Genomic DNA, 57,671 nt, shown 5'->3' on the forward strand with positions numbered 1-57,671 from the left:
TTATGATTAGATAGAACGCAGGAACTTAACCACTGCATCACGATCGCTCTTCGATGCCTTGTAGAAGTTGATGGCTGAAGAGTAAGCATGACTCTTCTTGCTGTAGCAGTGCCACATGATGGCTTCCACCTCGTTGCGGGCACGGCAGTCGTGCAAGCGATCCTCTGCACCAGTGTTGAGCAATGACAAGCCTCGACCCCAAAGTGGAGTGGTTCGGCACCAAGAACCATGGATGTCGTTCTTCATATAGAGCTTGTGCTGAATCAAGTCTGAATATGGATAGATAGTCTGGTTCTGATAGCGTGGCAATGGTTTGTCAGCGATATACTTAGAGGTGATGTAGTTGTCGTCGCCTGTCTTCCAAGATGGCTTGTGGCAGTTAGCACAACCCCATTCCATGAAGAGCTTCTTACCCTGTTGAACCTGTGGGTCGTTCAAGTTACGAGCACGAGGGATGGCGAGACCACGATGCCATACCATGAAAGCATAGTAGTCATCCATGCTCTGCTCTGCTGTGAATGGGTGGATGTTGTTGTCGAACTGATTGGTATAAGGATCCAACAGAACTCTTACTGCATTCTTGATACCTTCGTCCGTACCATCTGCGTAGTAAGGAGAACTTGGATCTTTCTTGATGGCAGCAATAACTTCAGTGTCCTCGGACATCTTTTGAGCCCAAGCTTCTGTGGTGTAGAGCAAAGGACGGTCTGGGCGAGTTACGTTGGTGATATTCCAAATAGCATTGGCACCAGGACCGTCTTGCAAAGAACCACGGGTCAAAGCGTATGTATAACGCTTCACTATCTTCTTGTTGAGGTCTGTTGTGTTAGGGTCGAATGGAGTACCATCTGCATGAACACCACCTGTTACATTCTGTGTGCGACTGTCTTTTGTACCATCTTTGCTCTTTTTGGCTGCGTCACGACCGAATGTGGTATAGAATGCACCTGATGCGAAATCATTTGCCTCTGCATCCCACATGCTAGGGTTGATATAGTCTGATACGGTAAGACCAGCCTTCTTGAAGTAAGCAGCCTCTGCGGCATACTGGGCCTTGATGGCCTCGTTAGGGATGGCATCAATCAAGCCTGTACCGCCGATACCGATGGTTGACTCCAAGCGGCAAGCTACAGCACCGTTTCCTGTCTCGTATGGGGTAGGAGAGGTGCGGAATGCGCCCTTAGGAATAGAAATCTCAGGATAGATAAGGTCGAACTTCTCACCATCAGGGAACTGCATGGCTGGAATCTCGTCTGTTTCCATCTTGCTGATGTGTGGCCATTGAAGGTTAATCATGCTCTCGTCGATAGGAGCTTTGAATGGAGAAGCGGCTTGTGTCTGAGGCATACCTGTTACTTCGGCTACATAGCCGCCGTCATTGCTGTTGGCCCCATCTACAGGGTGATAGACTACGAGCAAATAACCATTACCATTGCTATAGCGAGTCTCGTATTGAGTCATGCGCTTGCCGTGACCATACTCTGGGTGGCAATCGATGCAAGATGTGCGGACGGAGGCAGGACCGAGTCCTTTGAAAGCACCTGTGTTGAGTGTATATTGGCGCTCAAACAACTGCTCGCCTTGGAAAAAGGCGTCTTTTAAATTTGTATGATCGTCAACATAAGGAGTCTGGTCGCTATAACAGCTCGCTGTTGTATTCTCGGTGGTTCCCAATTTACCACCTGGATACCATTCGTCGGCAGTGAAATTGCCAACATTTTGTCCTACGTAGTTGGCATCTGTCTCCACGATTTCAATGTCCTTGTCATCGGAGCAACTTACGGATGTGAGTGCCATGGTCAATGCCATAGACATCCATGCATAATTCTTTTTCATAATGTATTTTTGTAATGTACTTTGTAAACGTGACAATACGTAGCCCTCCTTTTTCTTTGCTGGAATCAGGAGAGGCTACGTTTTGTATTATATTCTTATTTTCCTAAGATATGGAATGGCTTATTTTGAAGCACGAATCTTACGGAACCAAGCACCTGCCTTGTTCAACTCCTCATCGAGATTGTTGATCTTGTCGATGCAAGTCTTCACACGTGTGTAGGCTGCCTCGCTATTGATAGTGCCATTCTTGTATGCTTTTTCGATAGCTGCGATATCGGCAACGAATGAACTGCTGTTCTTGGCAGTCTCCAATGCTGCGATAGCCTCGTTGAGAGCTGTGTTGATGTCGTTGTAGCCACTGTAGTTGTACTTCTTCATGATGTTCATCATAGAGTTGGTTACAGGAGTTGTGGCTGTAACGTCACGAGTGCCATAGAGAGAATTCTTGATAGAATAGATGTTGTCCTGGTAGTCGATGTAAGAGCGCTTGCTGTAAGGAGACTCGATGTAGTCTCTTGACTCCTTCTCGCCATCTTCTGTAGTGCCACCCTGACCAGATGCTACACGGAAAGCCTGACCCAATTTCTGAGTGTAAACCTCTTGGCAGATGTTAGAGCAACCAGCTACGCATGCATTCTCCAAAGTCTCCTGCCATGTCTGGAACCAACCATCCTGGGTAGCACCCTTGAGCAACCAAGCACCATAACCGATACCAGCAGAGCAGAGTCCATTCTTACCACCAGTGTGAGTTTTTTCTTCCTCGTTGTTATCTGCTACGTTCAATACCCACTTGCAGTTGCTGTTAATCCAAGAGTAATCAGTGTTGTCTTGTGTCCAACCATAGTGGAGCAAAGTTGTCATGTTGTAGATGTCGCCAGAAACAGCGTCAGCGAATGCAAGTTCGTCGATACCGGCAACTGTTGTCATGCCAGCCTCTGTGTCGTTAGCAGCGAAGTCGGCTGCTGTACGAGCGGCACCATTGCGGAAGAGTACGAACTCAAGTCCGTGGAAACCCAATACAGAGTCGAATTTGCCATTGTTTGTGAAAACATATTGAGAACCTTGACCCTTGATGCCTGACATAACGTTAGCATCAGTCAAAGCCTGTACCAACTGGTCGTGGTCCAAAGGCCATGAGTCGATGTGTGGGTCGATTTCGTGGTCGGTAGCAGCACCATAGAGAAATGCCTCGCTGCGCTCCCACTGAAGACGTGCGTTCTTGAATGCTTCGCAAGCAGCCTCAACATCTGCGTTAGTCAAGTTGCCAGCCTTTGCATTGGTGTAAAGCTTGGCGCAAGCCTCATGCAAGGTCTTGCAGTTGTCACGCAAGGCTTGGTATGTTGGATAAACTACATCGTTCACATAAGTGTTAGCTACAGCAGAAAGTTCTGCTGAAGGGACGATGTCGTTACCTGTTGATGGACCATCATTGTCATCACTACATGAAGCGAAACCCAATGAAAGTGTCATGGTTGCTACGAGCATCATGACGTTTTTGAATGTCTTTTTCATTTTGTTTTTTGTTTTTATTGTTCTGTTATAAATGTTTCTTGTTGTGCGATTAGAGGAAGAAACCCTCGTAAGCGATACCGATGTTGATGGCTGGCTCATCGTTGTATTTTGATTTCAAGAAGCGATGGTTGTACTCTGCTTTAACGCTGATCTGCTTCATTGGATAGTAGTTGATACCAGCTGCGAGAATCTTCTTGTTGGTCCACTGTGATATAGTGTTGTGTACAGATGAGTCATAGTACTCATAGTGACCGAATACATAGAGCTTCTGGTTGTTCTTTCGTAGAGATGAAATCTGTGAGAACACATTGTATCCTGCCTCTATCATGGTTGCTACAGCATGACTACCGAAGTACTTATTCTTGCCAGACTCATTTGGTTTTACCAATGAGGTGCCTGGGTAAGTGTGGTCGGAAATCTTGTCGGCATCACTTACGTAGCCATAGTCCACATTACCACGTACAATCCAGTTGTATTTATTATAGGTAAAGTCAAAAGCGCCTACATATACATTTCCCTTGATATCTTTATACACAGCATCGTAAGGAGTGGTGTTGCTCATGGCTTGTCCGTAGTAACCGCTCAAACCGATGCGAAGACCAGGGATAGTATAGTTGTCTACACGTACTGCTGCACCATACTTGTTGGCTACCTCAAATTCATAAGGGCTCTGTGTACCCCCCTGAATCCAGTTGCTACGGCTGAACTTGTATGCGTTCAAACCTGCCAAGAACTGAGCCTCGTAACGGAAGTCGCCAGACTTACCCCAGAAACTCAAACCTGTCTGATGCCAAGTGCAAGGGAGAATGGTGTTCTCACCCTCTGGACGATAAACAGTGAAGAAGTTCAATGGCTCATGATAAGCATTGGTCAAACCAACAGGCACAACGATATGACCCATCTTGATGTTGGCAAAATGACCGAAAGATTTCTGAATCCAGAACTGCTCCAGTTCAACTTCGCCACCTTTCTCCTGTTCCTGCTCGTACTCAATAGCCTCTTCTGCCTCATATTCGATAGAAGAACCTGTACCACCGTGCTCAAACTCAATCTCAGTACCCATGGTCCAACCCTTACCGAAGTCGTAACCCAAGTAGATGACTGCATGAGGAATGTCGAAACGACCATGTGAAGGAGCGTTCTTGTAAGCATTAGCGTTAGAGTAACGGTTACCTGCGTCGCTATAGAAGTTGCGGCTCATGGCAACCTCGCCATAACCACCCACGCTGAGGCGCTTGCCATTCGCGTGCTGCATCACGCTGTCAGCAGCCACAGTTTGTGCACTTGCTGTTGCCAAACCGGCAACGAGGGCAGCGGACATCAATCCAATTCTTAAACTGTTCATCTTTAATATTTTGAAATTATTGTTATCGTATAATCCTTAGTATAATAAAGAAAAGAGCGCGGATGTCTGTTTGCGGTCTCGACACTTTAGAGGCCTAGTATCTCCTTAAAGCCAATCTGACTTGATAAGGAATTACGCAGCTCTGCCGCTCGGGAATGGCAATCATCACCGCACTCTTTCTCGATTTCGGGTGCAAAGGTACGGAGTTTTAAAATATCTTGCAATACCTAAAAATCGGTAAACTGGCGCATCCCCATTTCTAGGTATTGCGAGTTTCGAAACTTTTTTGTATATTTGCAACCGAAATAGAAACATTATGAATGTTCTTGATACAAGGATGTTTTCATTTAAGGAGAAAGAAAGATGAAAAATCAGAAGATGTATGAAGCTGATGACAAGATGATCAGCATCATTAGAGACAATTATAACATTTTACAGAGCCTCGGCAGCTTCGGCATCAACCTGGGCTTTGGCGACAAGACTGTGCGTGAGGTTTGCGACGAGCAGAAGGTGGATACCTATACCTTCCTGTCCGTGGTAAACTTGACAATTAATGGTTACAAGGAGTATGACAATACCGACCGTTTGTCGTTGCCGACCCTATTGCATTATCTCAAGGCATCGCATGCCTATTACATAGATTTCCAGTTGCCGTTTATCCGTAAGGAACTGGTTGAAGCGCTGGACGAAAAGGATAATCTGGCACGCCTTATCCTCAAGCTTTATGATGACTATGCCCATAGCATTACCAATCACATGAAGTATGAGGAAAAGATGGTATTCCCTTATGTTCAGGCACTTATAGATGGTAATGCCAATGCAAACTTCGATATAGAGACCTTCTCGAAACACCATGCTCAGGTAGATATGAAGTTAAAGGAACTCAAGAGTATCATTATCAAGTATTTGCCTTCTGATGGCTTGCATAATAATCAGCTCAGCGCCACTCTTTATGATATATATAATAATGAGGAATGGCTGAAACATCATTCTGAGGTTGAGGAAGAAATCTTTATTCCTGCTGTAAGAAATGCAGAGCGTAAACTTAAGCAGAACGATGTGAGTGCCAAGATTTCGAGCATGATTAATCAGACTCCGATGAGTGACGAACAGTTGAGCGACCGTGAGAAAGATGTGATTGTTGCTTTGGTTCAGGGAATGACCAACAAGGAGATTGCTGACCACCTGTTTATCTCTATCAATACGGTCATTACGCATCGCAGAAACATCGCCCGAAAGCTTCAGATTCACTCTCCTGCAGGTCTTACAATTTATGCCATCGTGAACAATCTGGTTGATATTTCTACTGTAAAGCTGTAGTTTATCTGTGGAATATCAGTTTAAATAATGTTATTTTTCCTAAAATGATAGCGCCTTCCTCTCACATGAGGGGAAGGCGCTATCATTATATTTAGGTATGTAATGATTCTGCATCACTATTTATGGTGAAGGCTAGATCATATTGATGTCAACAAAACCATGCATCACAGCATAAATGGTGAGTGAAGACACACTTTTTAATCCCAGTTTTTCCTGTATTTTCTTGCGATGGGTAATCACTGTAGTCAGTCCGATACAGAGTTGGTCGGCTATCTCTTTGTTGATTTTCCCTTGTGCTACCAGAGATAATACCTCTATTTCTCTATCCGACAGAACTTTTTCCTGAGTGACAGGGGGCATGGCAGGGATATGTTCGCCATGAGGATGCCCGGAATGCTGCAGGTTGAGAAGCTCTTTTATCAGGTATCCTTCTGGTACATTGACGCAGAGACAATGAAATTCTGCAAGTTGCGAATTGGGATCGTTGCTGGGTGTTAGAACAATCACGTGGCGGTTCCTGTTGCCCTGTGTGAAGAAGTAACGGTGTTCCAGTACAATGTGCATAGATACAAAGCTATGAACAAAGTGGTCTGGATTGTTTGCCTCGTACTGACGGAACGAACCGAAGGTCGAGATTTTCATCATGGGCATCACCGACTCAAGCAGTTGTCTGAGTCCCATTGCGGCGAGTGTATTGCTCTCTACTATTGCCATTTCCAGCATCTGTTTGCCAGCCATGGCTTTCATCATTTCTTCATTCATCTCTGTTTGTTTTACTTCTGCTAGTGAAAGTTGGGTTATACTTATATCTTGTTTTTACAAGAATGGAGTGAGTACCTTTGCTGCAAACCATCCTTTGAATCTTTGCCAGCCCGTACGCCACTCTTTCCAGTTCTTCTCATTGAGTAAGAAACTGTCTTTCTTTTCTCCATCAAAGAGCTGTACCAGTTGTTGTGTAGTACAAGAATCCACAATCACTGCATTCTCTTCATAGTCCCAGCGCAAGCTTCGGGCATTGAGATTGGCACTGCCAACGGTACAGAACTTGCCGTCTACCATGATAATCTTGGTATGGTGGAAGCCTCGTGTATACATCCAAACATTGCATCCTGCCTTCATCAGTTTGTGGGCATTATAGAAACCGCAGTCAGGAGTCAGCGGAATATCGCTCTTGGTAGAGAGCATGATTTCTACCTTTACTCCTCTTTTCACAGCATTCTTCAATGCCTTTTTGAGTTTATGACTCAAGGTAAAGTAGGGGCTGATGATCTTGATGCTGTCCTGTGCATCATTGATGGCATTCACATAGAAATATCGGATGATATCCTTTGTAATATGCGGTTCGCGGTTGATGATGCCGACCATCTTTCTGTAGGCTGTTGCTGTCGTATCTGGCTTGAGATTCTCTACCAGATAATCCTTCTTCTTATATCTCCAGAACTCAGTGCTGTGCACATTCTGTCCGCTCACCTTATTCCACATTTTGAGAAATATCTTCTGCAGGGTATTCACCTCGCTTCCGTCGATGCGGCAGTGCATATCGTGCCATTCTCCTACAACCTTCGTACCTTTTATATAATAGTCGGCAACGTTCATACCGCCTGTGTAGGCAATCTGTCCGTCAATGATTACGATTTTACGGTGATCACGGTTGAAAATTGCATGTACCCATGGAAACTTCAGGGGCTTGTATTCATAAATCTCTATACCGTTGGCACGGATTTTCTTGAGATGTCTCTTTCGCAGAGGCTTATTGTTGGAAGAGTTTCCGAAACCATCATATAAGGCTCTCACCTTTACACCCTCCTTGACTTTCTGAGCTAGCAGGTCGAAGAGGAGGGAGGCGATGCTGTCGTTGCGAAAGTTGAAGTATTCCAGGTGTACACTATGTTTAGCCTGTCGGATTGCCTGGAACATATCATCAAACTTTTCCTGACCGTTCATCAGTAGGGTTACTGAGTTATCGTGAGAAAAACTCACACCTTTCCCACGAAGCTGATTTACGATCAGTGAATCGCTAGTCTGTGCGCTGCACAGCGAACAAGACAGCCATAATGTTGCTATTAATAAAAAATATCTCATCTTATCTATAACCGTGTTATCTATAAATCCGTGTAATCTGTGTTATCCGTGCCTAAAAAATTATACCATGCAGGCATAGTGATCTACAATGCCCTTTAAATGATTATCCTTGTCTACAACCAGTACCGTATGCACCTTATACTTGTGCATGATGCGCTGAATCTCCGAAATCTTCGTCTTCGGAGTCACCATTTTCGGAGTGGTGGTCATGATGTCGCTTACAGTCTTGTTGAAGAATTCTGCCTGCCATTTCTCCATGGCGCGTCGGATATCACCATCGGTAATAAGTCCGATAACGTGGTTGTCTTCATCCAATGAGATACCCAATCCCAGTTTGCCCTTGCTTACGTGGATGATAGCCTCGCCCAGATGCATTTCCTTAGGAATGATAGGCATATCATCGCTGCGCATCACATCTTCTGCTGTGGTCAGCAGTCGTTTGCCTAATTCTCCACCAGGATGGAACTGTGCAAAGTCACGAGGCTTGAAGTGGCGTACCTGCATCAGGGCGATAGCCAGTGCATCACCCATAGCCAATGCTGCAGTAGTACTGCTGGTTGGGGCGAGGTTCAGCGGACAAGCCTCCTTCTTTACCTTTACGGTGATATGATGGTTGGAGTATTTTGCCAGCAGGGAATCTGGATTTCCGGTGATGGAAATGATAGGAATATTCATGTGGAGTACCATCGGGATGAAACGAAGCAGTTCATCGGTCTGACCGCTGTTACTCAGTGCCAAAACCACATCCTTGTCGGTCATCACACCTAAGTCGCCGTGATAGACATCCAGTGGATTGATGTAGAAGGCTGGTGTGCCTGTAGAGGCAAGTGTAGCGGCAATCTTGGCACCTACGTGTCCACTCTTGCCCACACCAGTAACGATTATCTTGCCTTGGCAATGATACATCATGTCTACAGCTTTCTCAAAGTTGTCGTCCAGATAAGGTATCTGGTCGAGGATGGCCTGCGCCTCGTCTCTAAGAGCCTGTTCGCCATAACCGCGAACAATCTTATCATCTATATTGTTATTTTTATCGGTCATTTCTAAATCATTTGAATTGGCTTTCCCTTCGGACGCCGAACGTTGTTTCTTCGTTCTTCACTTACAGGAGTTCTTCTATAAGTGATTCCAACTTGTTTAATTCCAGCATATTGGCTGCATCGCTCTTGCCCTGGTCTGGGTCTGGATGTACTTCAAAGAAGTAGCCGGTAGCTCCGAAAGCTTTAGCCGCCTTTGCCATTGCTGGAACGAATTTACGGTCGCCTACGGTCTTGCCGTCACCTGCACTCGGGCGCTGAACGCTATGGGTACAGTCCATGATGACATTTGGCACAATCTCCTTCATGTCAGGGATGTTTCTGAAATCTACCACGAGATTGTTATAGCCGAAACAGTTGCCGCGTTCTGTGAGCCAAACTTCCTTGGCACCGCTCTCCAATGCTTTTTCTACAGGATATTTCATATCTCTTCCGCTCAGGAACTGTGCCTTCTTGATGTTGACGGTTTTGCCTGTCTTGGCTGCAGAAACCAGAAGGTCGGTCTGTCGGCAGAGGAAGGCTGGAATCTGGAGAATATCACATACTTCGCCTGCTGCTGAAGCCTGATAACTCTCATGAATATCTGTTGTAACCTGAAGGTTGTACTTCTCCCTGATATCTCCCAGCATCTGGAGTCCTTTCTCCAGTCCTGGACCACGGAAAGAGTGGATGCTGGTACGGTTGGCTTTGTCGAATGAAGCCTTGAATATGATTTGGGTTCCTAACTTTTCGTTGATGCGGACGAGTTCCTGAGCTACTGTTTCCAATAGTTCCATTGACTCGATGACGCAAGGACCTGCTATGAATGTTGCCATATCTTTTTATAGTTTATAGTTGATAGTTTACAGTTAATAGGGGGATAACCTGCTATTAACAGTAAACTACAAACTGTTAATTATTAACTTGTTTAATTGTAATTTCACGCTGTGGAAACGGAATCTCGATGTTGTGATCGTTGAGCGTATCGTAGATGCACTCCATGATAGTGGCATCGTCGATGGCTTGGGTAAGCACGTTCACCCATACCACAATTCTGAGTGTGATGCAGCTGTCATCGAAACTCTTCAGTAACACCTTTACACCTTTGTCCTGATAGATACAGTCCAGTTTCATGAGGGCATCAATCAGAATCTGTTTCACTTCCTTCACATTACTGCCATAAGCAATACCTACCTCCAGAATATCCAACTCATAACCGTGATTCTTGGTCATGTTCTTGTAGTTCTTCGAGAAGAGCTGCGAGTTCTGGAAAGCGATGACCGAACCGTCGGTAGCCTCCAGCATCGTAGAGGTATAACTGATACTGCTTACCTTACCACGGGTGCCGTCACAGATAATATAGTCACCCACCTTCACACGGCCCATCATCAGAGAGATGCCGTAGTAGATGTTCTCGAGAATATCCTTTGATGCAAAACCCAGACCGGTTGATAAGCCGGCAAAGATAGCTAGCAGCCATGATTTACCAACCTGGAATACATTCAGGGCTATCATCAGCCAGATACCCCAGATAATCACCTGCATCACGTTCTTGAACATCACAATCTTTGAGGCAGCCGACGCCGGGTCTGCCTTCTCGAAGTGATGACGCATGAAATCTACAGAAGTAATGTTGATGTAGTTGAACAGGAAGTACAGACAAGCTACCTCTGAAATACTGAAAAGCGATGCTGTGAAGTTGCTGGTCTTGATGTAATCCTTGTTGAATATCTCCCATGTCGTATCACTCATGTTGAATACATCTGCTGCCCAGTAGATAGAGATGATGAACGAGAACACGCCTGAAATAGGGAGCAATACCTTATAGATAAAGCGATACAGCCATTTGTCGGTAATCGCCTTGTCTGCCAACTTCTTACGCTTGGCATATACGCTGAGCCATCCTTCGCAACAGGTGATGGTAAGCACGCAGGTAAGCTGCATGGTCCACCAGATGATAAGCTGGACGGCAAGCAGTGTGAAACCTGTCCAGGCAAAAATGGTACTTACTCCGAATACGGCAAGCGATATGAATGCGTATGTCTTGTCGGTGCGCAATACCTGGTTGTGCTTTCTGCCAATCACATTCCACTGCCAGAGAGCGCAGAGCAGAAGAACTGGTGGAAAGATAAGGTTTACCAGGTCGTTTGGTATCAGGATGATACGGAACACGATAACGATGAAACCTACCAGCATCAATGGCGAATAGATACGGAAGGTATTCTTGATCTTATCGTTGTCTACACGTAGCAGGATAGATACCAGGATGACGCCAACCAGCCAGGAATATTCTACCAGCAGCTGGCTTGCCATAATCACGAAGTTCTGGGTAACCGCCATTCTTACGATACCCAGGATAACTGCGAAGGTTACTACTGTCATAGCCATGATAAGGCATGGTCGTTTTGCCATAAAACTTTCCTTTCTGTTCTCGAACATACCATGCTTCATGAGTTGGGTAATCACGATGCGGATGGTAAAGAGATTGAGGAAGATGGAGATGAGCCCCCAGAAGATGATGATACCAAAGAGGATGAAGATGATACGAACATCCCATTGTGACATCATGCCCGGTACGGGCTTGTATTTCTCGGTTACAGACGTCTTTGCCTCCTTATAGTTCATGCTGATATTGCGGAGTATGCGCAGATAGTTGTCGCCTCCATTATTGAAGATGCTGTTCTGGATATCTTCGTATCTGCGGTTGGCATAGTCGTTGAGTGCCTGTAACTTACGGTCGGTTCGGTCGTAAGCCTGCACATAGGCTTGCAGCTGTTTCTGTTTCTCTACCAGCTGGCGGCGGATATTGACTGCCAGAGTCAGGTCAACGTTTCGGTTCACCTGTGCTTCTTCGCTGAGAAACATGGTGTTCATGCCGTAGAGATAGTTGATGAGCGAATCGAAACGCGCCACCTCAACATTGTTCTTCTTGATCATCTGGCGGAAAGGAACAGCCTTCGACTTAAACTTCTTAAACTGCTCTGTAGCCTCATGACAGGCATACGTCATGTCGAAAATATACCCGTTGCGTTGTGAATAGAGCATGATGGAGTTCTGGTCAGCCTGTTTCACAATACTGATGAGTTCCTGAATTACCGCCAACTGTTGAGCCTTGGCAGCTTGGTTCTGTCTTTCCAAGTCTATATGATAGTTGGTCAATTCAGTGCGCAGCATATAGAGCGTTGTGTCCAGGTTAGCTTCCTTGAGCACAGCGTTGCTTGGCAGCACGAATGCCATCATCAGCAGAATTATGATGTATAGTCTCTTCTTCATATTTGGTAAATTTGACTGCAAAGTTATTAATAATTCATGAAAAAGCAAAGAGAAAATCGCCTTTTTTGATATATTAGCACCTTTACGTTCGATTTTTAGGGTTATCTTTTGCATTTTTCATATAAATTGATTACATTTGCAACGTCAAAGAATACGTTAATTAATCAGATAAGAATATGAAGATACTCATAGCAGATAGTGGCAGTACCAAGACCGATTGGGCTCTGGTTGATGAACAGGGTAACGTGATGGTTACTTGTAAGACGCAGGGCATCAGTCCGATTCATCAGAGTGATGCCGAGATATTGGATGTGTTGTGTAAGGAACTTGTTCTGTCAGAGCAGCCTCAGGAGGTTTTCTTTTATGGCAGTGGAGTAACCGAGGCGATGAAGTCTCGCATGAAATCACTCTTGCAGCAGTCTTTTCCCGAAGCCAAGGTTGAGGCAGAAGGTGATATGCTGGGAGCAGCCCGTGCCCTCTTTGGCAAGAAACCGGGTATCGCCTGTATTTTGGGAACCGGTGCCAACAGTTGTCTTTACGATGGAGAGAAGATTGTGATGAACACGCCTCCGTTGGGATATATCCTGGGCGATGAGGGTAGTGGGGCAGTAATCGGCAAACTTTTCCTCAATGGTATCTTCAAGGGCACATTGCCTGTATCTCTAAAGAATAAATATCTTGCCTGGTCGGGCTTGGATTATCCTACTATTATTAATAAGGTGTACAGACAGCCGCTTGCCAATCGCTTCCTGGCTTCCATCTGTCCTTTTATCTCAGAACAGATAGCAGAAGGTGAGAAACACGAGAACGGGACTGACGAACTGAACGAAGCGATGGCTCTCTATCGCATGATACTGGAGAGTTTCAATCAGTTCTACGCAAAGAATCTAACACCTTATATTAAATATGTCAAGGCGAGCACCGAGGATATAAGCCAGTTGGAGCCAGGCATGAAGGCATGGCATTCATCCTTGGAAGAAGAAATCCCGATGCTTGGTTTTGTTGGAAGCATTGCCTATTACTTTGAATCACCTTTGAGAAATGTGATGGAGGATGAGTTTCATCTCAAGATTTCCCAGATTTTGAAAGCCCCGATGCCGGGGTTGATAAAATATCATATTAATTAAACTATTTTTGCACCAAAATGTATTTTATGCTACATTTTGGTGCTTTTTCGTTAAAAAATGTAGGTTGCGCAACATTTTATACGTAATTGATTAACCAAAACATACCCCATTGTGTCTGTTTTTTATCTATCTTTGCCCCCGAAAAGTAAATGTAAACAACGATAAATCGAGGCAATCCTCATAACCGAGGCTTATACCTTATTTATATAAAGGCAATATTCGACCTATGTTACATAGGCCCTATATTACACCTAGAAGCAACAATTATTAATTTAAACCTAAAGTAATTATGAGAAAAACATCTCAGAAATTCTCGCAGAGCCACATGCTCTGCAAAGTTGCTCTGGTAGCCATCATGTTGGTGTTCCAGGCAATGTTAGGAATCGGAGCGGGTGTCCTCAATGCTCAGACGGTTAAGGGTACTGTCATCTCTGGCAGTGACAATGAACCATTGATTGGTGCAAGTGTCATGGTGCAGGGTACAAAGACGGGTGCCGTTACTGACCTGGATGGTAACTTTACCATTGAAGCAAAAAATGGACAAACACTCGAAGTTTCGTATCTGGGCTTTATCACCCAAAAGATTAAAGTTACAGGTTCGACAATCAACGTAACCTTAAATGAAGACAAGCAGTCACTTGATGAAGTTGTCGTAGTAGGTTACGGTGTTCAGAAGAAAAAGCTGGTGACGGGTGCTACCGTTCAGTTGAAGGGTGACGACATCGCCAAGCTTAACACCACCAACCCTCTTTCTGCCATGCAGGGACAGACACCTGGTGTTAACATCGTTTCTACTTCTGGTCAGCCAGGTGCAGCCATGAGTGTTACCATTCGTGGTTTGGGTACCGTAGGAAACTCTCAGCCTCTTTACTTGATTGATGGTGTGGGTGGTGATATCACAACCTTGAACCCTGCCGACATCGAGAGCATCGACGTGTTGAAGGATGCTGCTTCTGCTGCTATCTATGGTGCACAGGCTGCCAATGGTGTAGTCCTTGTTACAACCAAGAGCGGTAAGGAAGGTTCCGGTAAGATTACATACGATGGATATGTAGGATGGCAGACTCTGGGGCGTAAGTTTGAAATGCTCAATGCTAACCAGTACATGCAGATTATGGATGAGGCTCGTCTCAACTCAGGTATGTCTCCTGTAGATTGGACTTCTTTGAACGCTATTCGTGATATAGATGGTAATGTATATAATACAGACTGGATTGACCAGGCTGTAGATAATGGTGCCTTGACCACCAGCCACAGTTTGGCTTTTACCGGTGGTAGCAAGACTTCTACTTATTCTATTTCTGGCGGTTATACCGGACAGGATGGTTTGATTGGCGGTTCTGATGTCTCTTATTATAAAAGGTATAATCTTCGTGCCAATTCAGAACACAAGATGTATAACGGCTTAATTACTATTGGTGAGCATATCGGTTTTGTTTATAAGGATAGCCGTGGCATGGGTACCGGTAATATCTATAACAACAACCTCCGTAGTGCTTTCTCTACTTCTCCTCTGGTTCCTGTTTATGATGCAGACGGCAATTACTATTCTACTATCAATTCCGATTGGAATCCTAATGATGGCAACCCTTATGGTACCATGATGATGAACCGTTACAATCAGAGCAAGAATACTTCTGTGGATGCAAATGTTTATTTGCAGATTGAACCTATCAAGAACTTGAAGTTCAAGACTGTCTTTGCTGTGAATTATGGCGGTTCCAACTATCGCTCTTTTTCTCCAATTTACAAGTTCACTCCTCAGAGTGGTAATGGAGTAACATCTGTAAACCAGAGCCACGGTAATGGTACATCTTTGGTATGGACAAATACTTTGACTTATGATTTCGATATCAAATCACATCATATCAGTGCTTTGATTGGTAGTGAGACCAGTAAGTATGATGGTAGTTCTACAGGTAGCTATGGCTTGAATCTGACTGCCGGCTTTGATGATTGGGAGCATGCTTATGTAGCCAATACAGAAATGAGCAATGAAAACCGCAAGATTAGTGGTGGTCCATACGATTCTACTCGTGGACAGTCTTTCTTCGCTCGTATGGGTTGGTCATGGAAGGATCGCTATATGGTGAATGCAACGATGCGTGCCGATGGTTCTTCTAAGTTTGCAAGAGGTCATCGTTGGGGCTATTTCCCTTCTGTTTCTGCAGGTTGGACTATTACTGAGGAAGATTTCATGAAATCAAGTGCTTCTTGGTTGGATTTCTTGAAACTTCGTCTTTCTTGGGGTCAGGTTGGTAATGCTAATATCAAGTGCTATCAGTATTTGGCTCCTGTATCTACATCCAATACCAATTACAACTTTGGTACTGATGGTGGTACTACTGGTTGGAATATGGGTGCTTATACCAGCCGTTTGGCGAATGAGAATGTGAAGTGGGAAACTTCTGAGCAGTATAACGTAGGTTTGGATGCTCGTTTCCTCCGCCAGCGACTCTCTTTGACATTTGATGCATATATCAAGAATACTAAGGATTGGTTGGTACAGGCTCCTGTCTTGGCTACTGCTGGTACAGGTGGTCCGATCATCAATGGTGGTGATGTGAAGAATAAGGGTATTGAACTTGGTCTTTCCTGGAATGACCAGATTGGTAAGGATTTTGTCTATAGTGTAGGTGCCAACTTCGCATACAACCATAATGAAGTAGGTGCTATCCCAACGAAGGATGGTATCATCCACGGTCAGGAAAATCAGATTTATCAGAATGCAGAAGAGTTCTATCGTGCAGAGAATGGTCATGCAATCGGTTACTTCTGGGGGTACAAGACAGCAGGTATTTTCCAGAACCAGCAGGATATCAATAACTGGATTGCAGCAGGTAATGGTGTGATGCAGAGTAATGTTCAGCCTGGTGATGTGAAGTATATTGATATTAATCACGATGGTGTAATCAATGCAAATGATAAGGTGGACCTGGGTAATGGTCTTCCTAAGTATACTTTCGGTTTCAATTTTACCCTTGGTTATAAGGGCTTTGATTTGAGTGCAAACTTTACGGGTGCTGCTGGTTTCCAGATTGCACAGTCTTATCGCGATCCAAGTTCTTCTCAGGCCAACTATAGCCGTCGCATCTTGAACCGCTGGACTGGTGAGGGTACAAGCAATGAGATTCCTCGTGTTACTTATGGAGATGTAGGTAACTGGCTCTTCTCAGATCTCTATTTGCAGGATGGTGATTACATTCGCTTGCAGAATCTTACCTTGGGTTATGATTTCAAGAAACTCATCGCTTGGAAGGGACTCTCTAAGATGCGCCTCTATTTCCAGGTACAGAATCTCTTTACTTTGACCAAGTATGATGGTATGGATCCGGAAATCGGTTCTTTCAATGGTACTGATGGTAACAGCAGCGACTCTTGGGTATCTGGTGTTGATATGGGTTACTATCCACATCCACGTACTTTCATCGTTGGTTTAAATCTTGCATTCTAACTCTTTAAAAGAAAGTAACATGAAAAGAAAACATATATTGATGAGTGCTTTGATATTGTCTGCCTTGACATTTACGTCTTGCGAAGACTTTCTCGACACTTCATCTAAAACAGATATGAACTCTGAGACCGCTTATAGCACTCCGGGTGCTGCAGGTCTGGATCTCATTGGCTGCTATGATGGTTGGCAGCGTACAATTAGTGATGAGGGTGTGGGCATGTATCTTACTGCAGAGTTTGCTTCCGACCAGGCTTTTGCTGGTTTAGGACTTTCTGATGCTAAGAATAATAACGTGCTCGACCAGTTTGATACAGGTCTTGCTCCTTCTTATAATGATATGTTTAACACCGACTGGGTAAACTATTACAAGGCTATCTTCCGTTGTAATAAGTTGATTCAGGCTGATGCTACTATCAATTGGAATGGCGATACCAAGACCGAAGGCCGCATCATGGGTGAGGCTCGTGCCATCCGTGCCATCTTGTATTTTGATTTGGCCCGCTTGTTTGGTGATGTACCTTTGCTGTTGGTACCGACTGAGGAGAATGTTCCTCGTACTCCTGTCAAGGAAGTATATCAGGCTATTTTCGATGATTTGAAATATGCTGCCGAGAATATTCCTGCTGATGCTTATCCATTGAGTGACCGTAATACCAATGATGGTCGTATTACCAAGTATGCAGCTGAGGCTTTATTAGCTCGTGCGTACCTTTATTATACTGGTTATTATGGCGAAGAACATCCTGCTTGTTCTAAGGCAGAGGCTACTGCTGCCATCAATGACGTGGTAGAAAATGGTGGCTATGAGTTGGAAGAAAATTATAAGGATTTCTGGATGCCTTCTTCTGATATTACCGCTGAGTCCAAGACCGTGACGGGCGATGTTACAAAATATAATTGGCAAACTACTTACGCTGGTAAGTGGTATGATGGCGATGGTTGGAAGTCTGGACAGGGTAATTTGTCTAAGGAAATCGTTCTGAACATGAAGTTTGCTGTTACTCAGAATTATGATGGTGATGGTGATGGTAATACATTCTCTGTTTACCTTGGTCCTCGTAACCGTTGTGCAAACGATGTACATATTGCCAGTGGATGGGGCGCTTGCCCTGTTACTCCTGCTTTTGTGGAGCAGTATAAGAACGATCCTCGTTTCTCTGCCTGTGTTTGGAGTTGTCAGGATGCTGGCTTTACTGCCGATGAGGCTGATACATACGAATATACAGGTTATTATACCCGTAAGTATGCGCCAATGTGTTTCTCTGATGGTACACGTCAGGAGGTAGGTTTTAAATTGGGTATTGCTCACCAGAACCTTACTTATTACCAGGACTATACCATCATGCGTTATGCTGATGTCTTGTTGATGCATTCAGAGTTGAATGGTAACGACTGGGGCTTGAATAAGGTTCGTGCTCGTGTAGGTCTGGAATCTGTTGATTATAGCATTGAGAATATCCGCAAAGAGCGTGCCATCGAGTTGGCTTTCGAAGGTGTGCACTATTGGGATTTGATGCGCTATAAGAAGGATGGTGCTTATGCAGCTGAAGCCATTGCCAAAGCTCAGAATGGAGCCAAGGTGAAGAATGGAGGTGTGGATGCTACGACCAAGTTCGTGGAAAGCAATTTCACTACCAAGAAAGGCTTGATGCAGATCCCTAATACTCAGATTACGCTTTCCGGTAAAGTTCTTACTCAGAACCCTGGATGGTAATTCCTTTGAGGTAACATAATAAACATTTAATAATAAGAAGATATGAAAATACATAATCTTATATATACGCTTCTTGCTGCCATAGCAGTCTTCCTGATGGCTTCTTGCTCTCCAGAAGATTTCGGATTTGGCAAGAAGACATACTCTCCAGAAGATTTGGTGGAGGGTAAGGCTTATACGGTTACCATTGAGGGTAACGTATTAAAGCTGGAATCTAAGATTTCTGATGCCACCTCTCTTTGGATTACTCCGGTTGGGCGCTCCCAAGAGAAAGCGTTTACCGTGGAACTTCCTTTTGCCGGCGATTATGAGGTAACCTTTGGTGTGGAAACTCCTAGTGGTATCGTTTATGGCGAACCTTATAAGTTGAGTCTTTCACAGAACGACTTCTCTCTCTTGAGCGATGACAAGTGGTTCCTCCTGGCAGATAAGAATTATAAGACGGGCGAGGCTTTCCCATCTGCCGAAACGCTCGCTGCCGGTGTCAGCAAGAAATGGTATCCTTGCGATGGTAATTACAATATCGGCCGTTGTACGAGTCCTGTGATGTATTGCTCTCCTTACGATCCTGACTACGACGGTAAGGGATATACTGCTGATGATGAGGCAAATGCCGTTTATAAGGATATCCTCTTCGGCTCTGATAATTGGAAACCAAACTGGGATCCTGGCTTCCAGAGCTGGCTGATTACTGAGACTGATCCTTATATGGATTCTTACATGACATTCAGCATGGATGCAAAGAATGGTTGTGTGGCTACCATGTATCGTGGTGAATCCGGCACAAAGGGTGCCAGCACGGGTTCTAATATGGTGGGTAAGTTTAATATGAACCTGTCTGACAAGACCAAGCCTACCATCACTTTCAACGACTGCTATGCGATGCATAATATAGGTTTTGATGCAGTTTGCTCTAACTATACTCAGGACATTCAGATTGTTGAGTTGACTCCATACCTCCTTCAGTTGGTGACAAAACGTACCAATTCAGAGGGCAACTGGTATCTTGTATGGAACTTCGTTTCAGAGGATGTAATTGCTACCAAGGGTACCTGCATTCCTAAGGCAGACCAGGATCTGATTGAGAAAGTGAAGCCAATTCTTCCTACTTTCGAGAATATTCATACCGACTTGTTCACTGCCGATATCAATGGTGACAAGTATGTTGGTAGCAAGATGACTTTCAATTTGGATTCTGAGACTCCTTATGATTTCTTGTGGTGGAATGGTTCTCCTAATGTAAAGGCATGGGAGAGCGTAACCGGTGGTAAGTACAATACTACATGGGCTCCTGCTCTTGACGACAAGGCAATCGATAACTTCGAGTTGACTATCAGTAAGGCTTCTGATGGCTCTTACAATTATGAATGTGGTGAGGTAGATGGTAAGGTGAAAATCACCGAGAATACCATGACCTTCGATAAGGAAATCTCTGTATTTGCTGTGGCAGGCGATAAGCGCACCATCGAATTGAAGGGCAAGAAGTTCTATATCCTTGGCAACTCTACCGATGATCAGTATCTCACTATCGGTATTCCTGAGACAACGGATGAGAATGGCTTGGTTAACTCTTATCTCGTAGCTAAGTTGGCTTACAAGAAGATTGCTACCGGTCCTGTTGGTCCTACCAAGGTGGCTATCGACAATTCCATCATCCACAACGAGGGTATCATGTGGGTTGAGAATGGTTGCCTCCGCGTCGGCTTCCATCATTATGGTGAAACAGGCGTGGGACTCTTCAAGGATGTGAAGTCTGTGAAGCTGAAGAAGAACCAGACCATCACCGTTACCTTTAAGATTAAGGGTGGCGTGACATGGAGCAAGACTCCTAAGTGTGCCTTGATTGATAACAATATCAAGCAGACATGGGAACCAGGTGCATACGATCTTCCTGATGCTGTTGTAGTAGATACCAATGGCGGTGAGACTACGGTTTCACTTACCAATACCACCGGTTCTACACAGACCTTCACGGCAACATGTCTCGACCTGTCAATTCAGTTGGATGGTTTTGGCGACTACGGTGGCTCAACCGACAACATCGACATTGAGATTGTTTCCTGCACAATTCAATAACTTTAATAGCGCAAACTTATGAAGAATAAAATATTATACGGAATTATGGCCTTTGTCATGGGTATCTTCATGACAGGCTGTAGCGATGATGATTATTCTATCAGCAATACTCCGCTGCTCACCGACGAGTCGGTGACCACAGGTTCTGCTGATGTGACCGTGACATCCGCTACATTCCATGGCACGGTAAAGGGACTCGAAGAGCAGAATGCCAGTGCCTATGCATTAGGCTTCTACTATGGTAAGAGCGAAGATAACTTGAGTGAGAAGGTAGCTGCTTCGGGTAGTAGTGAATTCCAGGCTACAGTATCCGGTATGCCAGGTGATGTGGTTTACTATCAGGCTTATGTTACCTTGCAGGGCAGGGTAACCTACAAAGGTTCTGTACAGAGTGCCATCATGACCGATGCCAAGGCTATTACCGGCGAACCGAAGGATTTGACAGCTAACTCCGTTATCCTGACCGGTAAGTTGGAGAAGGCTCCTCAGGAGGCTACCAGCGGTATCGTTATCTCTGGTGTCGAGGGCTCTGAGAATGTACGTGCCGGTGTTCGTATCGTGGCTGCCGGCATCAACGACAATTACGAAATCAAGGCAGAGGGTCTGTTGCCTAATACAACTTACCACTATACTGCCTATCTCGACCTCGGAAATGGTACTGTATATGGTGAAGACCGTACTTTCACAACTGCTCCAGCTGATTTCAATCCTGATACTGACCTCGTTGACTTGGGCCTTTCTACCAAGTGGGCTAAGTATAATGTAGGTGCTACTGATGAGAAGCAGTTGGGTGGTCTCTTCGGATTTGGTGATATGACCGGTTTCCAGACATCTATCAATCTGGACGATTATGCTTCTGCTGATATTTACAAGACCGACCGTGATGTAGCCAATAAGGTATATGGTTCATGGGTTACCATGCCAACCATCGATGAGTTTGAGGAACTTTTCACAGAGTGTAAGAAAGAATGGGTAGAGGATACCGAGAATCATGTAGCCGGTTATAAGTTTACCGGTCCTAATGGTAACTCTATCTTCTTGCCTGCAGCCGGTACCCGTACTCAGGGCAATGTTTCCGGTGAGGGCTTGAACGGTTACTATCTCTCTGGTTCTATCAATGCCACCGACAACCGATTTGCCATGGCATATAGCTTCGACCAGAATGTAGCACGTCGCACTTCCACTCCTGTTTATCAGGCATTGGCTATCCGTCCGGTTTCTGTAGCAAAGAATGTGAAGTTTGACAAGGAGAAGTTGTATAATACTTGGGAGTTTGACTTGAAACCAGATGAATCTCATTATAAGTTTGTTGGTCCTGTATTCTTCTATGGCAAGGATGCAAGTTGGGCTTCTTATACCAATAATCAGCCTGTTGTAGGTGAAACTACCGGTTGGGATGCAGATTATGCAAGTATTAAGTCTTGGGCAATCACTGATCCTAGCCATTGTAATGGTACAATGACATTCTATAAGGATGAAGATGGCAATGATAAGGTAAAGGTTCATCAGGTTCAGGCTGATGGTTCTTATAAGGATTCTGAAGGTACATTTACCGTTGATGAGAAGAATAAGACAATCACAATGACCATTGACCCTCTGAATGCAGTTGAGTATATCGGTGGTATCACCCGTACTGATGAAACCAAGATCAAGGTGATGTCTCTTTCTGACGAGGCACTTCAGTTGGGTGTAATCCGTTCTAGTGATGGTCAGTTGATGATTTATAACTATGTAACCTCTGATGTCAAGAATGGCTATGTTGCCAAGTTGACTGCTTGGGGTGATGGTGGCAACTGGGATGGCGCAACAACAGTCGTTTCTGGTGGTTCAAAGGCTGTTGGTCAATATACTGTTAAACTTGAAACAACAGAAGCCCGCACCAATGGTAAGGTTTACGTCCTCGATTTGGAAGGCTTTGCTGCAAAATATCCTAAGGCATTGGTTCGCATTGATGCTATCAAGGCTGATGGACAGGATTTGAAGTTTGATGCCAATAAGTTCCATTATGGTGATATCGAAGATAACGGCAACTATCGTATAGAGTTGTTCAATATCTGGGGTTCTGGTACTGCTCAGAATTCCCCATTCCGAGCTAGTGGAGGCCCTGGTGATGCTGGTGAACCTGCGCTTGCATTCAACCATACTTTCGAGGTAACCTTTACCGTTGTTTCCAACACAAGTGATGGTACTGGTGTCTACACTCCTACATTCAATGCCGTTCGTGGCTGGGGTGAAGGTGAAGCTCAGTTGTTTGGATATAACGATGGCTCTACTTTGAAAGTTGTTAAGAGTGACAAGGGACAATACTCTCTCGAGAACAATCAGTTCGATATGACTTATGAAGGTTCGGGCTTTGAAGGTGGTACTATCATGACATTCGTTGAGATTGCTGACCTTTATGGTTTCTTCCCAGGCACACACAGTACTTTGGATGAGTTCTATCTTGACGGTAAGGCTGTTTCTTACGATAAGTCTAAGGTGGTTGACGCCAATGAAAATCCTAAGTATCGTTTGGAATTGTTTAATTGCTATGCTGCTACAAAGGATAATTGTGCATTTGGTGTCAAGGATGGTGATTTGATGCGAGAGCTGGGCTTTAATAAGTCTATGCGCGCTAAGTTTACTGTTCACAGTCTTTTCGCTGTCCCACAATGGTAATGGTTGATAAATAATAATACAGAGAATCCGATAGTTTTCAGAACATATCGGGTTCTCTCTAAAATGAAAAGAAAATGAAGAAATTCAAATATCTATATTTGTTGCTCTTGGGCATAGTTTGCGGATTGGCTTTCTCGGCTTGCTCTTACGAAGACGATGATTATGATGAGCCTAGCTTCAAGGTTCTCAACCCAGAGCTTTCATTTGACGGTACTGGCGGAGTGCAGACCATCAATGTTCAGGCAGATGCTCAGCCTACAGCTTCCGTGATAGAAGGTGCCGACTGGTGCTCTGTTACTTATAAGGATCAGGCTGCCGGCACATACAATTTCGATGTAACCGTAGCCGCTTCTCAGGAAGATGAAGCAACTACTGCTACCGTTCGCATCATTCAGGGCTATAGCCGTAAGGATGTTACGATTACCCGTGCCAAGAAGGGGGCTGTTGTTACTCCTGATGTACCACCTGCTGATATGAACAAGACTGCCATGGAGGTGGCTCAGTTGATGTATCCAGGTTGGAACCTCGGTAACACCCTGGAAGGTGGCGACAGCAAGAATCTCTGGAAAAATGCCGGCATCGAAACAGAGACAGTCTGGCAGAATGCCAAGACCACTCAGGCTTTGATTGATGCAGTGAAGGCTGCTGGTTTCAAGAGTGTCCGTATTCCTTGTTCTTGGGTGATGGGACATATTACTGATGCTGAAAAATGCACCATCGACCCTGCTTGGATGAAGCGAGTAAAGGAAGTGGTTGATTACTGTATCAAGGATGGTCTCTATGTTATCATCAACCAGCATTGGGATGGTGGATGGATAGAGCACAATGGTATGACAGCCAATGCAGACATCAAGACTACCAAGGCTCAGCTCACTAAAATATGGACTCAGATTGCCGATAATTTCAAGACATATGATGAGCATCTTCTCTTTGCCGGCATGAATGAGCCAGGTGTAGGAGCAGGTGAAGGTGATATCATTGGTGTGGCTGATATGAGTAACCGTATTGCTGAGTATGAGCAGACTTTCATCGAGGCTGTCCGTGCTACAGGTGGCAACAATGCCAAGCGAGTTCTGATAGTTCAGGGTCCTAATACCGATATCGATAAATTCGTAGCCAACAACTACATGTCTAAGATTAAGGATTCTGCTACCGACCGACTGATGGTAGAGGTTCACTTCTATGATCCATATAATTTTACCGATCTGAGTGAAGACAAGGATTGGGGTAAGTATTGCCTCTATTGGGGCAAGAACAACACCAATGGTTCTGAGGCTGGTCGTACAGCTGATGCTAAATATAACGAGGATTATGTTGAGGCTCAGATGAAGAAGATGAAGACCAATTTCTTCGACAAGGGCTACCCTGTATTGATTGGTGAGTTTGGTGCCAACCAGCGTCTGGCCATCGGTAAGGATGCTGTTCATGATGCATCAGTTAAGGACTATTACAAGGCTGTTGTAACTAGTGCTATCAATAATGGTTGTGTTCCAATGGCATGGGATACCAATGGCGGTCTTCCTAGCATGACTATCTTCAACCGTGCTGGTGCAAGTGTTAGCAATACTAATATGCTTGAGAGTATCCAGGCTGCTGTTGCAGCAGCAAAGTGGCCTGCTAAATAAAAAACGAGATATTAAGTCTTTAGGTTTGATATAAAGTAGGTGTGGGCGCATATCAGGGGAATTTTTCTCAGATGTGCGTCCTTTTTTTGTGCAAATATCGTACATCCTAACATAATATACCTATCCTTTTATCAAAAATATACATTCACGCTACTGTTTTTTCGCTATCTTTGCAACATGATAACTTCAAAACCCGATAATACGTTAGATTGATATATGAAGAAGATAGTTATGATTATATTGGCTGCCGCTCATTTCGCTTGGGCTGGCGCACAGGTTAAACCAGTGGATGGCCGTATCTCGAAAATGAAACTCACGGCTACCGAACTGGCTCACTATATGGCTCCAGGAGTCAACCTGGGTAATACGATGGAGGCGTGCGACTGGAACGATGTCTTTACCAATCAGGCTGGACTGAAGTCGGAAACTTCATGGCAGAATGATAAGACTACTGAGAGTTATATCCGGAGCTTGAAACAGCAGGGATTCAACAGTCTTCGTATCCCTACATCCTGGGTGGCTGGACATCTTACGGATAAGGAGAATATGACCATAGATCCTGTCTGGATGAAACGAATCAAGGAAATCGTAAACTATGGTCTCAATGCCGGTCTCTGTGTCATCATCAACGAACACTGGGATGGCGGATGGATGGAGCATGATGCCTTTACCAGCGGGGCGAATGTGGCAGAGCATAAGGAGATGTTCCGCAAGCTGTGGACGAATATAGCAAAGGAATTCAAGACATATGACCAGCGGGTTCTCTTTGCTGCCCTCAACGAACCGGGAGTGGGAGGCGCCAGTCCGCAGGTTCAAGGCGACATGCTGGCTCCTGATAGTAAGGAGTTTGCCGACCGGCTCCTGGCATACGAACAGGTGTTTATCGATGCCGTCCGTGCTACCGGTGGTAATAATGCCAGCCGTGTGCTCATCGTACAGACTCCAAAGACCGAGATTGATTTGGCTGCCAAGGATTCTTACGACATCACCCGTCTGAAAGATAATGCGAAGAACCGTCTGATGGCAGAGGTTCATTTCTACGATCCTTATATATTTACCTTGATGGACAAAGATGCCGATTGGGGCAAGGTGGCACTCTATTGGAAGGGACATGCGCCTGCCGATGACCAGGGACGAACCGTAAACACCATCTGGTATGATAATAAGAACGTGGATGCCTACCAGCATATCACCAATCAGGTGATGAAGATGAAACAGAAGTTTGTAGATCTGGGCTATCCGGTAGTCATCGGCGAATATGGTGCCAACCGTAAGGATGCCTCTCTCTTCGGTGGTAATCAGGAGAAGCATAATGAGAGTATGATGGCATGGTATGGTGCTGTGACTGCCGAAATGATGAAGGCAGGACTTATCCCATACGTCTGGGATATCAATGTGCAGCCTCTTCCTCACATGACCATCTTCGACAGAAAAAAGCAGGTAGTTTCCGACTCCTATATATTTAAAGGTGTGATGCAGGGAGCAGCCGAAGGGATGGAAGATTACCTGAAAATCTATCCGAAACCTTAGAAAAAAGCAGAAAAAGCAATAATAAATAAGCATAGTTTAGATTTATATGTAGAAAGGGCAAAAAAGTATCATGCTTTTTTGCCCTTATTTAGTATCTTTGCAACCGAAAATGAATCTTTAAACTGTAAACTTAAATAAATAAATGAAGAAGATATTTGTTTTTTTGATGATGGCGTTGGCTACATGCAATATCTCAGCGAAGTCGAACTTTGTGCAGGTGAAGGACGGACATTTCGTTCGTGATGGTAAACCTTATTATTATGTAGGTACCAATTTCTGGTATGGAGCAATCCTCGGTTCAGAAGGACAGGGCGGCAACCGTGAGCGTCTCTGTAGGGAACTCGATAAGATGAAGGAGATGGGCATTGATAATCTCCGCATCCTGGTGGGCTCTGATGGAAAGCGAGAAGTGAAGACCAAGGTTGAGCCGACGCTGCAGGAAGCTCCGGGCATTTATAACGATACAATTCTTGCCGGTCTCGACTATCTGCTGATGGAGATGGGCAAACGCAAGATGCTGGCCGTGCTCTATCTGAACAATTCCTGGGAATGGAGTGGCGGTTATGGCTATTACCTGGAGCAGGCTGGTTTGGGTCAGGCTCCCCGTCCTAACGAAGATGGATATCCTGCCTTCATGAACTTCGTTGCCAAATATGCATCCTGCGAAAAGGCGCATCAGCTATTCTATGATTATGTGAAATTCATACTTACGAGAACCAACAGATATACAAAGAAGAAGTATAAGGATGACCCGGCCATCATGTCATGGCAGATAGGTAATGAGCCTCGTGCTTTCAGCAAAGAGCAGTTGCCTGCTTTCGAAAAGTGGCTGGGTGAAGCGAGCAAGCTGATCCGTTCGCTCGATAAGAATCATCTGATTTCTATCGGTAGCGAAGGCAAATGGGGATGTGAAGGAGAACTGAACTGTTGGGAACGGATCTGTGCCGACAAGAATGTGGATTATTGCAACATTCATCTTTGGCCATACAACTGGAGTTGGGCGAGAAAAGACCATTTGCAGGAAGATTTGGGAATCTCCTGCAAGAACACAAAGGAGTATATTGATGAACATCTTGAGGTATGCGGACGTATCAGGAAGCCATTGGTGATGGAGGAGTTCGGCTATCCTCGTGATGGTTTCTCTTTCTCAACTTCTTCTACAACAGAAGCACGTGATGGATATTATAAGTATGTGTTCAGTCTTGTTGGCGACAATGCTGCATCCGGCGGTTACTTTGCCGGTTGTAACTTCTGGGGATGGGGCGGTTTTGCCAATCCTAAGCATGAGCAGTGGCAGGTAGGTGATGACTACACCGGTGATCCTGCTCAGGAAGCGCAAGGTCTGAACTCCGTTTTCTCTACCGATAAATCTACATTGGATGTAGTAAAGACGCAGGTAGACAGAATGAAGAAGATTGGTAAGTAATAAGCTTGGTGAAATTGTTGGTTGTTTTAGGAGGGTGTGCCATCAGGTCATGGTGCACCCTTTTTTGTTTGACTTTTTATAATAATACTTTTATGTTTTTTTCGTAAAAGAATTGCCATAATCTGCCATATATTGCCATAAAAATAGCGATACTCAGGCGTTTTTGGTGTTCCCGAAATTGCGTCCCGACGTAGCATCTTGTACGTCCCGACGCAGTAACAGATGCGTCCCGACGCAGTGCCAGATACGTCGCGACGTAATTTTAGATACATCCTGCCCAGAATCAAGTGAGCCTCATTTGAACTCCAGATAAGCCTCCTTTGCATATCAAGTAAGCCCCTTTTGAAGTTAAGGTGAGCCTCACTTAAACATTACGTAAGCCTCACTTGAAACGTGGGAACCATAGGAATATTGGCTATAAAAATAGTTTATTTTATACTTTGATAAAATAGTATCAGAATTAGATAACAAAGTATCATTTGTTTCGCTACTTTTGTTGTAACTTTGCATCGACAAGAACCAATTAATGTATTGATTCTAAAAACAATATTTAAACCTATAAAAAAAAATTAAAAGCTTATGAAAAAGTTTTTTACACTAGTATTTGGCGTATTGTTCGCCATGTGTGCTAATGCGGTGACATCAGATATTGGTGCACCTAGTAACAACATTAAGGATGAGAAGGCAAATCAGGTGTTCTTCAATCCTGAGACTAACGTTATTTCTTTCTACAAGCAGTGGGATTATCGCCCAGGTTGGTGGATTGGAGGTAAGGATTACTCTGAATTTGATGAGTTCGTACTTGAGTTGGATAATCCGAGCAAGTTGAAAATACAGATTGTTTTAGAGTATACTGATACATATACTAAAGATGATAAAACTATAAATTATAATACAACTGCTCAAGGCGATGGCGATAAGATTGTCTTGCCTTTGGATGCAGATCACAAGTCTTCTGTTCGTCAAATTTATTTGCAGTATACAGGTTCAGACGCTACAGCTGATGCTCCGAAGACAGCAACATTTAAGAAAGCTTATATGAATGCTGATGTTAAGGGTACTTCTACTGTCTTGTTCGAAGGTGAGCAGGCTTTCGATGCATGGAGTGCTCAAGTTCTTATAGATAAGGATAAGTTTGTCAATGTTAAGGCAGGTGATAAGATTATTGTTACAGGAAAGAAAGGTGCATTTAAGTCAGATCAAGGTTGGCAAGAATCTTATGGCGGTCAGATTTACTTGAAGACAAAGCGTGCAGGATGGAGTAGTTTAGGTGACAATTTTGTAATGACAGATGTTTCTGCTCAGTATATCTTCAAGATTACTGATGATGAGATTACTATTCAGGAGGAGCAGGTTGATCCTAATGATGAAACCAAAAAGATTAAGGTTGACGTAAAGACTACCATCTTGAAGGAATTGCAGGAGTATGGCTTGGCTATTCAGGGTATGGCTTCCGTAATGACTAAAGTAGAATTGGTAACTTCTGGTGAGGCAACCAACATTTCTAACTCAGTAGTAGCTCCAGCTGCTAAGTCTGCTAAGATTTACAATCTCGCTGGTCAGCAGGTTAATGCATCTTATAAGGGTGTAGTAATCAAGAATGGTAAAAAGTACGTTCAGAAATAGTATAGAGTTATATTTTTAGTTTGTTGAAAAGAAAAGAGAGGGTATGTGAATGCCCTCTCTTTTTGATTTTATCCGTTTCGAACATTGATTAATGTTCAAGATATAGTCCGTTTAGCTTTTCCAGGAAAACACAAACTTCATCATTTATCATTTCCATGAACCCATGAGTCTTCTTGTTCGATACACCAGGATATGGAGTATAGTAATGCTCCTCAATCGGTTCTCCCTGGTTTCTTCCAAACATCAGGTAAGCTATGTGATGCTGCTTGAGTACTGTAAGCAATGTCTCTGAAAAAATACTGGAATCACCAATAGATTCTACTCCTGTTGTCAGTCCGAAGGCATTGTTGTGGTCTTGGACAAAAGGCAGAGCCTGCTTCACAATCTCCTTGATGCTCTTCTGGTAGAGTGGGAGGTCGATGGCATTTTTTCTTTGCAGATATGTCACGTTGATCACATCAATCTTGTTGTCCGGATAGCGATCCATCAGATTCTTGCCAGGCTGGTAGGTTTCAGAATAACTATAAACTACATTCGTTACATCCTCGTTATCCAAGAGATCCTGTATCTTCTTGTAAAGACTGATATAGTCGTCTTTGCTGAGTTTACAGTACCATGTCTTACCGTCTATAGGAAGAAGATTGAGTACTACAGGTGCTTTGATACCATAACCATCTTGCAGTGTATCAAGATATTTGGCAACCTGTTTGGTATATTCCTCCAGCATATCATTATTGCCGTTATAATCAGGCATTGTCCAGTTCATGATAAGTAAGCCTCCCTTGCGGAAGTGTTTCAGCACATCTTCCCGGATGGTCTTGAAAGGAACTCCATCTGCATTCTGCTGCTTTCCGCTCTCGATGCCGGCAAGTTCATAGCCATTGGTTGCCGGACGGTAACCGCAGAGTGCCTTCATGTCGCATCGGTCGCTGTCACATTGCCAGCGATTCCAGCCTATTCCGCTCAGGGTGCCGTACATCTGTCCGATGAGAGTTCCCTTGTTGGCGAAAGCCTTGATGTTGGTTTTCAGATTCTCTGTGCGGGTTGTGAGACCGCTCATGGCAATCTCGTCATACGATTTCTTTTTCTTCTCACCGCATGAAGAGAAAGCCAGGAGGGCCGCGAACATCAATATAATATATTTGATTCTCATAATTTGTTATTCATTATAAGCCTTTTTCATTGCTTCCACTACTGTAGGGAGTGTCCACTGAGGAACCGTTCTGTCTTTTTCGCTGAAGATGCTCATCCAGTAGAAGGTCGCTACGCCGTATGCCTTTGCCTGCTTCACTATGTCGGCAGCCTGGTCGGCAGCAGCCTGAATCTCGCTGGCAGAACTGTTTTTGCTGACACTCTTGCTTCCGTGAGTACCGTATTCACCGATGATGCAAGGAATGCCCTTGCTGATGAACTTGCTGTTTAGACGGGTGAACATATCAGCGATTTCCTTGCTGCAGGAAGCATCCCACTTGCCTTTGGCAAACCAATCCCATGGAGCATAGGTGTGAACTTCTACGGCGATATGTCCATCCACTTTGTCGGTAGGGATGACGAGGTTGTTCAATACGTCGTCACCATTAGCTGCAGCATAGGTATTGATGATGAGGTTGCGGGTCTCGTTGTTGCCACCAGTGGCACGAACTGCATTCACGAAGCTTTGGGCATAACCATTCAAGCCCTTATAGCTGCTTGCGCTCTTTGGTGCATTCCAGGTGTTGTCGGCATCAAGCATCTCGTTGTAACCTTCGAAGAGCAGGTGCTGGTCGTAGTTTTTGAAACGGGTGGCAATCTGGGTCCATAGATACTCAAACTTCTCCTTGTTCTCCTTATAGTTGGCTTCATCAGCCTTGATCCAGTGTTTCACATCCTCATCGTCTGCACCTGTATCATGGTGAACATTCAGGATGCAGTACATACCGTTATCAATCACGTAATCAACGATTTCCTGTATTCTGTTCATCCAAGCCTCATCTACCGTTCCGTCAGCCTTCATGTGCTGGAACCAGGTTACAGGGATGCGGACGGAATTAAAACCGTTCTTCTTCAGGAAATCTACCATCGGTTTGGTCGTTGGCTCCTGTCCCCAAGCTTTCTCGAAATCAGTAACAGAATTGCTGTTCATGTTCATCCACATGGCTACCACATCTGTGCAGTTGCCGAAATTGGTACCGATGCCCATGTTCTTCACAGCATCTACTGCGCTTTCTTCAACGTAGTTGGCGTTCAGGTTTACCTGGTCGCGGGTAATCACGTTCTTGCTGTTCATAGCTGCTTTCCACCAGTCGTTGGATGGCATGTTGCTTCCATACCAAGGCATGAAGAAGCTCCATTTAGCACCAGCGTTCCATGCTTCATCAATGTCAGCTGTAGCAGTCTTGTTATCGATGTTAGTACCACATTCAGCCAGAGCTACGAGCTTGCCAGGATAGCGTGCCTGAATCTCCTTGAACTCCTGAGCCTGCTTGGCAGCATCATAACCGTAGAGGTCGCGACCGATGATATCTACATACTTATCGCCAGGATACCAGTCGGCATCATTGTTATAGGTATTGGCATCACCATTGTAATTCTGTGTGGTCCAAGCCCAAATCAGGTTGTGGATTCCCTTGTTCTGGAAGTAATCAAACATGGTCTGCCAAAGCTTTTTGTAAGTTTTGGCACCATCATATCCCCACCAGAACCAGGATTTGCCCCAGCTGGCACCTGATTTCAGACAGGCATTACCGGCAGCCTCATGGAAAGGACGCCAAACGGCAACAACGCCTGCATCCTGCAACTTCTGCAGAACTTCCACCACCTTGTCCATCTCCTGATAGAACCATTTGTTCTCCCAAGAGCCAGCAGTAAATACGTTGGCTGCTTTGAAGGATGTTTCTGATGGGGTGCAGGTCACACCGCTACCATCTGTTCCTGGAACTGTGCTTTCTGTCTTAGGCACGTTGAAGTGCCACATCAGCGATACCAGTCCGCCCTGGTCTGCCCAGTTGGTTACAGGAGTGATGTCGTTGTAGTTGATCCATCCGTTGGAACCCTGCTTAGGAACATAGATATGGATGAAATCATAGCAGTTGATGGCTGGATATTTACCTGTAGCCTGATAAATCTTATCTGCCTCTTGGGTGTTCCAATTGACGTTGGCGATGACCGAAGAGATGGTCTTGCTGCCATAATTCAGCTGCAGATATTTGTAGAGACGCTTGGTTTTCTCAGTAGCTGCTGGGTCTGCAAGATTCACATCGCCTACTTCGCTTTCGTGATAGATAGAGAAGGAGATATTGTTGATGTCGTTGATGTCGTAGGTTTCCCAGGCTCCGAAATCTTCCAGTCCTTTGAGATAGATTTCCAGTTGGTTGCTGGCATTGTGCTTCATGCTGCTGATGGCGTTGGTTTCGCCCGTCAGATTCCATTCAGCTTGCTTTCCTTCTGAATTGTTGATGGTAATTTTGTCACCATCGGTCTGTGCCAAGGCAGTGAATGAAATCATTACTGCCAGGAGTGAGAGTAATATCTTTTTCATTGTCTTGCTACTTTTAAGGATTTGTTATTGATTTTGATAATATAGACCCCATTTGTCAATTCACTGAGATTGATGATGGTCTTGTCGCCAACGGTGATAGGGGAGAGTTTGATGTTCTTCCCATCCAGTGCGAAGGCGCTTACCTTGTTGTTGGTACCGTCTACGATGATACGGTCACCTTCGAAGGCAAACTTGTTGTTGGTTTCTACCTGCTTGATGCCTGTCGTTGTACCATAAGTGAAGGTGGAAACCTTCCATAGTTCGTAACTGGCAGTAGTAGCTGTAGATTTTACAGTCATCTTATCATTTCCGAAGGTTACTTCCGGTAGAGTGCTCAGTGCAAACTCTATCTTGCTACCATCGTTGAATGATACGAACAGCGACTTGCCGTCTGCAGCTTTGGCAGAGATGCAGCTCAGAGCTATCAGTAAGGATAATGCTATTTTCTTCATATCGGGTTGATGTTTTGGTTTTAATTAAAAATGTGGCGCAGTTGATATAACTACGCCACAAATTTACGAATTATATTTCACATAAATGCTTTTTTTATGTTAAATATATCTATCTTATGGGAGGATAACAATCTTGGTAACTCCTGTCAAGTCGCCCTGAATAGCAAAGCCACATGAGTGTGCAACTTCTACAGCTGTTTCATCAAAAACATATTCAAGTTTACTTTCTGAAGGATTCCAATCTGCAATAGTTGTTATAGTTGGCCAACCATCTTCATTCTTATTGATCTGTACTTGTCCCTTGACGGTAGGGTCTTTGTAAACAATCAGTTTAGAACCAACTTTTACCTTTACTTTCTCAAATACGTCTTTGGTCAAATAGAATTTTCCACTGCCACTTGACCATGAGAAATCAAATGGATATGTTATTTTCCCATTATCCATATTCGTTACAAGTTCTGCGATATCCTTTTCGGCAGGAACCACCTTGAACTCAGGACCTTCAATCTTGTTGCCGTCTGGGTCTTCCATCACGATCTTGTATGTACCTACTTCAGCATTGGCAGGAACCTGACATACAATCTCTGTATTGGTACGTGAGGTATAGCGGTTTACCTTGTAAGAACCGATATAGAGGTTCTGGATGTTCTGGAAGTTCTTACCAGTGATGGTGATGGTAGAACCTGCGATAGCTTCACCTGGTGTTACGGATGCAATTGCTGGATCTGTAGCTGCCTTGATGCTCAATTGACCATCGATGTTGATAGTGGTACCATTCTTCAGGTTGAGCTTGAAGCCTGTACCGGCGCATGCTGCAGGAACTGTTACTGCGATGGCATTGGCATTCTGTGCTGCAAATTTCTCTACGGTCTGCTCTACATCGCCAGGGAAGGTGACGCTCTTCACGAGGTCGAGATCTGTACCCTTGATGATGGTCTTCTCGCCAGCTGTGATAGCAGCAGGAGTGCAAGCGGTAACTGTTGGCTTAACCAATGTATAGGCTACTGCAACGGTCTTGCCATTATCAAGACTCAAAGTGATGTCGCCTTCCTGTGCATCCTCTGGTACTGTAGAAGTAACCTTTGTTGTCTCAACCTTGTTAAGCTTAGATTCCTTGGCGTTAGGGAATGCGATGCCTGTAATCAGATCCATATCCTTACCGCTGATTGTTATCTCTTTACCATTCTTGATAGGGGAAGGAGTTGCAACGAGTTGGCTAGGAACAACGGTTGTAATCTCACCGAAAGGAATTCTTATACCGCTTTTTGTTACAGCTGTAATTTCACCGTCTGCTACCTTAGAAGAGATAATGAAGGTAATCTCAGAAGCTGTTTGTGACTTGAAGTCAGCTGCTTCTACGGTTGCACCATTCAACTCAATACTTGCAATCTGGTCAAGTGAAGTACCTCTGAGGACCTCTGTTTCACCAGCCTTGATGAGAGACTTACCGATAGCATTGTTTGCATCGATTTCAGGAGCATTGATACTTAAAGCACCTTCAGAATACATATAGTTGTTTCCATCGCTAATCTGGAATCTGCCTTCTCCTGCTTCTGCTGGGATAACCAACTGAATCTGATAGCGGGTCTGAGATTTAAAATTCTCGGCATCCATAGTCGCGCCATTGGCAAAAATGACAGATGTAATATTGTTGAGATAATCGCCTTCAATAGTGAGGACGTCTCCAACATTACCTACCAGGTTTTCCTTGTTTTCACCTACGTAGAAACCTGTGAATTTCAAATTCTCAATGTATGTGATTGGGGTAAGGGTCTTGATTTCACCATTCTTGGCGGTCTTCAATGTAACAATACCTGGTTCACATTTTTCTGCAGGAACTTCAATATTGATTTCTGAGTTTTTTCCTGATGTAACAACATTAATGCTGGTAATAGCTTCTGCACCAGGAAGATCTATTTCTGTAATCTGGTCAAGATTGGCTCCTTTGAAAGTAAGGACACCCCCACGGAGTACAGGGTTTGGACCGTATGATAATACAGATATTTCATTGCCATACTGGTCGGTGTTCAAGTCATCACGGTCGCATGATGTGAACGCAAATGTACTGCATATCAGTAGCAGAACCAACCAGAGGAAAGATTTATTATGTCTTTTCATAATGATTGACGTTTATTGTTTTTGTTTGTTTGCAGTGCTGGCAGTTGGATGGCTGCCAGCATCAGCAAATTTTATTCATTGATAGGGCAAACACGAATGTTATCAACGCAAATTGTTGGTGAGCATTCTACAGTAGCCTCTTTGTATGGTCCTGTATAGAGGAACATGGTCATACCTGTGAGATTCTCAAACTTCAAACCACCCAATTTGTTTCCATATCTGTCGTATGCAAATTCTGATAATGGAATAGAAACAGTCTGCCAGTTTCCTGAAGTGCTGAATGTGTTGTTGGTTGCTCCATACCATGGAGTCCAAAGTGCACGTGGAAACTTGTCATCTGCAAGATAGTTGTTGTTGCCTGTTGAGTATGTTACCTGGTCGTTACCGGTAAAATATACCTGTAATGACAAGCCTGTCCAATCATTAGGAATGTTAACCTCAAACTTCACTTGCATGTTGTCAACATCATCCCATTTCATCAGCGAGTTCAACTCAGGATAACCTGCAGCCGGCTCTGGCCAGTAGTTGAATGAGTATTCATCTTCAGCCCATGAATCGAAATTAACGGTCTTTCCTCCTAAGTAGTAGTAATTTCCGTCAAGAGGCTGAACTCCTTCAACATCATTCCTCATACGGTTACCATTTTGAATTCCATCACGCCAGCCATGACCTGTTGCTATTGCGTCATCTCCGTCATTATCCCAGTCGAAGAGTATGCAGCGGTCGTCACGGAAATAGAACTTAGACTTACCTTTTCCATACATGCTTTCTACTGTGACAAATCCTTTCTGTGCACCTTCTGGTACCACAAAAGTAACGGCACTCTTGGAAATGCTCTTGAAATCTGTAACATCTACGTTGCCTGGGAATGTGATTTTAAGATGAGCATTCTCGTAATCCAGCAGGTAGTCACCTTTCAGGGTTACGGTTTCGCCATCTTTTGCAAACTCATTGCTCAATGATGTTACCACCGGTTCTGGTACGAGCGTCTTGAAGTCATATTCAGTACACTCACCATCCTTGTTGTACATGTAGATCTTATTGGTAGGATTGTCAGTAAGAGTCTTTGGTACATCTACAATCAAGGTATGGTCTGTAATCATACTTGTATTCAAAATGGCTTGCTGGTCGTTGAAGAGCATTTTTGTTATACTTCTCAAGTTGTTACCGACCAGGCAGATACTTGTACCCATGTATGCTCCAGTTAACATGGAATCTTTCTTGGTTACATCGCACAGGCGAACGTAATCAATAGAAGGAGTTCCACCAGCTATTTCATATTTGTCAGGCTCATCCACACAACTTGTGATACTGAGCCCTGTAAAAGCTGTAGCTCCAAGAAGCATGATACTTAATATTTTATTATTTAGCTTCATAATTGTTCTATTTTTGAGGTTTCTTATATTAATAAGTAAACTGAGAAATGTCAACATGCTGTGGTGCCTCCAGCAAATGAGGGTTCATGGTTGCATCTTCTGTAGGGAATGGGATGGTAAAACTGCTCATCTGAACGTTCTGATGCTTACCAGGATCATCATTGTATCTTACATCGCTGTTCAAGTTCCAAGGACCATCATAGCTACCCTTGTTGTACCATGTCTCATAGAGCGCATTCAGACCATAATACTCATTTCTCTTCTGTGCGTTCAACTCAGCAATTGTTGCATCAGGATCGAAGTAGTATCTGCGTACGTAATCATACCAGCGATCGCCCTCAAGTGCTAACTCCAATCTGCGCTCCTTCCATACATCTTCGAAACTGATAGATGTTGGGCGTTCGTATGTAGATACCGCACGGTTGCGAACTTTGTAGAATGCATCAATTGCAGATGCATCTGTTGTTGAGCCTGCATTACCAATCTTGGCTTCTGCATAGATGAGATAAACATCTGCAAGACGTAACAGCTGAGTATAGTTACCATAAGCCATCACATCAAAGTCGCAGCCTATATGCAAGTTATGGTCGGCTTTATCACCAACAAGATGTTTTGCACATTGTGCTCCTGTTGGAGTCTGGAGTTCACCATTGCCTTGATGCTTCTCATAACCTTTATATACATGCTTCAAGAAGTCGAAACCACCGCAGTCTGTGTAGAAATAATCATATTTGTCACCAGCCATGATCATGGTAGCCTTACGGCGGATGTCGGTGTTGTTTCTAGTCTGGCTTGTTGGATTATCTCCGAAAGCTTCTATCAGGTCTACTGATGGACCAGCCCATCCTCCCCAGTTGTTACCTGTTTCATCGAAACCCGAAATAGCGAGGTCACTTTGAAGTGAGTTTTGAGATGTCCAAGGGTCACGTGTGGCACGCCAGTGCCATGCGATGAGTGATTCAGGACCTTTGTATGCGCTGTAGAACATTGCTGGGAAATTGGCTGCAGGTTCCAAACTTCTGCCACTATTGTCTATAACATCCTTTGCATATTTGGCAGCGTTGTCAAGATCTTCCTGGTTGCGCTGGTGATTGGTGGTCTTGATATATGCCACACTTCCCTGTTCGTAAGTTGTAGTTGCTGGATCGAAACCAGACTTTGTCAGGTAAACCTTGGCAAGCAAGCCTTCTGCGCTGTATTTATCAATACGTCCAAGACCTGTAGGATCTTTTTCCGGTAACAGTTCAATGGCTTTTTTCAAGGTCATGATGATGTAATCGTATACATCCTCTATGTTGGCCTTATACTGGTCATTGTATGTACCGGCACCGATAATGTCTGTGTTGTTATGGATGATTGGCACTGCACCGAATGTACGTACAAGATAGAAGTATGCCATAGCTTTCCATGTCAGGCATTCTCCCATACATGCACTCTTAACGCTTGCGCTTGCGTTGGCACCTTTCAGTTTATCATAAATGGTGTTGGCGTAGGCATTGACTGTCCAAAGTGAATAAGACATATCTTTCAGGTTGGCATTGTTGGCAGATACGTTACAGTTCCAGTATTGAGTATCTTCACTTCCCCACCAATAATAGTTTCCTGACATAACTTCACCAACTTTGAAGAAACCTCTTTGGAAATCATACCATGGCATACTGTACAGAGAATTGGCGCCTTGATAGCACTCTGCATCACCATTATAGAACGTGTCTGCATTGTAGTTGGAATTGTCTGGCTGATCCAGAAAGTCCCCGCAAGAAGACAAGCTGAGACCCAAGACGAATGCGCAAACGGCCGTTTTATATATATTGTATTTTTTCATAATTGTTTATTCTTTTGTTATTTAATTAGAAAGCAAGGTTGATACCGAAAGAATATACCGTTGGTGAAGGATAACGTCCGTTATCTACACCGAAGCTGTATCCCTGTGAATCGGATGTACTTGCACCTACTTCTGGATCATAACCGTCGTAACCGGTAATAGTGAAGAGGTTCTGTATATTTGCATATACTCTCAAACTCTCAATATGAAGGTATCTTGCATACTTTTTAGGCAATGTATAACCTAAAGTGATATTCTTCATTCTCAAGTATGATCCATCTTCAACATATCTGTCACTGATAACGCTAGAGTTTCCGGCTGGGTCACCGATAGCAAGACGTGGAATGTTGGTTCCTGCGTTTACTACATAGATGTTGTCTACGTCATCATACCAGTTGTATACGGTATTGGCATTGTTGCCTTTATAACCATTACTGTAGTCCTTGTTCGGATCAATTGGAGCCAGTACGGCATGATTCTTGACACTTGCACTCTGGTTTACCCAGGCATTGTTCATCTTGCTCATGCTGATATTCAGGTAGTTCATAACCTTGTTTCCTACAGAACCGCTGACGAACAATGTCAGGTCGAAGTCCTTATAACGGAATGTGTTGGTCCAACCAAATGTATATTTAGGCTGTGGATTACCGATGTAAGTCTTGTCGTAATCGTCGATAACTCCATCAGGCTTTCCGTCAGGACCTGAAATATCCTTAAACTTGATATCGCCTGGCCATACGGTTGTTCCCTTATTCAGGGCTCCTTCCTTGTAGCTCTTAGGCTTAGGAGAGTTTTTGATATCTTCAAAATCCTTGTATACGCCATCGGTCTGATATCCCCAGAATTGATAGAGAGGTTTGCCGATGTTACTTACACAGACAACGTCGTTCCACTGGCCATAGCCAATGATGTTGGCATTGGTTGTGCCGCTGAGACCTACCAGTTTGTTCTTGTTCCAAGAAATGTTGAACTCTGTATCCCAAGAGAAGTTCTTGTTAGCAATAGGATGAGCGTTTACTGCCAACTCGAAACCGGTGTTCTTGATCTTACCGTAGTTACCCCAAGGTGCATTAAGACGTGAAGAACCATTGCCTTGAGTACCCATATATGAAGGCAACTGTAAAGGCATCAGCATATCGTTGGAAACCTTGTTGTACCAGTCGAGAGTGAAACCAATCTTATCATTGAAGAGTCCAAGATCGAGACCGATATTGGTCTGTTCCTGAGTTTCCCACTTGATAGAAGTGTTTGGAATGTTGGTAGGACGGTATGCTACGCTTGTTTGACCAACAAGGAACTTGGTTACGGTAGTACCCCATTTGTAAGCACCGATATTGGCATTACCAGTCTGACCCCAGCCAATACGAATCTTACCATTGCTCAACCATTTACCTGCGATGCTCTTGATAAACTTCTCGTTAGAGAAACGCCAGCTTGCTGCGAATGAGTGGAATGAAGCCCAACGGTTTTCAGGACCGAAGTTAGAACTTCCGTCACGACGGAATGTATATGTTGCTAAATAACGGTCATCGTAGTTGTATGTCTCACGTGTAAAGAATGATGACATTGTTGTAACACCGAAACCAGACTTGATACTAGGAGTGCTGGAACCCAAAGATGGCAAATGGATTGTATTGTTTGGCAAATTAGCGTTTGCCTGATAGGTATAATCCCAGTCACTGCGCCAAGCTTCCTGACCCAGCATGGCTGTGAAAGAATGCTTTTTGATACTTCCATTATAAGTAATGTAGTTCTTAAACTGCCAATACTTGCTTGTATTCTTCTGCCAGCTTGCAAAGTTTGTGTCCTGGTTCCAGTTGCCTAAGTGCATAGTAGGTGTAAAGACCTCTGCATCACTCCATGACAAGTCGTAACCCAACTCTGTATGCCAGGTGAGGTTCTTTATAGGAGTAATGTCTGCAAAAATGTTACCGGTCAGCTTGTTGCGCTTCATGGTGATATCCTTGCTCAAAGCCTGTGCAATAGGGTTTGGTGAAGACCAGCCGTCACGTACTACAGATGTGTAGTTTCCGTCTACATCGTAGATGGCAATATCTGGTGGTGTGGTCAATGCGTATGTAATAACACCTTCTGTACCATCAGCATGGAGCAGGCGCTCCTTGGTTCTTGTGTATGTAGTATTCATACCTATCTTGAACCATTTCTTCAGTTGGGCGTCCAGATTGGCACGTACGTTCAAACGCTTGAAGTTAGAACCGATGATAGTACCATCCTGATCCATCATACCGCCACTAACATAGTACTTAACCTTCTCTGTACCACCTTGTGCAGCAACCTGATGCTGGTGCTGGAAAGCTGTGCGGAATACAGCGTCCTGCCAGTTGGTTCCTCGACCCAAGATAGATGGGTCTGAGAAATCAGGACGTGCCTGATCCTGTGAAATCCATCCGTTGTTTACAAAATCATTATAATATTCTGAGAATTCACGAAGATTCAGAATGTCAATACGCTTTCCCTGGTATTGCCATGCTGCCATGCCGTCGTATGTAAATTTTGCTTCTCCAATCTTACCCCGTTTGGTTGTGATAAGTACAACACCATTTGCACCCTGGGCACCATAGATGGCTGTAGCAGAAGCATCCTTCAGAATTTCCATACTGACGATATCGGCAGGGTTGATAGTTGACATTGGTGATACGGTAGAAACAGAACCGTTTCCTAAGGCATCTCCCAAACCTAATGAACCGCCGCTTGAACCGCCGCCCTGGAAGATGACACCATCAATGACATAAAGTGGTTCTGCACCGGCATTGATGGTTGACTGTCCGCGAACTCGGATTGAGGTAGAAGAACCTGGAGCACCTGAAGTCGCTACAGATGTAACACCGGCAACGCGACCTTGGAAACTCTGGTCTAAGTTTGTGATAATAGAACCTTTGATTTGGTCTTCTCCCATGGAAACAGAAGCTCCTGAGATGTCGCTCTTCTTCATAGTACCATAACCTACAACTACCACCTCGTCAAGACTGTTGTCGTCTTCTACCAAAGTGATGTCGTACTTGCTTTGGCCTCCTACTTTGAAAGTTTTGGTAACATAGCCTACGTAAGTTACCTCTACAGTCTGTCCGGCACCTACATTCAGTGTGTAGTTACCATCAAAGTCGGTCACTGCGGCATTTTTTGTGCCTTTCACTTTTACTGTTGCACCGATGATAGGACCCATTGCATCGGATACGTTACCAGTAATCTTCTTGTTCTGTTGCACAGCCTGATTCGTTGTGATCTGGGCTGCGAAAGTTTGCTGAGGGGAGATGCCGAGAAGACTCAGGGCAGCTACACTAGCAAGCAACTTTTCTCTACTTTTAAAGTTCATACAATTTTTGTTAGTTGGTTAAAACAGTTGGGCTCTTTCACTTATATGATCGATACGGGAAAGAATCCAAAACGGATTAGTGCTCTCTGATTATTCCTTCGTCATCTTTTTCTGATGAGAAGAAAGGGCTAGAGGCTAGCTCTAGGTTGCATTTACTTTTTCCATTGTTGTGATTATGTTTATTTGTTTTATATTGTTTATTCTAAACCTTTAGGCTGTTTTGTAAATCTGCTGCAAAGATAGCTATTTTTTGCAAAATAGCTTGTACATATTTTGCTGATTACTAATACTTTTCTGCTTTAGTGAAAATAAAATGTAATTTTCGTCATATTTATTAAAGATTAAGTGTTAGCGTTACAATTTATTTACTTGATGGTTGATTTATATTGATTATTCTATTATTTGTCTATTATATATAAGGTACGCGTACATTATTTATTATATGAATTGTCATAACCTTTTGTGCTTTGTTAATTGATCTTTGGTTGTTTTCTGTCAATTCTTGAGTTGAATAGAGTGTGTGTGTTGTTGTTTTCTTTGCTTTTTCTGACTTGATGTGCGTCAATTCTTATTTCTGTTTTCTGATATTTTCGAATATTTTTCTGCCTTTGCAACAAAGTATGTTTATTCAGCAAAATAATACACGGATATATCGGAAATTATGCCTAACTTTGCAACCGTAAAACAGAATGTTTAACTAACAAGATTACCAACGACAATATGAATCATCGTATAGCAAATGTTTTTAGGTTAATAATTATAGGTGTTCTGATGAGTGTGCTGGGGACTTCAAGCCTCAGCGCACAAATCAGAGGTAACAACATCGTGGTAACGGTAACTCCTGACCATCAGGACTGGAATTATCGGGTAGGCGAGAAGGCTAACTTCATGGTGAATGTGAGAAAGAGCGGTACGCTACTCAATCAGGTGAAGGTTGATTACGAAGCTGGACCGGTAATGTTTCCGGAGGTGAAGAAAAGTACCACTCTTAAAGACGGAACCATGAAATGGTGCGGCAGTCTGAACAGACCGGGCTTCTACCGCCTCAAGGTTATCGCTCATGTTGATGGCAAGGATTACGAGGGACTTTGCACGGCAGGTTTCTCTCCAGAGAAGATCCAGCCTTTCGCGCAGGAACCTAAGGATTTCGATGCTTTCTGGAAGAAGGCACTGGATGAGGCAAGACAGAATGACCTCAATCCTACCAAGGTGCTTCTGCCTGAGCGTTGTACCAAGGATAAGAATGTATATGAAATCAGTTATAACAACAACCGATGGGGCTCTAAGATGTATGGCATCCTGAGTGTACCGGTAAAAGAAGGTAAGTATCCGGCTTTGCTCCGTGTACCTGGTGCGGGTGTACGCCCTTATGCCGGCGATACTTATACGGCTCCTGCAGAATGCATCGTACTGGAAATCGGTATTCACGGTGTTCCTGTTACCATGCAGCAGAAAATTTATGATGATCTTGCCAATGGCGAGCTGAAAGGTTACTGGGATACCAATCTCGAGAATCCTTATCGCAATGCTTACAGACGGGTGGTAACCGGTGCTGTCCGTGGTGTGGATTATATTGCTTCTCTTCCTGAGTGGAACGGAAAGACTATCGGTGTAACGGGTTCATCACAGGGTGGATTCCTTTCCATCGCTGTGGCAGCTCTCGATAAGCGAATCACTTTCCTGGCTCCTGTTCATGATGCTATGTGTGATTATGAAGCTGAAATTCACGGAGTTGCAGGTGGCTGGCCTCACTACTTCTATAAGGAAGACAAGGCGCAGGGGGCTGCATGGAAAGAGCAGAAACTTACGGATTTGGAAAAGGCAAGACTCGAAGGTGCACGCTATTATGATGGCGTCAACTTCGCCCGTCGTATCACTGTTCCTGGCTGGTACAGTTTCGGTTATAATGATGAGGTGGTTCCGCCAACATCATCTTACGGCCTTTATAATTTGGTAAAAGCGCCTAAGACCTTGAGTCTGTACCAGATGACTGGTCATTACTGGTATCAGGAGCAGTGGGATGAATGGCAGGCTTGGATTATTCAGCAATTAAAGAAATAGATATATGATAGGAAAAAGAATTTTGATTGGTGCTGCTTGCCTCATGGCGATGCAAGGAGCAATGGCACAGGTTGATGGCGTTACGGGCGCATCAGTCCAGACTGCCAATACTTCCAGCTGCAAGGGTAAAAAGCAATGTTGCAATACTCCGGCAGAGCAACTGAAGGTCAGACTGCAGAAATTACTGAACAAGGGAATCATGCTCGGACATCAGGATGATCCGGTGTATGGTACTACTTGGAAATGGGATGAAGGAAAGAGCGATGTATTACTCACTACAGGTGATTATCCTGCCGTGATGGGCTTTGATCTCGGTAAGCTAGAGCTCGACAGCAAGGAAAATCTCGATGGTGTTTCTTTCGATCGTATGCGAAAAGAAATCATTGCCCAAAATGAGAGAGGAGGCATCGTCACTTTGAGTTGGCATCCTTGGAATCCGGTAACAGGCGAGAATGCCTGGGATCCGAAAGGTGATGCTGTAGCTGCTATTCTGGATGGAGGCGCCCAGCAACAGAAGTTCGACGGATGGCTCAAGAAGGTTTCCGATTTCATCCTTTCTTTGAAGACAAACGATGGTAAACTGGTTCCTGTCATCTTCCGGCCATGGCATGAAATGAATGGCGGATGGTTCTGGTGGGGAGCTAGCAGTTGCACACCTGCACAATATAACCAATTATACGTAAAAACCCTAAATATACTTACTAAAGCAGGGTGCAATAACATCGTTTGGGCTTGGTCACCAAATCTCAGCGACGAGAAGACGGTAGAAAAATTCCTGGAGCGATTCCCAGGAGAAAAGTATGTGGATATGCTGGGTGTTGACGTCTACGAGTTCGATAACAGCGATGCCAACTATCAGCAGAACCTTGCTGCTACTCTCGATGTGCTGATGGAGGCAGCCAAGATGGTGGGTAAGATTCCTGCCCTCACTGAAACGGGTTGCCGAGGTATCGCCAGCAAGAAGGACTGGTTTACCCAAACCCTTTGGCCTGTACTTCAGAAGTATCAGTTGAGTTATGTACTCTTCTGGCGTAATGCCTGGGATAAACCTCAGGAGGAAGCCTATCTTCCTGGAGTAGGCGATGGTGCTATCGTCGAGGACTTCAAGGCATTCAAGAAGGAAAAGAAAGTCCTCTTTGCAAAAGAGGTTTTAAAGGTTAAATAAATGTTGAATGTTGAATTGGCATTAGTTCAATGTGCATTTTATACTCAACATTCAACATTCAACATTAATATAAAACAAAATATGACTACATTTCAAGACAAAGTGAAAGCACTTCGCGCTCATCATGAGGAATTGCTGAGCCGTAAGAATGAACCGGTAGAGTGGGGAAATGGTATCTATGAAAAGTATAAGAACCCAATCCTTACTGCAGAACATACACCATTGGAGTGGCGTTACGACTTCGATGAGAAGAGTAATCCGTATCTCATGCAGCGCATCATGATGAATGCTACGCTCAATTCGGGTGCCATCAAGTGGAATGGTAAGTATCTCCTCGTTGTTCGTGTTGAGGGTGCTGACCGCAAGAGTTTCTTTGCCGTAGCAGAGAGTCCTAATGGTGTTGACAACTTCCGTTTCTGGGATGAGCCTATCACCATGCCGGAGGATGTTGTTCCTGCTACCAACATCTATGATATGCGACTCACAGCTCATGAGGATGGCTACATCTATGGCGTGTTCTGTGCTGAGCGTCATGATGATGATCAGCCTGGCGACCTCAGTGCTGCTACTGCTACTGCAGCCATCGCCCGTACCAAGGACCTGGTAAACTGGGAGCGCCTTCCTGACTTGAAGACCAAGAGCCAGCAGCGCAATGTGGTTCTCCATCCGGAGTTCGTTGATGGCAAGTATGCTTTCTATACCCGTCCACAGGATGGTTTCATCGATACAGGTTCTGGTGGTGGTATCGGTTGGGCTCTTGTTGATGATATCACTCATGCCGAAATCAAGGAAGAGAAGATCATCAATGCCCGTCACTATCACACCATCCAGGAGGTGAAGAACGGTGAGGGTCCTCATCCTATCAAGACTGATAAGGGCTGGTTGCATCTGGCTCACGGTGTTCGTGGCTGTGCCAGTGGTCTCCGCTATGTGCTCTATATGTACATGACTTCTCTTGAGGATCCTACAAAGGTGATTGCAGAACCAGGTGGATATCTCCTCGTACCGGAAGGTCCTGAGTATATCGGTGATGTAATGAACGTAGTCTTTGCCAATGGTTGGATTGCAGATGAGGATGGCAAGGTATTCATCTACTATGCTTCTTCTGATACCCGCATGCATGTGGCAACTTCTACCATCGACCGATTGGTAGACTACTGCGTGAACACACCAAAGGATGATTATCGTACTCAGTTCTCTGTAGAGAAGATCAAGGCTTTGGTGGCAAAAAATAAACAGACTTTAAGTAAATAAGTTTCAGGTATTAAGATTGTAGGGATTCGTACTCCTCATCCGTATTATCAGATATAGATGGGGAGCGAATCCCTTTTTTAGTAAATTATAAATTGTAAATTGTCAATTAAAAACAATGGCTCGTTTAAAAGAAAAAATAGCTTATGCATTGGGTGATGCCGCTGCGGGTGGTATTGTATGGAAGGTGATGTCTATCGCTTTTCCTCTGTTTTTTACAAATGTCTTCGGACTCTCGTTTGCGGATGCGGCAGTACTGATGCTCGTAGCCCGCATGTTCGATGTGGTTACTGACCCGCTGATGGGTACTCTTGCCGACCGTACCCAGAGCCGTTTCGGTACCTACCGTCCTTGGCTCATCTATGGTGCCATTCCTTTCGGATTGATATTCGCCCTCTTGCTCTATACACCAGACTTCGGTCCTGTGGGCAAGCGAATCTATGCTTACGCCCTCTATCTGCTGATGATGGCGGTATATACCATGGTGAATGTGCCTTACGGCTCATTGCTCGGTGTGATGACCGAGGATGATGATGAGAAGAACCAGTTCTCTTCTTTTCGTATGGTGGGTGCTTATGCCATGGGATTCGTTACCCTGCTTTCTTTCCCTTATCTCCAGAAAATGGTAGGTGGTTCTGCCGCTCATCAGTATGCTGTCATTGGTGCCGTGCTCGGTATTATTGCAGCTGTGATGACATTGGCTTGCGGACTCCTTACCAAGGAACGTCTGAAGCCGAAGCGCGCTGAGAAGTTCTCTTTCCAGCAGTTTGCCGACCTCGTTCACAACAAGGCTTGGCTCTATATGACAGCCATCGCCGTGTGCACCAACTTCTTCAACGGATTCCGCTATGCCGTAGCTGGCTATATGTTCGATTACTGTCTGCATGGCAATGTAACCATCGAGGGATTGATTATCAACTATACCGTTTTCATGGCGTTTGGTGAAGTAACCTGTATGATTTTCGGTGGTGTATCTCCTTGGTTCACCCGTCTGGTAGGCAGCAAGCGTATGGCATTCTTCTGGTCTGCAACTCTCTGTCTGGTACTCTCGGTTGTCTTCTTCTTCATCCCGATGGATCCGTCGTATATCTGGGTGATGATAGCCATCGTTATCCTTACCTCTATGGGTATCGGTATCTATTCGCCATTGATGTGGTCAATGTATGCCGATGTAGCCGACTACCATACCGAGCATTTCGGAACATCAGCTACGGGTCTTATCTTCTCTTCCGGTACGATGAGTCAGAAGTTTGGTACCGCCATTTCCGGTTCTCTCATCGCCCTCTTCCTGGGCTGGGCAGGTGCCAACATGATAACAGATAAGATGGGTAATACGATGATCGACCCAGCCAGTGTTACCGACTCTGTGCTTACGATGGTATGGTCATTGTTCTCACTCTTCCCAGCCGTCATCGCCTTCCTGCTGATGGTGCTTGCCTGGAAGTTCCCTATCCGCAAATAATTGTTTTAACATAACTAATAATCACTATAAAGAATGGAAAAATGGAAAATCTTAAAGAAACGATGCGGGATGTTCTGGAGAACAACATCCTCAGCTATTGGCTAACGAAAGTGAAAGATGAAGAAAACGGTGGCTTTTACGGACGTGTAGACGGTAACGACCAGGTACATCCTGTAGCCGAGAAGGGAGCAGTGATGAATGCCCGTATCCTCTGGGCGTTTTCTGCTGCCTATCGTGTCTTGAAGAAGCCGGAGTATCTTGAGGCTGCCACCCGTGCCAAGGATTATGTGCGCGATTATTTTCTCGACAGGGAATATGGCGGCATCTACTGGAGTGTTGACTATCAGGGTAATCCGCTCGATACCAAGAAGCAGACTTACGCCATCGGCTTTGCCATCTATGGTTTCTCGGAGTATGCCCGTGCAACAGGTGACAAGGAGGCGTTGGATATCGCCATATCCCTGTATCATGACATAGAGAAGCATGCCTTTGATGCCAAGAACAACGGATATATCGAGGCTTTGACCCGTGAGTGGAATCCGATTGCAGACATGCGTCTCTCTGATAAGGATGAGAATGGTTCCCGTACGATGAATACCCATCTGCATATCATCGAGCCATATACCAATCTTTATCGTGTATGGAAGACTCCGGAACTGGAGAAGAGCATCCGCAATCTGCTCGATATCTTCACCGATAAGCTTCTGAACGAGGAGACTTATCATCTCGACCTCTTCTTCAATGACGAGTGGGAGGGCAAGCGCAACATCGAGAGCTATGGTCATGATATTGAGGCGTCCTGGCTGCTCCACGAAACCGCGCTGGTTTTGGACGATAAGATATTGCTGCATAAGATTGAGCGCATCATCCGTCGTATAGCCGATGCAGCAGATGAAGGCTTACGTCCGGATGGCAGTATGGTTTATGAGCATTGGAAAGATGGAGATAAGTATGATCTCCAGCGCCAGTGGTGGGTGCAGTGCGAGAACATCATCGGACATATCGACCTCTATCAGTATTTCCGTACCGAAGAACATCTCCAGACTGCCATCGCCTGCTGGAACTATGTAGCCAAGCATCTGCTGGATGCCAAGAATGGTGAGTGGCACTGGGCTATACTGGAAGATGGTACGGTGAACAAGGAGGATGATAAGGCGGGTTTCTGGAAATGTCCTTACCACAACTCCCGTATGTGTCTCGAACTCATCGAACGTGACTATTAACATACAGATTCCCTGCAAGGCAGGAATAGAATACAAAAATCCAAGCAAATCATATATTTGCTTGGATTTTTTTGTTTATCCCGATTTTTTATTGTACTTTTGCAGCCAATGTAGAATTGAGGGTGGTATCGCATCAAAAATTCAACATTCAACATTCAACATTAAACATTAAAAATAAATGTATATAGCAATAGCAGGAAATATCGGTAGTGGCAAGACAACACTCACCAAGATGCTTTCTAAACATTATGGATGGAAACAGTACTTGGAGCCCGTGGCTGAAAACCCCTATATCGATGACTATTACAAGGATATCTCGCGATGGGCACTCAATATGGAGGTGTTCTATCTGAAGCAGCGATTCAAGATTCTGCTGGAAATCCAACACAGTAAAGAGACGGTCATCCAGGACCGCACCATCTTTGAGGGTGTCTATGTCTTTGCGGCCAACAACCGGAAGATGGGCAACATGGACCAGCGCGACTACGAGACTTATATGGAGCTCTTCGAGTCGATGATGGAAGTGGTGGAGATGCCTGAACTGATGATATATCTCCGTTCTTCAGTTCCTCACCTCGTGAAGAATATCCAGAAGCGCGGTCGTGATTATGAGCAGAAGATGCCTTTGGATTATCTGGAAGGTATCAACAATCTTTACGAAGATTTCATCATGAATAAGTATAAGGGCAAGGTGCTTATCGTAGAAGTTGATAATCTCGATTTCGAGCACAATCCCAAGCAGTTTGGTGAAATCGTAGATAAGATAGATGCCAAGCTCTTCGGTCTGTTCTCTTAAAGGTAAAAAGGTAAAAAAGTAAAAAGGTAAAAAGGTAAAAAAGTAAGAGCAAGAAGAGCTAATCATAAAGTTCAAAGCTCAAAGTTCAAAGTTTAAAGTAACAAAGATGCATATAGCAATAGCAGGAAATATAGGTAGCGGCAAGACAACATTAACCAAGATGCTTGCCAAGAGATATGGCTGGAAAGCTAATTTCGAGCCGGTTGATAATAATCCATATCTGGCTGATTATTACAAGGATATGGAACGTTGGTCGTTTAATCTTCAGATTTACTTCCTGAACAAGCGATTCCATGATGTTGTGGAGATTTCACGTTCAGAGCAGACCATCGTACAGGATAGAACCATCTTTGAGGATGCGCGTATCTTTGCCCCTAATCTTCATGATATCGGTATGATGAGCGATAGGGATTTCAAGAACTATACCGATCTCTTCGATCTGATGATCAGTCTGGTGAAACTCCCTGACCTGATGATATATATCAAAAGCAGCATTCCTACGCTCGTGAAGCATATCGAGAAGCGTGGCCGCGATTTCGAGAAGAGCATCCGCATCGATTACCTCCAGGGTTTGAACAAGCGTTATGAGGATTGGATTAAGGATTATAAAGGTCGCCTCATCATCATCGATGGTGATAATCTGGAGTTCGGAGAGAATCCGGAAGACTTCCGAAAGGTTACTGACCTGATAGATGCCGAGCTCTTCGGCCTGTTTGCTGAAAAGGAGGTTTAAAAGTAAAAAGGTAAAAGGGTAAAAAGGTAAAAAGAACCTTAACCCCCTTTCGCCCCCCGTTCCTAGCGATTCCATCGCTAGTCCCCCAAGTCCTTATCATAAAGGTAAAAAGCGCAACCCCGCTAGGCGTCAAAGGAGGAACGTCTGGCGGGGTTGCGTTTTATGGTTGTACAACTAAAGGGTTTATAGTTGTACGACTATAGGGTGTATGGTTGTACGACTATAAGGGTTGTAGTTGTACGATTAAAAGGTGTTGTCACTAGGCTCGGCAGACCTGCTGACTGCAGTCGGCAGAGCTGCTGACTAGGCTCAGCAGCTCTGCTGAGCCTAGTGGCAACCTTCGAGAAGCAGTCTCCTTCAACTCGAAAAGCAGTCTCCTAAAACTAAAAGAGGCGTCTCTTTGAACCCAAAGAAACGTCTCCTTTCGCTTATTCAATCATATCCTTCTGCTTATTCAAACATCTGAATACGCTTATTCAATCATAATCTTCTGCTTATTCAAACATCTGAATACGCCAGCAGAACTATCTCCTTCCCCCGGAAGAGCCGGATGCTTTGTAGAACTTACCTTTCTGGCGGGAGATGAAGATGCCGCCTTGGGCTGAAGTCTTATCTACTTGCTGGCCATTGAGATTATAGATAATCTCTTTCTCATCCTTTTTATGAAGGGTAGGAGAGGCGATGAAAGTTGTGCCGGAAACAATGTCGAAGCGGATGAATTTTTGGGTAAAAATTCCTACTGTTCTGTTCCTTTTTGCTACAAAATACGCTCGTTTTCTCTGTTTCTGATCCACCATTAAGTCTGTCTGTTGACTGATGAATCAGGCTGTTTTTTGAGTTTTTTCACTTTAGATGCAAATTAAACCATAAAAAAATGTGCTCTTTCAGAAAAAAGTGTTACCTTTGCAACCGCTTAGAAGCATTTATATAAAATAACGTTATAACAAATTTATGAACTTTACACTATTTATCACCGTTTTGCTGACGGCTGTAACCTTGGTGGTGGCTGCTTATGTCATCGCGAAGTTGATCGGTCCTCGTTCATACAATCCGGTAAAGGGTGAACCTTTTGAGTGCGGTATTCCGACTCGTGGCAGCTCATGGTTGCCATCACACATCGGCTACTACCTCTTCGCCATCCTTTTCCTGATGTTTGACATCGAGACAGTATTGCTTTACCCATGGGCAGTCGTAGTTAAGCAGTTTGGACCAATGGCTCTCGTGAGCATCGGGTTCTTCTTGTTGGTATTGGTATTTGGCCTTGCATACGCTTGGCGGAAAGGAGCATTGGAATGGAAGTAAACAAAAGAGCCTCTATCAAGAGTATTCCTTACGACGAGTTTAAGGACAATGATACCCTCGAAAAGATTGCGCAGGAGCTCAATGAGGGTGGTGCTAACGTGGTAGTCGGTTCGCTCGATGCTGCCATTAACTGGGGACGCAGTAACTCACTCTGGTCTTTGACCTTCGGTACTTCTTGCTGTGGTATCGAGTTCATGGCTGTAGGTTGTGCGCGTTACGACTTCTCACGTTTCGGTTTCGAGGTAACCCGTAACTCTCCACGTCAGGCTGACTTGATCATGTGTGCCGGTACTATTACCAATAAGATGGCACCTGTTTTCAAACGTTTGTACGATGAAATGGCTGAGCCTAAGTATGTGGTAGCTGTGGGTGGATGCGCCATCTCTGGTGGTCCGTTCAAGAAGAGCTACAACGTGGTTCGTGGTATCAGCGAGTTGGTTCCTGTGGATGTTTATATCCCTGGTTGTCCTCCACGCCCTGAGGCTATCCTTTATGGTATGATGCAGTTGCAGCGTAAGGTAAAGGTTGAGAAATTCTTCGGTGGTGCTAACCACAAGATGTCTCAGGATGAGAAGGAACTCTCTATGAGCAAGGGTGGTCTTCGCGGCTTGAGCAACGAGAACCTCTCTGACAGCGAGAAGCTCGGACACAAGGAGCCTATCATCGTAACTGAAGTACCTGAGGATTTCGACCCTCAGAAAGGTCTAACTGATTAATATAATAAGGTATAAGAACATGAAACTGAATAATATTGAATTGAGTTTTGATAATTTCGCTTCTGAAATGGCGAAGTTGAAGAACGAGAAGCATTTCGACTACCTTGTTACCATCATCGGTGAAGACTTCGGTGAGGAAGGTCTCGGATGTATCTATATTCTCGAGAATACTCAGACCAACGAGCGCTGCTCAGTAAAGACCATCGCCAAGAAGGTGGATGGCAGTGATGTAATTCCTACAGTAATTAACCTTTGGAAGGTAGCTGACCTTCTGGAGCGTGAAGTCTTCGATTTCGTCGGCATCAAGTTCCTGGGTCACCCAGACATGCGTCGTCTCTTCCTCCGTACCGATTTCCAGGGCTATCCATTGCGCAAGGACTTCGATATGAGTCCTGAGGCAAACAAGTTCCCTTGCACTGATGAGCCTGAGGATGACTTCACCGTGGAGTATTCCTTGAGCGAGGATGGACATCTCGTTGCTACAGAGAAGCGTCGCTTTGATGAGAACGACTATGTTGTCAACATCGGTCCTAACCACCCATCTACCCACGGTGTGCTCCGATTGCAGACTGTTATTGATGGTGAGACTGTGAAGCGCATCTATCCACACCTCGGTTATATTCACCGTGGTATCGAGAAGATGTGGGAGAATATGACTTATCCTCAGACCTTGGCATTGACCGACCGTCTGAACTATCTTTCTGCGATGATGCACCGCCACGCATTGGTAGGCGTTATCGAAGAGGCGATGGGTATCGAACTCTCAGACCGTATCCGCTACATCCGTACCATCATGGATGAGTTGCAGCGTATCGACTCACACTTGTTGTACCTCGGCTGTACCGCACAGGACTTGGGTGCCTTGACAGCATTCCTTTACTGTATGCGCGACCGTGAGCACGTATTGAACGTGATGGAGGAGACAACCGGTGGCCGTCTGATCCAGAACTACTACCGTATCGGTGGCCTTCAGGCAGATATCGACCCTAACTTCGTTCAGAACGTGAAGACTCTCTGCAAGTATCTCCGTCCGATGATTCAGGAGTACCTCGACGTATTCGGTGACAACGTGATTACTCACAACCGTCTCGAAGGTGTAGGTCCAATGAACTATGAGGATTGTATCAACTATGCTGTAACCGGTCCTGCCGGCAGAGCATCAGGTTGGAAGAACGATACCCGCAAGCGTCATCCATACGATATGTACGACAAGGTAGAGTGGAAGGAAATCACCCTTACCGGTTGCGATTCAATGGATCGTTACTATGTACACATCCAGGAGTTGTATCAGAGCTTGGACATCATCGAGCAGTTGATCGACAACATTCCAGAGGGTGAGTACTACATCAAGCAGAAGCCAATCATCAAGGTTCCAGAGGGACAGTGGTACTTCTCTGTAGAGGGTGCCAGCGGCGAGTTTGGTGTATATCTCGACTCAAAGGGTGACAAGAGTCCATACCGTATGAAGATGCGTCCGATGGGTCTCTCACTCACAGGAGCTTTGGATCCAATGCTCCGTGGTCAGAAGATCGCCGACCTCATCACTACAGGTGCAGCAATCGATTTCGTAATCCCTGATATTGATAGATAATTATGTTTGATTTTAGTATAGTAACAACATTCATCGACAATCTGCTTCGCCAGACCTTGGGTCTGGGCGACTTCCTGTCGATTCTGATTGAGTGCGTGCTCGTGGGTATCTGTATTTTGACAGCATACGCCCTCATCGCTATCGTACTTATCTTCATGGAGCGTAAGGTGTGTGCCTACTTCCAGTGCCGTCTCGGCCCTATGCGTGTAGGTCCTTGGGGTATCTTCCAGGTATTCGCCGACGTGCTCAAGATGTTGATCAAGGAGATCTTCGCTGTAGATAGAGCCGACAAGCTGCTCTACTACATAGCACCATTCCTCGTGATCATTGCCTCTGTAGGTACTTTCTCATTCCTTCCATGGAACAAGGGAGCACATATTCTTGACTTCAACGTAGGTGTATTCCTCATCACAGCCGTAAGTTCTATCGGCGTGCTGGGTGTGTTCCTCGCTGGTTGGGCATCTAACAACAAGTACTCTGTGGTATCTGCCATGCGTGGTGCCGTACAGATGATTTCTTACGAGATGTCTCTCGGTCTCTGTCTGATTTCTGCAGTCGTTCTTACCGGCACCATGCAGGTAAGTGGTATCGTAGAGGCACAGACTGGTGCTTGGAACTGGTTGATTATCAAGGGTCATGTGCCAGCTATCCTGGCTTTCCTCGTATTCCTCGTAGCAGGTAATGCTGAGGCAAACCGTGGTCCTTTCGACTTGGCTGAGGCTGAGAGTGAGTTGACCGCTGGTTACCACACTGAGTATTCAGGTATGGGCTTCGGTTTCTACTACCTGGCAGAGTACCTCAACCTCTTCGTGATTTCTGGTATCGCTTCTACCGTATTCCTCGGTGGTTGGGCGCCATTGAACATCGGTATCGAGGGCTTCGACAATCTGATGAACCTCATCCCAGGTTTCATCTGGTTCTTCGGTAAGACCTTCGCGGTGGTATGGCTCCTGATGTGGGTACGTTGGACATTCCCACGTCTCCGTATCGACCAGATTCTGAAGTTGGAGTGGAAGTATCTGATGCCATTGTCACTGGTCATCCTGATCTTGATGACAGTATGCGTAGCATTCGGATTCCACGGATAATCTTTAATACACATTATTATAATAATAAGAAAGTATGTCTAACAATTCATATTTCGGCGGTATTGCAGCGGGTTTGAAGACCCTCGCTATCGGTATGAAGACTACCATGAAGGAGTACTTCACACCAAAGAGCACAGAGCAGTATCCTGAGAACCGCAAGACTACACTCCACATCTCTCCACGTTTCCGTGGTCGCCTGGTCTTCGTTCGTGATGAGAACGAGGCTTACAAGTGTGTGGGTTGTACATTGTGTGAGAAGTCATGCCCTAACGATACCATCAAGATTCAGACCGAGATGGTGGAGGACCCAGAGACAGGCAAGAAGAAGCGCAAGCTGGTAGATTACCAGTACGACTTGGGCGACTGCATGTTCTGCGAACTCTGTGTGAACGCATGTAACTTCGGTGCAATCAAGTTTGTCAACGATTTCGAGAATGCAGTCTTCGACCGCAACAAGTTGGTGATGCACCTTGACAAGGAGGTTTATAAGGGCGGAAGCCTTCCTAACCTCATCGATGGTGGTGCCCCATTGGAAATCGGTAAGTTTAACACCAAGACTAAGTAAGGAGGACTTTAGACAATGATAACAGCAAATTTATTTATGTTCGTCATCTTGGCAGTAGTCATCCTTGGCTCAGCCATCATGTGCGTGTTCACCAAGCGCATCATGCGTGCGGCAACCTTCCTGTTGTTCGTACTCTTCGGTGTAGCAGGCATGTTCTTCCTGCTCGACTATACTTATCTGGGTGCAGCTCAGATTTCTGTATATGCCGGTGGTATCACCATGCTTTATGTCTTCGCTATCCAGTTGGTATCAAAGCGTACCCTCCAGGGTCTTTTGGAGCATGTCAAGGGTAGCAAGGTTGTAGGTCGCGCACTCGTCTGCCTCGTTGGTTTCGTAACCTTGGCAGTCATCGTGTTGAAGAATCACTTTATTGATATGGCTGCAACCGTAGCCGACACCGAGGTGCCAATGGACCAGGTAGGTTCTGCACTGGTAGGTGCTGACAAGTATGGCTATGTATTGCCATTCGAGTTTATCTCTGTATTCCTGTTGGCATGTATCATCGGTGGTATCTTAATCGCAAGAAAGGAGGATAAGAAATGATTCCAGTACAATATTTCTTCGTGCTCTCAGCACTCTTGTTCTTCATCGGAGTCTATGGCTTCTGTACACGCCGTAACCTCGTTGCCATGCTCATCTCCATCGAGCTTGTATTGAATGCAGCCGATTTGAACTTCGCTGTGTTCAACCGCATCCTCTTCCCAGGACAGTTGGAAGGTTTCTTCTTCACATTGTTCTCTATCGGAGTAGCAGCAGCCGAGACAGCCGTAGCGCTCGCTATTATTATCAACGTTTACCGCAACTATCACAGTGACCAGGTGAACAGTATTGAAAACATGAAATTCTAAAAGACAATGGAATACAATTATGCATTTTTGATACTTCTTCTGCCATTCCTGAGCTTCCTGGTTCTGGGACTTGTGGGTATGAAGATGAAAAGACCGGTAGCAGCACTCATCGGTACCGTATTGATGGGCTGTGTATTCGCGATGTCTGTATATACAGCATACGAGTACTTCTTTGCAGTGGGTCGTGATGCCTCTACAGGTATGTACCCAACTGTTACCGTATTTAATTTCACATGGTTGAAGTTTACTGAGTTGCTCACCTTCAACATCGGTTTCCGTCTGAGCCCAATCTCCGTATTGATGCTCATCGTGATTACCACCGTCAGCTTCATGGTTCACATCTACAGCTTCGGCTATATGGCAGAGCGCGATGAGAACTACAAGGTTGAGGAATATGAGAAGGGTATGCAGCGTTTCTACGCTTATCTGAGCCTCTTCACCATGTCAATGTTGGGCCTGGTAGTAGCTACCAACATCTTCCAGATGTATCTGTTCTGGGAGTTGGTGGGTGTCTGCTCATACCTGCTCATCGGTTTCTACTATCCAAAGCATGCTGCAGTTCATGCCAGCAAGAAGGCGTTCATCGTAACCCGTTTCGCTGACCTCTTCTTCCTCATCGGTATCCTGT

Annotated in this window: 41 protein-coding genes (1 of these 41 only partly in view); 25 read left to right on the forward strand and 16 right to left on the reverse strand. The window is 44.7% G+C overall.

Annotation, left to right across the window (positions count from 1 at the left end; genetic code table 11):
- Positions 1–6: 6 nt before the first annotated feature.
- The 3 genes from ONT18_RS01350 to ONT18_RS01360 all read right to left on the reverse strand — a co-directional run bounded on the left by ONT18_RS01350 (position 7) and on the right by ONT18_RS01360 (position 4,693).
- Entirely contained in the window at positions 7–1,836 is a 1,830-nt protein-coding gene (locus ONT18_RS01350) for a di-heme oxidoredictase family protein (RefSeq protein WP_264903693.1), read from the reverse strand.
- A 120-nt stretch (positions 1,837–1,956) separates the two neighbouring features.
- The gene (locus tag ONT18_RS01355; RefSeq protein WP_264903694.1) at positions 1,957–3,348 is read right to left on the reverse strand and encodes an imelysin family protein; all 1,392 of its coding nucleotides are present in this window, start codon (positions 3,346–3,348) and stop codon (positions 1,957–1,959) included.
- Between the two features lie 49 nt (positions 3,349–3,397).
- Positions 3,398–4,693, reverse strand: a complete 1,296-nt coding sequence (locus ONT18_RS01360; protein ID WP_264903696.1) for a hypothetical protein — start codon at positions 4,691–4,693, stop codon at positions 3,398–3,400.
- Positions 4,694–5,056: 363 nt separating this feature from the next.
- Here ONT18_RS01360 and ONT18_RS01365 point away from each other — a divergent pair, with 363 nt between their 5' ends.
- A complete protein-coding gene (locus tag ONT18_RS01365; RefSeq protein WP_264903698.1) occupies positions 5,057–6,013 on the forward strand; it encodes a LuxR C-terminal-related transcriptional regulator in 957 nt (318 codons plus the stop codon).
- A 132-nt stretch (positions 6,014–6,145) separates the two neighbouring features.
- On the opposite strand, the gene ONT18_RS01370 is transcribed toward ONT18_RS01365, so the two are convergent.
- The 5 genes from ONT18_RS01370 to ONT18_RS01390 all read right to left on the reverse strand — a co-directional run bounded on the left by ONT18_RS01370 (position 6,146) and on the right by ONT18_RS01390 (position 12,384).
- Complete coding sequence (locus tag ONT18_RS01370; protein WP_119228717.1) at positions 6,146–6,775, reverse strand: response regulator transcription factor; 630 nt, start codon at positions 6,773–6,775, stop codon at positions 6,146–6,148.
- 54 nt (positions 6,776–6,829) lie between these two features.
- A complete protein-coding gene (gene cls, locus ONT18_RS01375; protein ID WP_264903701.1) occupies positions 6,830–8,095 on the reverse strand; it encodes a cardiolipin synthase in 1,266 nt (421 codons plus the stop codon).
- A 60-nt stretch (positions 8,096–8,155) separates the two neighbouring features.
- Complete coding sequence (locus ONT18_RS01380) at positions 8,156–9,136, reverse strand: KpsF/GutQ family sugar-phosphate isomerase (RefSeq protein WP_117692157.1); 981 nt, start codon at positions 9,134–9,136, stop codon at positions 8,156–8,158.
- Between the two features lie 61 nt (positions 9,137–9,197).
- Positions 9,198–9,947: a 3-deoxy-8-phosphooctulonate synthase gene (kdsA, locus tag ONT18_RS01385; RefSeq protein WP_022120879.1), complete on the reverse strand. Its 750-nt coding sequence runs from the start codon at positions 9,945–9,947 to the stop codon at positions 9,198–9,200.
- Between the two features lie 76 nt (positions 9,948–10,023).
- Complete coding sequence (locus tag ONT18_RS01390; RefSeq protein WP_264903704.1) at positions 10,024–12,384, reverse strand: mechanosensitive ion channel family protein; 2,361 nt, start codon at positions 12,382–12,384, stop codon at positions 10,024–10,026.
- 176 nt (positions 12,385–12,560) lie between these two features.
- On the opposite strand from ONT18_RS01390, the gene ONT18_RS01395 reads away from it, so the two are divergent.
- The 9 genes from ONT18_RS01395 to ONT18_RS01435 all read left to right on the forward strand — a co-directional run bounded on the left by ONT18_RS01395 (position 12,561) and on the right by ONT18_RS01435 (position 29,620).
- Complete coding sequence (locus ONT18_RS01395) at positions 12,561–13,511, forward strand: ATPase (protein WP_118152665.1); 951 nt, start codon at positions 12,561–12,563, stop codon at positions 13,509–13,511.
- A 289-nt stretch (positions 13,512–13,800) separates the two neighbouring features.
- The gene (locus ONT18_RS01400; protein ID WP_264903707.1) at positions 13,801–16,965 is read left to right on the forward strand and encodes a SusC/RagA family TonB-linked outer membrane protein; all 3,165 of its coding nucleotides are present in this window, start codon (positions 13,801–13,803) and stop codon (positions 16,963–16,965) included.
- 19 nt (positions 16,966–16,984) lie between these two features.
- Entirely contained in the window at positions 16,985–18,679 is a 1,695-nt protein-coding gene (locus ONT18_RS01405) for a RagB/SusD family nutrient uptake outer membrane protein (protein WP_218434017.1), read from the forward strand.
- A 42-nt stretch (positions 18,680–18,721) separates the two neighbouring features.
- Entirely contained in the window at positions 18,722–20,755 is a 2,034-nt protein-coding gene (locus ONT18_RS01410; RefSeq protein WP_264903710.1) for a hypothetical protein, read from the forward strand.
- Between the two features lie 18 nt (positions 20,756–20,773).
- Positions 20,774–23,413: a hypothetical protein gene (locus tag ONT18_RS01415; protein ID WP_264903712.1), complete on the forward strand. Its 2,640-nt coding sequence runs from the start codon at positions 20,774–20,776 to the stop codon at positions 23,411–23,413.
- Between the two features lie 74 nt (positions 23,414–23,487).
- Complete coding sequence (locus tag ONT18_RS01420) at positions 23,488–25,038, forward strand: cellulase family glycosylhydrolase (RefSeq protein WP_264903714.1); 1,551 nt, start codon at positions 23,488–23,490, stop codon at positions 25,036–25,038.
- 216 nt (positions 25,039–25,254) lie between these two features.
- Positions 25,255–26,568, forward strand: coding sequence for a glycoside hydrolase family 5 protein (locus ONT18_RS01425; RefSeq protein WP_264903716.1), 1,314 nt, complete (start codon positions 25,255–25,257; stop codon positions 26,566–26,568).
- Positions 26,569–26,710: 142 nt separating this feature from the next.
- Complete coding sequence (locus ONT18_RS01430; protein WP_264903718.1) at positions 26,711–27,994, forward strand: glycoside hydrolase 5 family protein; 1,284 nt, start codon at positions 26,711–26,713, stop codon at positions 27,992–27,994.
- Positions 27,995–28,573: 579 nt separating this feature from the next.
- On the forward strand, positions 28,574–29,620 hold the full coding sequence (locus ONT18_RS01435; protein WP_264903720.1) for a hypothetical protein: 1,047 nt from the start codon (positions 28,574–28,576) through the stop codon (positions 29,618–29,620).
- A gap of 88 nt (positions 29,621–29,708) precedes the next feature.
- On the opposite strand, the gene ONT18_RS01440 is transcribed toward ONT18_RS01435, so the two are convergent.
- From ONT18_RS01440 to ONT18_RS01470, 7 genes are all read right to left on the reverse strand, one after another.
- Positions 29,709–30,773: a hypothetical protein gene (locus ONT18_RS01440; RefSeq protein ID WP_264903722.1), complete on the reverse strand. Its 1,065-nt coding sequence runs from the start codon at positions 30,771–30,773 to the stop codon at positions 29,709–29,711.
- Positions 30,774–30,779: 6 nt separating this feature from the next.
- Positions 30,780–33,137, reverse strand: a complete 2,358-nt coding sequence (locus ONT18_RS01445; RefSeq protein ID WP_264903724.1) for a cellulase family glycosylhydrolase — start codon at positions 33,135–33,137, stop codon at positions 30,780–30,782.
- A complete protein-coding gene (locus ONT18_RS01450; RefSeq protein ID WP_234564536.1) occupies positions 33,134–33,589 on the reverse strand; it encodes a T9SS type A sorting domain-containing protein in 456 nt (151 codons plus the stop codon). Before ONT18_RS01450 ends, ONT18_RS01445 begins: the two co-directional genes overlap by 4 nt.
- Before the next feature lie 114 nt (positions 33,590–33,703).
- Positions 33,704–35,707: an IPT/TIG domain-containing protein gene (locus ONT18_RS01455; RefSeq protein WP_264903726.1), complete on the reverse strand. Its 2,004-nt coding sequence runs from the start codon at positions 35,705–35,707 to the stop codon at positions 33,704–33,706.
- A gap of 71 nt (positions 35,708–35,778) precedes the next feature.
- Positions 35,779–37,083, reverse strand: a complete 1,305-nt coding sequence (locus tag ONT18_RS01460; RefSeq protein ID WP_228112388.1) for a glycan-binding surface protein — start codon at positions 37,081–37,083, stop codon at positions 35,779–35,781.
- 28 nt (positions 37,084–37,111) lie between these two features.
- Positions 37,112–38,908, reverse strand: a complete 1,797-nt coding sequence (locus ONT18_RS01465; RefSeq protein ID WP_153083360.1) for a RagB/SusD family nutrient uptake outer membrane protein — start codon at positions 38,906–38,908, stop codon at positions 37,112–37,114.
- 25 nt (positions 38,909–38,933) lie between these two features.
- Positions 38,934–42,242: a SusC/RagA family TonB-linked outer membrane protein gene (locus tag ONT18_RS01470; protein WP_264903729.1), complete on the reverse strand. Its 3,309-nt coding sequence runs from the start codon at positions 42,240–42,242 to the stop codon at positions 38,934–38,936.
- A 771-nt stretch (positions 42,243–43,013) separates the two neighbouring features.
- On the opposite strand from ONT18_RS01470, the gene ONT18_RS01475 reads away from it, so the two are divergent.
- The 7 genes from ONT18_RS01475 to ONT18_RS01505 all read left to right on the forward strand — a co-directional run bounded on the left by ONT18_RS01475 (position 43,014) and on the right by ONT18_RS01505 (position 50,933).
- Complete coding sequence (locus ONT18_RS01475) at positions 43,014–44,303, forward strand: acetylxylan esterase (RefSeq protein WP_264906765.1); 1,290 nt, start codon at positions 43,014–43,016, stop codon at positions 44,301–44,303.
- A gap of 4 nt (positions 44,304–44,307) precedes the next feature.
- Positions 44,308–45,468 carry a glycoside hydrolase family 26 protein gene (locus tag ONT18_RS01480; RefSeq protein WP_264903731.1) on the forward strand — a complete coding sequence of 387 codons (1,161 nt, stop codon included), beginning with the start codon at positions 44,308–44,310 and terminating at the stop codon, positions 45,466–45,468.
- A gap of 81 nt (positions 45,469–45,549) precedes the next feature.
- Entirely contained in the window at positions 45,550–46,722 is a 1,173-nt protein-coding gene (locus ONT18_RS01485; protein ID WP_264903733.1) for a glycoside hydrolase family 130 protein, read from the forward strand.
- 115 nt (positions 46,723–46,837) lie between these two features.
- Positions 46,838–48,181, forward strand: a complete 1,344-nt coding sequence (locus ONT18_RS01490) for an MFS transporter (RefSeq protein WP_264903735.1) — start codon at positions 46,838–46,840, stop codon at positions 48,179–48,181.
- A gap of 41 nt (positions 48,182–48,222) precedes the next feature.
- Complete coding sequence (locus ONT18_RS01495) at positions 48,223–49,404, forward strand: AGE family epimerase/isomerase (RefSeq protein WP_264903737.1); 1,182 nt, start codon at positions 48,223–48,225, stop codon at positions 49,402–49,404.
- Between the two features lie 178 nt (positions 49,405–49,582).
- Positions 49,583–50,200 (forward strand): deoxynucleoside kinase, encoded by a 618-nt coding sequence (locus ONT18_RS01500; protein ID WP_264903739.1) that lies wholly within the window; start codon positions 49,583–49,585, stop codon positions 50,198–50,200.
- A 106-nt stretch (positions 50,201–50,306) separates the two neighbouring features.
- The gene (locus tag ONT18_RS01505) at positions 50,307–50,933 is read left to right on the forward strand and encodes a deoxynucleoside kinase (RefSeq protein WP_117587062.1); all 627 of its coding nucleotides are present in this window, start codon (positions 50,307–50,309) and stop codon (positions 50,931–50,933) included.
- 524 nt (positions 50,934–51,457) lie between these two features.
- Here the strand turns inward: ONT18_RS01505 and ONT18_RS01510 are convergent.
- On the reverse strand, positions 51,458–51,730 hold the full coding sequence (locus ONT18_RS01510) for a hypothetical protein (protein WP_117587063.1): 273 nt from the start codon (positions 51,728–51,730) through the stop codon (positions 51,458–51,460).
- Positions 51,731–51,884: 154 nt separating this feature from the next.
- On the opposite strand from ONT18_RS01510, the gene ONT18_RS01515 reads away from it, so the two are divergent.
- The 8 genes in view from ONT18_RS01515 to nuoL are tightly spaced (at most 34 nt apart) and all read left to right on the forward strand, a layout consistent with a single transcriptional unit that may run on beyond the window.
- Positions 51,885–52,235 (forward strand): NADH-quinone oxidoreductase subunit A, encoded by a 351-nt coding sequence (locus ONT18_RS01515; protein ID WP_006846362.1) that lies wholly within the window; start codon positions 51,885–51,887, stop codon positions 52,233–52,235.
- Positions 52,226–52,951, forward strand: a complete 726-nt coding sequence (locus ONT18_RS01520; RefSeq protein WP_022120134.1) for an NADH-quinone oxidoreductase subunit B — start codon at positions 52,226–52,228, stop codon at positions 52,949–52,951. Before ONT18_RS01515 ends, ONT18_RS01520 begins: the two co-directional genes overlap by 10 nt.
- A 19-nt stretch (positions 52,952–52,970) precedes the next feature.
- The gene (locus tag ONT18_RS01525) at positions 52,971–54,542 is read left to right on the forward strand and encodes an NADH-quinone oxidoreductase subunit C (protein ID WP_117587064.1); all 1,572 of its coding nucleotides are present in this window, start codon (positions 52,971–52,973) and stop codon (positions 54,540–54,542) included.
- A gap of 2 nt (positions 54,543–54,544) precedes the next feature.
- Positions 54,545–55,630, forward strand: a complete 1,086-nt coding sequence (nuoH, locus tag ONT18_RS01530) for an NADH-quinone oxidoreductase subunit NuoH (RefSeq protein ID WP_117692680.1) — start codon at positions 54,545–54,547, stop codon at positions 55,628–55,630.
- Between the two features lie 34 nt (positions 55,631–55,664).
- Entirely contained in the window at positions 55,665–56,195 is a 531-nt protein-coding gene (locus ONT18_RS01535) for a NuoI/complex I 23 kDa subunit family protein (protein WP_117692678.1), read from the forward strand.
- Positions 56,196–56,210: 15 nt separating this feature from the next.
- Positions 56,211–56,738 (forward strand): NADH-quinone oxidoreductase subunit J family protein, encoded by a 528-nt coding sequence (locus ONT18_RS01540; protein ID WP_117587066.1) that lies wholly within the window; start codon positions 56,211–56,213, stop codon positions 56,736–56,738.
- Positions 56,735–57,043, forward strand: a complete 309-nt coding sequence (gene nuoK, locus ONT18_RS01545) for an NADH-quinone oxidoreductase subunit NuoK (protein ID WP_006846356.1) — start codon at positions 56,735–56,737, stop codon at positions 57,041–57,043. The genes ONT18_RS01540 and nuoK overlap by 4 nt, the downstream gene beginning before the upstream one ends.
- Before the next feature lie 6 nt (positions 57,044–57,049).
- On the forward strand, positions 57,050–57,671 hold the beginning of the coding sequence (nuoL, locus tag ONT18_RS01550) for an NADH-quinone oxidoreductase subunit L (RefSeq protein ID WP_117692676.1). The gene runs 1,334 nt beyond the window's last position; only the first 622 of its 1,956 coding nucleotides appear in the window; the start codon lies at positions 57,050–57,052; its stop codon lies beyond the right edge, outside the window.

This window comes from Segatella copri (genome assembly GCF_026015295.1).
Taxonomy (GTDB): Bacteria; Bacteroidota; Bacteroidia; order Bacteroidales; family Bacteroidaceae; genus Prevotella; species Prevotella copri_C.

What these genes read in the sequence shown, in the direction of transcription:
- ONT18_RS01355 (WP_264903694.1), bottom strand. Translation starts at nt 3,348, where the DNA reads ATGAAAAAGACATTCAAAAACGTCATGATGCTCGTAGCAACCATGACA.
- ONT18_RS01515 (WP_006846362.1), top strand. Translation starts at nt 51,885, where the DNA reads ATGAACTTTACACTATTTATCACCGTTTTGCTGACGGCTGTAACCTTG.
- ONT18_RS01430 (WP_264903718.1), top strand. Translation starts at nt 26,711, where the DNA reads ATGAAGAAGATATTTGTTTTTTTGATGATGGCGTTGGCTACATGCAAT.
- nuoK (WP_006846356.1), top strand. Translation starts at nt 56,735, where the DNA reads ATGATTCCAGTACAATATTTCTTCGTGCTCTCAGCACTCTTGTTCTTC.
- ONT18_RS01445 (WP_264903724.1), bottom strand. Translation starts at nt 33,137, where the DNA reads ATGAAAAAGATATTACTCTCACTCCTGGCAGTAATGATTTCATTCACT.
- ONT18_RS01370 (WP_119228717.1), bottom strand. Translation starts at nt 6,775, where the DNA reads ATGAATGAAGAAATGATGAAAGCCATGGCTGGCAAACAGATGCTGGAA.
- ONT18_RS01405 (WP_218434017.1), top strand. Translation starts at nt 16,985, where the DNA reads ATGAAAAGAAAACATATATTGATGAGTGCTTTGATATTGTCTGCCTTG.
- ONT18_RS01475 (WP_264906765.1), top strand. Translation starts at nt 43,014, where the DNA reads ATGAGTGTGCTGGGGACTTCAAGCCTCAGCGCACAAATCAGAGGTAAC.
- ONT18_RS01410 (WP_264903710.1), top strand. Translation starts at nt 18,722, where the DNA reads ATGAAAATACATAATCTTATATATACGCTTCTTGCTGCCATAGCAGTC.
- nuoH (WP_117692680.1), top strand. Translation starts at nt 54,545, where the DNA reads ATGTTTGATTTTAGTATAGTAACAACATTCATCGACAATCTGCTTCGC.
- ONT18_RS01500 (WP_264903739.1), top strand. Translation starts at nt 49,583, where the DNA reads ATGTATATAGCAATAGCAGGAAATATCGGTAGTGGCAAGACAACACTC.
- ONT18_RS01520 (WP_022120134.1), top strand. Translation starts at nt 52,226, where the DNA reads ATGGAAGTAAACAAAAGAGCCTCTATCAAGAGTATTCCTTACGACGAG.
- ONT18_RS01400 (WP_264903707.1), top strand. Translation starts at nt 13,801, where the DNA reads ATGAGAAAAACATCTCAGAAATTCTCGCAGAGCCACATGCTCTGCAAA.
- ONT18_RS01425 (WP_264903716.1), top strand. Translation starts at nt 25,255, where the DNA reads ATGAAGAAGATAGTTATGATTATATTGGCTGCCGCTCATTTCGCTTGG.
- ONT18_RS01420 (WP_264903714.1), top strand. Translation starts at nt 23,488, where the DNA reads ATGAAGAAATTCAAATATCTATATTTGTTGCTCTTGGGCATAGTTTGC.
- ONT18_RS01465 (WP_153083360.1), bottom strand. Translation starts at nt 38,908, where the DNA reads ATGAAAAAATACAATATATATAAAACGGCCGTTTGCGCATTCGTCTTG.
- ONT18_RS01505 (WP_117587062.1), top strand. Translation starts at nt 50,307, where the DNA reads ATGCATATAGCAATAGCAGGAAATATAGGTAGCGGCAAGACAACATTA.
- ONT18_RS01415 (WP_264903712.1), top strand. Translation starts at nt 20,774, where the DNA reads ATGAAGAATAAAATATTATACGGAATTATGGCCTTTGTCATGGGTATC.
- ONT18_RS01455 (WP_264903726.1), bottom strand. Translation starts at nt 35,707, where the DNA reads ATGAAAAGACATAATAAATCTTTCCTCTGGTTGGTTCTGCTACTGATA.
- ONT18_RS01495 (WP_264903737.1), top strand. Translation starts at nt 48,223, where the DNA reads ATGGAAAATCTTAAAGAAACGATGCGGGATGTTCTGGAGAACAACATC.
- ONT18_RS01365 (WP_264903698.1), top strand. Translation starts at nt 5,057, where the DNA reads ATGAAAAATCAGAAGATGTATGAAGCTGATGACAAGATGATCAGCATC.
- ONT18_RS01460 (WP_228112388.1), bottom strand. Translation starts at nt 37,083, where the DNA reads ATGAAGCTAAATAATAAAATATTAAGTATCATGCTTCTTGGAGCTACA.
- ONT18_RS01380 (WP_117692157.1), bottom strand. Translation starts at nt 9,136, where the DNA reads ATGACCGATAAAAATAACAATATAGATGATAAGATTGTTCGCGGTTAT.
- ONT18_RS01540 (WP_117587066.1), top strand. Translation starts at nt 56,211, where the DNA reads ATGATAACAGCAAATTTATTTATGTTCGTCATCTTGGCAGTAGTCATC.
- ONT18_RS01480 (WP_264903731.1), top strand. Translation starts at nt 44,308, where the DNA reads ATGATAGGAAAAAGAATTTTGATTGGTGCTGCTTGCCTCATGGCGATG.
- cls (WP_264903701.1), bottom strand. Translation starts at nt 8,095, where the DNA reads ATGAGATATTTTTTATTAATAGCAACATTATGGCTGTCTTGTTCGCTG.
- ONT18_RS01450 (WP_234564536.1), bottom strand. Translation starts at nt 33,589, where the DNA reads ATGAAGAAAATAGCATTATCCTTACTGATAGCTCTGAGCTGCATCTCT.
- ONT18_RS01440 (WP_264903722.1), bottom strand. Translation starts at nt 30,773, where the DNA reads ATGAGAATCAAATATATTATATTGATGTTCGCGGCCCTCCTGGCTTTC.
- ONT18_RS01510 (WP_117587063.1), bottom strand. Translation starts at nt 51,730, where the DNA reads ATGGTGGATCAGAAACAGAGAAAACGAGCGTATTTTGTAGCAAAAAGG.
- ONT18_RS01470 (WP_264903729.1), bottom strand. Translation starts at nt 42,242, where the DNA reads ATGAACTTTAAAAGTAGAGAAAAGTTGCTTGCTAGTGTAGCTGCCCTG.
- ONT18_RS01435 (WP_264903720.1), top strand. Translation starts at nt 28,574, where the DNA reads ATGAAAAAGTTTTTTACACTAGTATTTGGCGTATTGTTCGCCATGTGT.
- ONT18_RS01395 (WP_118152665.1), top strand. Translation starts at nt 12,561, where the DNA reads ATGAAGATACTCATAGCAGATAGTGGCAGTACCAAGACCGATTGGGCT.
- ONT18_RS01360 (WP_264903696.1), bottom strand. Translation starts at nt 4,693, where the DNA reads ATGAACAGTTTAAGAATTGGATTGATGTCCGCTGCCCTCGTTGCCGGT.
- ONT18_RS01350 (WP_264903693.1), bottom strand. Translation starts at nt 1,836, where the DNA reads ATGAAAAAGAATTATGCATGGATGTCTATGGCATTGACCATGGCACTC.
- ONT18_RS01390 (WP_264903704.1), bottom strand. Translation starts at nt 12,384, where the DNA reads ATGAAGAAGAGACTATACATCATAATTCTGCTGATGATGGCATTCGTG.
- ONT18_RS01490 (WP_264903735.1), top strand. Translation starts at nt 46,838, where the DNA reads ATGGCTCGTTTAAAAGAAAAAATAGCTTATGCATTGGGTGATGCCGCT.
- ONT18_RS01485 (WP_264903733.1), top strand. Translation starts at nt 45,550, where the DNA reads ATGACTACATTTCAAGACAAAGTGAAAGCACTTCGCGCTCATCATGAG.
- ONT18_RS01525 (WP_117587064.1), top strand. Translation starts at nt 52,971, where the DNA reads ATGAAACTGAATAATATTGAATTGAGTTTTGATAATTTCGCTTCTGAA.
- kdsA (WP_022120879.1), bottom strand. Translation starts at nt 9,947, where the DNA reads ATGGCAACATTCATAGCAGGTCCTTGCGTCATCGAGTCAATGGAACTA.
- ONT18_RS01535 (WP_117692678.1), top strand. Translation starts at nt 55,665, where the DNA reads ATGTCTAACAATTCATATTTCGGCGGTATTGCAGCGGGTTTGAAGACC.